Source organism: Micromonospora sp. DT48 (assembly GCF_049844495.1).
Classification (GTDB): Bacteria; Actinomycetota; Actinomycetes; order Mycobacteriales; family Micromonosporaceae; genus Micromonospora.
Genome location: NZ_JBNCLE010000015.1, coordinates 115,343 through 167,268 on the forward strand (window position 1 = coordinate 115,343; position 51,926 = coordinate 167,268).

Annotated in this window: 35 protein-coding genes (1 of these 35 cut by a window edge); 26 read left to right on the forward strand and 9 right to left on the reverse strand. The window is 71.8% G+C overall.

What is annotated here, in order from left to right; translation table 11 throughout:
* The 12 genes from ACLQ2S_RS19395 to ACLQ2S_RS19450 all read left to right on the forward strand — a co-directional run.
* A protein-coding gene (locus tag ACLQ2S_RS19395; RefSeq protein WP_425702250.1) for an amino acid adenylation domain-containing protein crosses the window boundary here: on the forward strand, positions 1–5,535 show its 3' portion. It extends 480 nt beyond the left edge of the window; only the last 5,535 of its 6,015 coding nucleotides appear in the window; the start codon falls outside the window, past its left edge; the stop codon is at positions 5,533–5,535.
* Positions 5,532–6,332 carry a thioesterase II family protein gene (locus tag ACLQ2S_RS19400; protein ID WP_155215048.1) on the forward strand — a complete coding sequence of 267 codons (801 nt, stop codon included), beginning with the start codon at positions 5,532–5,534 and terminating at the stop codon, positions 6,330–6,332. The genes ACLQ2S_RS19395 and ACLQ2S_RS19400 overlap by 4 nt, the downstream gene beginning before the upstream one ends.
* The gene (fabG, locus tag ACLQ2S_RS19405; RefSeq protein WP_309222627.1) at positions 6,325–7,062 is read left to right on the forward strand and encodes a 3-oxoacyl-ACP reductase FabG; all 738 of its coding nucleotides are present in this window, start codon (positions 6,325–6,327) and stop codon (positions 7,060–7,062) included. Before ACLQ2S_RS19400 ends, fabG begins: the two co-directional genes overlap by 8 nt.
* Entirely contained in the window at positions 7,059–8,552 is a 1,494-nt protein-coding gene (locus ACLQ2S_RS19410) for an MFS transporter (RefSeq protein ID WP_196222449.1), read from the forward strand. The genes fabG and ACLQ2S_RS19410 overlap by 4 nt, the downstream gene beginning before the upstream one ends.
* Positions 8,552–9,448, forward strand: coding sequence for a thiamine pyrophosphate-dependent dehydrogenase E1 component subunit alpha (locus ACLQ2S_RS19415; RefSeq protein WP_155215046.1), 897 nt, complete (start codon positions 8,552–8,554; stop codon positions 9,446–9,448). Before ACLQ2S_RS19410 ends, ACLQ2S_RS19415 begins: the two co-directional genes overlap by 1 nt.
* Positions 9,445–10,425 carry an alpha-ketoacid dehydrogenase subunit beta gene (locus tag ACLQ2S_RS19420; RefSeq protein WP_425702251.1) on the forward strand — a complete coding sequence of 327 codons (981 nt, stop codon included), beginning with the start codon at positions 9,445–9,447 and terminating at the stop codon, positions 10,423–10,425. Before ACLQ2S_RS19415 ends, ACLQ2S_RS19420 begins: the two co-directional genes overlap by 4 nt.
* Entirely contained in the window at positions 10,422–10,697 is a 276-nt protein-coding gene (locus ACLQ2S_RS19425; protein WP_155215044.1) for a biotin/lipoyl-containing protein, read from the forward strand. The genes ACLQ2S_RS19420 and ACLQ2S_RS19425 overlap by 4 nt, the downstream gene beginning before the upstream one ends.
* A complete protein-coding gene (locus ACLQ2S_RS19430) occupies positions 10,694–10,972 on the forward strand; it encodes an acyl carrier protein (RefSeq protein WP_155215043.1) in 279 nt (92 codons plus the stop codon). Before ACLQ2S_RS19425 ends, ACLQ2S_RS19430 begins: the two co-directional genes overlap by 4 nt.
* Complete coding sequence (locus ACLQ2S_RS19435) at positions 10,957–11,919, forward strand: 3-oxoacyl-[acyl-carrier-protein] synthase III C-terminal domain-containing protein (protein WP_309222626.1); 963 nt, start codon at positions 10,957–10,959, stop codon at positions 11,917–11,919. Before ACLQ2S_RS19430 ends, ACLQ2S_RS19435 begins: the two co-directional genes overlap by 16 nt.
* Positions 11,919–13,082 carry a zinc-binding dehydrogenase gene (locus ACLQ2S_RS19440; protein ID WP_230462275.1) on the forward strand — a complete coding sequence of 388 codons (1,164 nt, stop codon included), beginning with the start codon at positions 11,919–11,921 and terminating at the stop codon, positions 13,080–13,082. The genes ACLQ2S_RS19435 and ACLQ2S_RS19440 overlap by 1 nt, the downstream gene beginning before the upstream one ends.
* Positions 13,083–13,242: 160 nt before the next feature.
* Positions 13,243–21,699, forward strand: coding sequence for an SDR family NAD(P)-dependent oxidoreductase (locus ACLQ2S_RS19445; RefSeq protein WP_425702252.1), 8,457 nt, complete (start codon positions 13,243–13,245; stop codon positions 21,697–21,699).
* Positions 21,692–24,049, forward strand: a complete 2,358-nt coding sequence (locus tag ACLQ2S_RS19450) for a beta-ketoacyl synthase N-terminal-like domain-containing protein (protein WP_425702253.1) — start codon at positions 21,692–21,694, stop codon at positions 24,047–24,049. The genes ACLQ2S_RS19445 and ACLQ2S_RS19450 overlap by 8 nt, the downstream gene beginning before the upstream one ends.
* Here the strand turns inward: ACLQ2S_RS19450 and ACLQ2S_RS19455 are convergent.
* The 5 genes from ACLQ2S_RS19455 to mgrA form a co-directional block, all read right to left on the reverse strand.
* On the reverse strand, positions 24,030–24,797 hold the full coding sequence (locus ACLQ2S_RS19455) for a thioesterase II family protein (RefSeq protein WP_425702254.1): 768 nt from the start codon (positions 24,795–24,797) through the stop codon (positions 24,030–24,032). The genes ACLQ2S_RS19450 and ACLQ2S_RS19455 overlap by 20 nt on opposite strands.
* A 53-nt stretch (positions 24,798–24,850) precedes the next feature.
* Positions 24,851–26,380 carry a hypothetical protein gene (locus ACLQ2S_RS19460; protein WP_425702255.1) on the reverse strand — a complete coding sequence of 510 codons (1,530 nt, stop codon included), beginning with the start codon at positions 26,378–26,380 and terminating at the stop codon, positions 24,851–24,853.
* Positions 26,377–27,345: an ABC transporter ATP-binding protein gene (locus ACLQ2S_RS19465; protein WP_309222625.1), complete on the reverse strand. Its 969-nt coding sequence runs from the start codon at positions 27,343–27,345 to the stop codon at positions 26,377–26,379. The genes ACLQ2S_RS19460 and ACLQ2S_RS19465 overlap by 4 nt, the downstream gene beginning before the upstream one ends.
* A 507-nt stretch (positions 27,346–27,852) precedes the next feature.
* The gene (locus tag ACLQ2S_RS19470; RefSeq protein WP_425702256.1) at positions 27,853–28,854 is read right to left on the reverse strand and encodes a 2-hydroxyacid dehydrogenase; all 1,002 of its coding nucleotides are present in this window, start codon (positions 28,852–28,854) and stop codon (positions 27,853–27,855) included.
* 78 nt (positions 28,855–28,932) lie between these two features.
* Positions 28,933–29,928: an L-glyceraldehyde 3-phosphate reductase gene (gene mgrA / locus ACLQ2S_RS19475; RefSeq protein ID WP_425702257.1), complete on the reverse strand. Its 996-nt coding sequence runs from the start codon at positions 29,926–29,928 to the stop codon at positions 28,933–28,935.
* Between the two features lie 113 nt (positions 29,929–30,041).
* Between mgrA and ACLQ2S_RS19480 the strand changes: the two genes are divergently transcribed.
* The 4 genes from ACLQ2S_RS19480 (at position 30,042) to ACLQ2S_RS19495 (ending at position 35,026) form a co-directional block, all read left to right on the forward strand.
* Complete coding sequence (locus ACLQ2S_RS19480) at positions 30,042–31,010, forward strand: aldo/keto reductase (RefSeq protein WP_155215037.1); 969 nt, start codon at positions 30,042–30,044, stop codon at positions 31,008–31,010.
* Positions 31,011–31,148: 138 nt separating this feature from the next.
* Positions 31,149–32,594 carry a magnesium chelatase gene (locus ACLQ2S_RS19485; protein ID WP_375335283.1) on the forward strand — a complete coding sequence of 482 codons (1,446 nt, stop codon included), beginning with the start codon at positions 31,149–31,151 and terminating at the stop codon, positions 32,592–32,594.
* Between the two features lies 1 nt (position 32,595).
* Positions 32,596–34,548, forward strand: coding sequence for a VWA domain-containing protein (locus tag ACLQ2S_RS19490; protein ID WP_155215036.1), 1,953 nt, complete (start codon positions 32,596–32,598; stop codon positions 34,546–34,548).
* 10 nt (positions 34,549–34,558) lie between these two features.
* On the forward strand, positions 34,559–35,026 hold the full coding sequence (locus ACLQ2S_RS19495) for a DinB family protein (protein ID WP_309222624.1): 468 nt from the start codon (positions 34,559–34,561) through the stop codon (positions 35,024–35,026).
* A 33-nt stretch (positions 35,027–35,059) separates the two neighbouring features.
* Here ACLQ2S_RS19495 and ACLQ2S_RS19500 read toward each other — a convergent pair whose 3' ends face one another.
* Positions 35,060–36,046: a GlxA family transcriptional regulator gene (locus ACLQ2S_RS19500; protein WP_425702258.1), complete on the reverse strand. Its 987-nt coding sequence runs from the start codon at positions 36,044–36,046 to the stop codon at positions 35,060–35,062.
* 71 nt (positions 36,047–36,117) lie between these two features.
* Here ACLQ2S_RS19500 and ACLQ2S_RS19505 point away from each other — a divergent pair, with 71 nt between their 5' ends.
* The gene (locus tag ACLQ2S_RS19505) at positions 36,118–37,419 is read left to right on the forward strand and encodes an MFS transporter (protein ID WP_309222623.1); all 1,302 of its coding nucleotides are present in this window, start codon (positions 36,118–36,120) and stop codon (positions 37,417–37,419) included.
* A gap of 4 nt (positions 37,420–37,423) precedes the next feature.
* On the opposite strand, the gene ACLQ2S_RS19510 is transcribed toward ACLQ2S_RS19505, so the two are convergent.
* On the reverse strand, positions 37,424–38,122 hold the full coding sequence (locus tag ACLQ2S_RS19510; RefSeq protein ID WP_425702259.1) for an RICIN domain-containing protein: 699 nt from the start codon (positions 38,120–38,122) through the stop codon (positions 37,424–37,426).
* A gap of 113 nt (positions 38,123–38,235) precedes the next feature.
* Here ACLQ2S_RS19510 and ACLQ2S_RS19515 point away from each other — a divergent pair, with 113 nt between their 5' ends.
* The 7 genes from ACLQ2S_RS19515 (at position 38,236) to ACLQ2S_RS19545 (ending at position 48,560) form a co-directional block, all read left to right on the forward strand.
* Positions 38,236–39,615: an FAD-binding oxidoreductase gene (locus ACLQ2S_RS19515; RefSeq protein WP_155215033.1), complete on the forward strand. Its 1,380-nt coding sequence runs from the start codon at positions 38,236–38,238 to the stop codon at positions 39,613–39,615.
* 21 nt (positions 39,616–39,636) lie between these two features.
* Positions 39,637–40,977 (forward strand): class I SAM-dependent methyltransferase, encoded by a 1,341-nt coding sequence (locus tag ACLQ2S_RS19520; protein ID WP_155215032.1) that lies wholly within the window; start codon positions 39,637–39,639, stop codon positions 40,975–40,977.
* A 73-nt stretch (positions 40,978–41,050) separates the two neighbouring features.
* Positions 41,051–42,142 carry a hypothetical protein gene (locus ACLQ2S_RS19525; RefSeq protein ID WP_309222764.1) on the forward strand — a complete coding sequence of 364 codons (1,092 nt, stop codon included), beginning with the start codon at positions 41,051–41,053 and terminating at the stop codon, positions 42,140–42,142.
* A 31-nt stretch (positions 42,143–42,173) separates the two neighbouring features.
* The gene (locus ACLQ2S_RS19530) at positions 42,174–43,667 is read left to right on the forward strand and encodes a hypothetical protein (protein WP_155215031.1); all 1,494 of its coding nucleotides are present in this window, start codon (positions 42,174–42,176) and stop codon (positions 43,665–43,667) included.
* A gap of 481 nt (positions 43,668–44,148) precedes the next feature.
* Positions 44,149–46,476, forward strand: a complete 2,328-nt coding sequence (locus tag ACLQ2S_RS19535; protein WP_425702260.1) for a putative bifunctional diguanylate cyclase/phosphodiesterase — start codon at positions 44,149–44,151, stop codon at positions 46,474–46,476.
* Positions 46,477–46,513: 37 nt separating this feature from the next.
* Entirely contained in the window at positions 46,514–47,272 is a 759-nt protein-coding gene (locus ACLQ2S_RS19540) for a MerR family transcriptional regulator (protein WP_155215030.1), read from the forward strand.
* A gap of 169 nt (positions 47,273–47,441) precedes the next feature.
* The gene (locus ACLQ2S_RS19545; RefSeq protein ID WP_425702261.1) at positions 47,442–48,560 is read left to right on the forward strand and encodes a hypothetical protein; all 1,119 of its coding nucleotides are present in this window, start codon (positions 47,442–47,444) and stop codon (positions 48,558–48,560) included.
* Between the two features lie 9 nt (positions 48,561–48,569).
* Here ACLQ2S_RS19545 and ACLQ2S_RS19550 read toward each other — a convergent pair whose 3' ends face one another.
* On the reverse strand, positions 48,570–48,929 hold the full coding sequence (locus tag ACLQ2S_RS19550) for a winged helix-turn-helix transcriptional regulator (RefSeq protein WP_155215028.1): 360 nt from the start codon (positions 48,927–48,929) through the stop codon (positions 48,570–48,572).
* A gap of 148 nt (positions 48,930–49,077) precedes the next feature.
* Between ACLQ2S_RS19550 and ACLQ2S_RS19555 the strand changes: the two genes are divergently transcribed.
* The gene (locus ACLQ2S_RS19555) at positions 49,078–49,947 is read left to right on the forward strand and encodes an NAD(P)-dependent oxidoreductase (RefSeq protein ID WP_155215026.1); all 870 of its coding nucleotides are present in this window, start codon (positions 49,078–49,080) and stop codon (positions 49,945–49,947) included.
* 74 nt (positions 49,948–50,021) lie between these two features.
* Here ACLQ2S_RS19555 and ACLQ2S_RS19560 read toward each other — a convergent pair whose 3' ends face one another.
* Positions 50,022–50,465 (reverse strand): MarR family winged helix-turn-helix transcriptional regulator, encoded by a 444-nt coding sequence (locus tag ACLQ2S_RS19560; protein WP_309222621.1) that lies wholly within the window; start codon positions 50,463–50,465, stop codon positions 50,022–50,024.
* 108 nt (positions 50,466–50,573) lie between these two features.
* On the opposite strand from ACLQ2S_RS19560, the gene ACLQ2S_RS19565 reads away from it, so the two are divergent.
* Positions 50,574–51,797: a multidrug effflux MFS transporter gene (locus ACLQ2S_RS19565; protein WP_155215024.1), complete on the forward strand. Its 1,224-nt coding sequence runs from the start codon at positions 50,574–50,576 to the stop codon at positions 51,795–51,797.
* Positions 51,798–51,926 lie beyond the last annotated feature (129 nt).

Below are 51,926 nucleotides of genomic sequence, written 5' to 3' on the forward strand. Positions count from 1 at the left end.
GGCGATCACGGCGTGATCTTCGGGATGCACCACATCGTCTCGGACATGTGGTCGATCGGCGTGCTGATGCGCGAGGTGATGCAGATCTACGGCGGGCTGGTCCGGGGATCGGCCCCGCTCACCCCGCTGACCATCGACTACCCCGACTTCGCGCTCTGGCAGGCGGCCCGGGAGGGCGAGGACGAGGCCGCCGACATCGCGTACTGGACGGAGAAGCTCGCCGGTGCCGACCCGGAGACCGGGCTGGTGGGTGACCGTCCCCGCCCGGCGGAGAAGTCGTACCGGGGGCAGTCCGTACCGATCACCATCCCGGCTCCGGTAGCCGCCGGTGTCACCGCGCTGGCCAAGGAACTGGGCTGCACCCGGTTCATGGTGCTGGCCGCCGCGTTCGCGACGTTCCTCGTCCGGGTCGGTCAGAACGACGAGGTCGTGGTCGGCACCCCGGTCGCGGGTCGCCCACTGCCCGAGCTGGAAGGGCTGATCGGCTGCTTTGTCAACACCGTGGCCCTGCGCCTGGACGCCGCCGACGACCCGACCTTCGGCGAGTTGGTGAAGCGGACCGCGAGCACCGCGCTGGAGGCGTTCGCGCACGACCGGACGCCGTTCGAGAAGATCGTGCAGAGTCTCGCACCGGGCCGGAGTCTCTCGCGTAATCCCCTGTTCCAGGCGATGTTCTCGTTCCAGAACGCCCCGCTGCCGCAGTGGGACTACGGTGACCTGCGCATCCACCCGCTCGGCGTCGAGGCGTTGACGGCGAAGTTCGACATCCAGCTGGACCTCATCGAGGACGGCGACGCGCTCTGGGGCCGGCTCGTCTACAGCGCCGACCTGTTCGACGAGGCGCGCGGCGCACTGCTCGCGGAACAGCTCAACCGGGTGCTCAGGATCGCCGTCGCCAATCCCGGCCAGCGGGTGAGTGAGATCGACGTGCTCGACCTGGCGTGGCGGCGACGCATCCTCGCCTGGGGCGACGGCGGTGAACCGCAGACGCCGGACGCCGGCAACGTCTACGAGCTGGTCGCGCGGGCGGCGCAGCGGCATCCCGATGTCGTCGCCGTCGCGACCCACTCCGGCGACACGACCTACGCCGAACTCCTCGGCAACGCCGACCGACTGGCGGCGCGGCTCGCCGCCGCCGGGGTGAGCGCCGGGGACGTCGTCGGTCTGACGTACGAGACCGACGAACGCTTCCTCACGACGATGCTCGCCTGCTGGCGGCTGGGGGCGGCCTACCTTCCCCTCGATCCCGGGTGGCCGGACGAGCGGATCGCCTTCATGCTGCAGGACTGCGGCGCGTCGGTCGTCGTCGGGGACCGCGAGCCCGGCGGGTTCGTCCTTCTGGCCGCCGACAAGGCCGGGGAGGACCCGGCGCAGCCGCCGGCGGTCGACGCCGACCCCGGCCGGACCGCGTACGTGATCTTCACCTCCGGCACCACCGGGCGTCCCAAGGGGGTCGCCATCGCACAGCGGGCCCTCCTGCACTACGCCCGTAACGTGCCGCCGAGGCTCGGCTGGGGGCGGCCGGGGGAGAGCTACGCGCTGCTCCAGCAGGCCTACACCGACTTCGCGCTGACCACGCTCGTCACCTCGCTGACCACCGGCGGCACGCTGCGCGTCCTGGGGCGTACGGAGGCGACGGATCCGGCTGTCGTGGCCGCCACGCTCAACGAGGTCGACCACGCGAAGCTGGTCCCGTCGCACCTGATGGCGATCGTCGCGACGGCCGGTCCGGAGGCGGTCTGGCCGCGTCGCAGCCTCGTTCTCGGTGGCGAGGGCATCGCCGTCGACGACCTCGTGCGGCTCTGCACCGAGCGGCACGGGCGGCAGCTCGTCAACCACTACGGGCCGACGGAGACGACGATCGGAGCGCTCACCGGCCCGGTGGACGACGCCGACGTCGCACGCGGCACCCTCGCCCTCGGACGGCCCGTGCCGGGCATGCGCGCGCTCGTGCTGGACGCGGCGGGTCGGCTGGTGCCGCCCGGGGTGATCGGCGAGCTTCACCTGGCCGGCACCCAGGTGGCCGAGGGCTACGTCAATCGGGAGGAGCTGACCGCCGAGCGTTTCGTGCCGGACCCGTTCGGTCCGGCGGGCACGGTGATGTACCGGACGGGCGACCGCGTCTGGTGGGACATGGACGGCCGGATCCGGTTCCTCGGTCGGGTCGACCATCAGGTGAAGATCCGGGGCTACCGGATCGAGCCGGCCGAGGTGGAGATGGCGATCCTCGCCGCGCCCCGGGTGACCGCCTGCTGCGTGTGCGCCCGGTCGGACGAGAGCTCCGCCCGCCTGGTCGCGTACGTCACCGGCGAGCCGGGGGCGGAGCCCCTCACGCGGCGGGAGGTGCTGGACGCGGTGGCCCAGCGGCTGCCCGAGCACATGGTGCCCACCGATGTCGTCGTACTCGACGCGATGCCGTTGCAGAGCACCGGAAAGATCGACCGGGCCGCCCTGCCCTGGCCGGTCGCGACGGTCGACGACACCGCGTCGGTGGTCGCACCGGACGCGCCGGACGAACTGGCCATGGCCGAGGCGTTCGAGGCCGTCCTCGGTCGGCCGGTGCGTGACGCGCACGCCACCTTCTTCGACCTCGGTGGCGATTCGATCAAGGCGATCCACCTGGTCTCCGCAGCCCGCGAAGCGGGCTTCGAGCTGACCACCCGCGATGTCTTCCTACACCAGAGCGTCGCCGCGCTCGCCGCCGCCAGCCCGCGATCCGAGGTGCGGGTGGCCGTCCACGATCCGGGTACGGGAGTCGTCCCCACCTGGCCCGTGCTGGCGCGCATGCGCTCGGCGGGCACCCTGTTGACCGGGTACACGCACCGGGTACTGCTCCGGCTGCCGGTGGCGACCCGGCCCGCCGACCTGCAACGGGCGCTGGACGCCGTGGTCGCGCACCACCGCATCCTGGCGGCGCGACTGGAGACCGACCGCGAGGACTGGCGGCTGGTCGTACCCGACGAATCGACCGCCGCCAAGCTGGTCGTCGTCGACGCCGAGGGCCTGCCCGACGACGCTGTCGACCGGCTGGTCACGGCGCACGTCGGAGCCGTCAACAGCATCCTGGACCCCCGCGAGGGACGTAACGTCGCGGCGGTCCTGCTGAACCGGGGATCCGGCGAGCGCCCGCTGCTGGCCGTGGTCGTCCACCACCTCGTCGTCGACGCGGTGTCCTGGGGGATCGTCCTCGGTGACCTGCGCCGCGCGTGGCAGCGGATCGCCGCAGGCGGCCCCGGCGAGTTGCCGGCGGTGCCCGTGTCGATGCACACCTGGGCGCAGGCCGTCGTGGACCTCACCGACAGCGACGAGGTCCGCGACCGGGCCGGGTTCTGGCGGGAGGTCGGCGCCGGCACGACGGCCGTCCTCCCGGTGGCCGACGTGAGTGCCCCGACCCGTGAAATCGTCCAGCACGTCGACTCGCGACTCAGCGCCCGGCTGCTCGACACCACCGCGGTGGAGTTCGGCGTCGGTGTCGACGAGCTGTGCCTGACCGCGATGGGGATCGCGCTGGCCGAGACGTTCGAACCCGGCGTCGCCGAGGCGGACGTCCTCGTCGAGGTCGAGGGGCACGGTCGCGACGTGGCGGGAGCGGACACCGTCCGGACGGTCGGCTGGCTGACCGAGATCCACCCGGTCCGGGTGCCGGTACGCGCCGGAGCCACCCAGTCGGCGGTCACCCTGGCCGACACGGTCCGCACCACGGTGGGTGCCGTCCGCGCCGTGTCGGAGGTCGGCTGGACCTACGGCTTGCTGCGCTATCTCGACCCGGCCGGGCAGGAGCTGCTCGGCGCGCCGGACCCGCAGATCGTCTACAACCACCTCGGGTGGGTGGGGCAGCGTTCCGGCGACGGCGACTGGGAGGTCGACACCAGCCGGGCGGCGTCCCTGCGCGATCCCGCGCACGGCCTCGCGCCTCGGCTGACGCGTGCGCTCAACCTCAACACCCGCGTCGAGGGCGATGCCTCCGCTCCCCGGCTGGTGGCCGAGTGGACCTGGCCCGAGGGGGCGGTGTCGGACGAGACGGTCGCCGCCGTGACCCGGGCGTGGCAGGAGACGCTCGCCCGCCTCGCCGACGTCGCGGAAAGCGGCACGGGCGACATCCGGCTCACCCCTCGGCACTCGGGTGGACGCATCACGCGGGTGCCCCGGCGCCGGCCGATGCCGCTCTCCTTCCCCCAGCTCAACAACGTGCTCCAGCCCGCCGGTCTGGACAACCCGCACCACAACGTCGTCGTGGCCACGGTCCTGCAAGCCGCACCGGACGCCCCCGGGGCCACCGTCGACGTCGAGGCGCTGCGCCGCGCGCTGGTGGAGGTGGTACGCCGACACGAGGTGCTGCGTACCCGGGTCATGGAGATCGACGGCGAGTGGCGGCAGTTGGTGGTCGAGGAGCCGGCCTGGCCGCTGCGCGTCGTCGACGCCTCCGGGGCCGAGAACGCGTGGTCCGTCGTCACCGAGGTCATCGCGGACGAGCAGCGGGTGGGCTTCACCATGGCCGACGGCCGCCCGGTGCGCTCCGCGCTCGTGCACGTGGGCGACGGGCGTCACGTCCTGGTCATGGTGCTGCACCACATCGTGATCGACCCGTGGGGGTACAGCCAGCTGCAACGTGACCTGGCCACGGCGTACCAGAAGGCGATCGCGGGGGAGGACCCGCGCCTGGCGGCCCTGCCGGTGTCCTACCTGGACTTCGCGGTGTGGCAACAGGACCGCCTGGCCACGGGCGAACTCGACGAGCAGGTGAACTACTGGCGCGAGACGCTGCGTGACCTGCCCGCACCGCCGACCTTCAGCGCGCCGGAGCACCAGCTCGGACGCCCGGTCGACGGGTACACCCAGGGGTTCGTCCTCTCCGAGTCGGTCACCCGGGACGTGCACGAGGTGTCCCGGCGGCTCGGCGTCACGCCGTTCATGTTCCTCCTGGCGGCGTTCGACACCCTGCACGCCTGCTACTCCGGGTCGGACGACCTCAGCGTCACCGTGCCGCTCGCCGGTCGGGACCAGCCGGAGACGCAGTCGATGGTCGGGTACTTCATCAACGAGATCGTGGTCCGGGTACGCCTCGACTGGCGGAACTCCTTCGCCGACGTCGCGCGGCTGGTCCGGGACTCGTTCCTCCAGGGCCAGGCGAACCAGGAGGCGCCGCTGCGGCTGCTCTTCGGCGGCCAGCAGCAGCTCGACCCGATGCGGACCATGTTCAACCTGGTCAACTACGAGCCCTTCGCGCTCGACCTGGGTCCGCTGGTGTCCAGCCCGCTCTCCGACGTCGGCTCGGACAACGACGAGGCGATCATCCCCGAGGTGATCACGGCGATGCAGCCGTTCAACCTCGACTTCTACCTCGCCATGCACGAGCGCGACGGTGTCCTCAACGGCATCTGGCTCTTCTCGCCCGAGGTGGTCGACCGGGACGTGATGGGTGCGATGACCGAGGCGTTCCCCCGACTGGTGTCGATGGCGGTGGCCGATCCCGAGATGACCCTCACCGCCCTGCGTGACGCGGTCCTCGCCCGGATGTCCGAGGAGGACCGATGACCGCCGTCGAGCTGTTCTGCCTGCCGCACGCGGGTGGCAGCGCCGCGTTGTTCAGGCCGTGGACCAACGACGCTCCGCCCGGCATCGCCGTCACCGCCGTGGAGTACCCCGGGCGGGGCGCGCGCCGGCACGAGCCGATGCTGTGGGACCTCCGCGCGCTGGTCGACGACGTCATCCGCAGCTGCCGGCGGGCCTCGGGGCCGTACGCGCTGTTCGGTCACAGCCTGGGCGGGGCCCTCGCCCTGGAGGTGGTCCGGGAGCTGGCCCGACGCGGGGAACCGCAGCCGGTCCGGCTGATCGTCTCGGCGGCCGGACCACCCGGCACGGGGCAACGGCCGCGATCGTTGGCACAGGCCGACGACGCGGCGGTGCTCGCCGAGATGCGCCGCATCGGCGGCACTCCCGAGGCGCTGCTGCGCGAGCCGGAGATCCTCGGCGAGGTGCTGGAGGCGTTCCGGGCCGGCGTGGAGATCCTCCACCAGATGCCGCTGAAGCCGGCCGTGCTCCTCGACGTACCGGTGACGGTGCTCGGCGGGCTGGACGACCACGTCGTCCCCGCTTCGGCGCTGTCGCGCTGGGGTGAGACCACGGTCGGCCCGGTCAGCCAGACGATCTTCCCCGGCGGGCACTTCTTCGTCGTCCAGCACCGGCGGGCGGTGCTGGACACCGTGGCCCGTCAGCTCCGACAGGACCTGCTCCGCCCGCCAGCGGCTGTCGCGGTCGGGGCACGCCCCGCCCGCACCGCAGCCGCAGTCATCGACGAACGCCGACAAGACGAAAGGTACTGGCGTGACTAAGCCGGGCGTGGCCATCGTGACCGGTGGCAGTAGGGGCATCGGACGTTCGGTCGTCCTCGAACTGGCTCGCCAGGGCTACGACGTGGGCTTCTGCTTCGCGTCGCGGTCCGAGGCGGCCCAGGAGGTGGAGGACGAGGTCCGGGCCCTCGGGCGGGAGGTCTACTCGCGGCGGGCCGACGTCTCCGACCGGGCCCAGGTGGACACCTTCCTCGACGGTGCGCGGGACGCCCTGGGTCCGGTGACCTGCCTGGTCGCATCGGCCGCGGTCGTCCGTGACACCCCGCTGCTGACGATGCGGGACGAGGACTGGCAGCGGGTGATGCGAGTCGACCTCGACGGCGTCTACCACGTCTGCCGTGGCGTCGTCGAGGAGATGGTCACCCGCCGCCGTGGCGTCGTGATCACCCTGTCGTCGGTCTCCGGTATCCGGGGCAACCCGGGCCAGAGCAACTACTCCGCGGCCAAGGCGGGGATCGTCGGATTCACCCTGGCACTGGCGCAGGAGGTCGGCCGGTTCGGCATCCGCGCCAACGTGGTGGCGCCCGGTTTCGTGGAGACGGAGCAGGTCTCCGAGCTGCCCGAGGCGTTGCGCGCCGAGGCGAAGCGCCGGGCCGCGCTGCGGCGCTTCGGTCGCCCCGAGGAGGTGGCGGACGCCGTCTCCTTCCTGGCCTCGCCACGGGCGTCGTACATCACCGGGCAGGTCCTGACCGTCGACGGCGGCCTCTGGTGACAAAGCCCGACCGGCGCCGTTGGGCCGTTCTCGCCTTCGCCACGCTCGGACAGTTCGTCGTGGCGATCGACGTGACCGTGGCCAACGTCGCACTGCCCTCGATCCAGGCCGCCGTCGGGCTGTCGGACTCCACCCGTCAGTGGGTGGTCGCCGCCTACTCGCTGGCGTTCGCGGGGGCTCTCCTGTCGGGCGGACGGCTGGCCGACACCGTCGGGCATCGGCGGACGTTCGTCGCCGGGCTGGCCTCGTTCGGTCTCGCGTCGATCGTCGCCGGTTGCGCCCAGGAGCCGGTGCTCCTGCTGGTCGGCCGGGTCTGGCAGGGACTGTCGGGAGCGGTACTCGCGCCCTCGGCGCTCGCCATCGTCTCCGCGACGTTCCCTCGGGGACGCGACCGGGCCAGGGCGATGGGCATCTACAGCTCGGTGGCCGCCAGCGGCCTGGCCCTGGGCCTCGTCGTCGGCGGTCTGCTCACCCAGATCCTCACCTGGCGCTGGGCGTTCTGGTTCGTCCTGCCCTTCGTCGCGGTCGCGGCGGTGGGCGGGGCGACGCTGCTGCCCCGGGAGGCCCACGCGGTGCGGGTACCCCGCAACGACCTCGTGGGTGGAGGGCTGCTGCTGGCGGGCCTGGCCGCGCTCGCCCTCGGGGTGGCCCGCTCGCAGTCCGACGGCGTCGACCCGACGGTGGTCGCCCTGTTGGCGGCCGGTGTGCTGTCGATCGTGGCGCTGATCCTGGTGGAGCGCCGGGCGAGCGCTCCGCTGCTACCACCGGCGGTCGTGGCGCAGCCGGCCCGGGCCGGGGCCTACCTCGTCACGACGTGCGTGCTGATGGGCCTGTTCGGCCTCTTCATCCTGGCGACCTTCTACCTACAGGACGTCAAGGGGTACTCCCCGGTGGCGACGGGGCTGGCGTTCATCCCCCTGGTCGTGAGCATGGCGTTGGGGGCGACGGTGCTCTCCGGTCGGTTCGCCAACACCCATCCCCGACTGCTCATCCTGGCCGGACTCGGCCTCGCGGTGACCGCAGTCATGATCATGCGGCAGCTGAACCCCACCAGTTCCTACGTGACAGTGCTGCTGCCGGCCGAGATCCTCCTCGGCTTCGGGCTGGGGACGGTCCTCGTCCCGTGCACGAACATCTCGACCTACGGAGTCGTCCCGGGCAACGCGGCCGCGGCGTCGGCGATCTACGCGGCGGTCCAGCAGGTGAGTGCCGCGATCGGCACCATCGTCCTCAACGGAATGGCGGCCGCCGGCGCGGCCTCCTGGGCAGCGGCGCACCCCGACGCCGCGCCGTTCGAGAACACCATCGCCGGCCTGGTCGACGCCCTGGGGCTCACCATCGGGCTCCTGGTCCTGGCGGCGGTGGTGGCCGTGCTGTTCATCCGACCCACCGAGCCATCGGGTCCCGCCCCGCCGAACCGGTCGCCGGACTCCGGTGACCTCGCCATGGCCGCGCACCCGACATCCCGTACTAGCAGGGAGGAACCCTGATGACGCAGGCGACGACCGAACTAACGTCGGTCATGCGGCGGCAGTTTCTCGAGCAGATGCTCGTCGCCCGAGCGGTCGACGAGGAGGCGATCCTGCTGCGTAAGCAGGGGCTCATCGACCTCTGGGCGCCGTGTACCGGCCAGGAGGCCCTCCAAGTGGGCGCGGCGTACGCCCTCGACGGGCTGGTCATCGTGCCGTCCTACCGGGAGGCGGCGGTGGCCCTGGTCCGCGGGGCGACGCCGGAGCAGGTCGTCGCCGGTTGGTCGGGTCGGTCGTTCTGTGGCTGGCAGCCGCGACCGCTCCGGATGTTCCCGTTCACCCTCGTGCTCGCCAGCCAGATGCTCCCTGCGGTGGGTTATGCGCTCGGCACCCGCATCCAGGGGCGGGAGGAACCCGTCGCGGTCTTCTTCGGCGACGGCGCGAGCAGTGAGGGCGATGCCGCCGAGGCGTTCAACCTCGCGGCGGTCGAGCGGGCCAGCGTCCTGTTCCTGAACGTGAACAACGGGTGGGCGATCTCCAAGCCCACGTCCGAGCAGATGCGGACGAGCATCGCCGAGCGGGCGGCCGGCTTCGGCATCGCCTCCCGTCAGGTGGACGGTCGCGATCCCGAGATCGTCTACGAGGCCGTCACCGCCGAGCTGCGGCTGCTGGCCACCGAGCCCGGCCCTCGCCTGATCGAGTTCTCCGTCGACCGGATCCTCAGCCACACCAGCTCGGACACCCAGGAGATCTACCGCGACGAGGCGGACATCGCGGCGGCGGTCAGCCGGGATCCGGTGGTCGCCTACCGTCGGCGCCTGCTCGAGGACGGGACCGTCGACCCGGACTGGCTCGCCGACATGGAACGGCGGACCAGCGACCTGCGCGCAGACCTGCTGAAGGAGTACACCCGATGACGCAACCGAGAAGCCAGACCCTGGCGGCAAGCATCAACTCCTCGCTGGCGGGGCTCATGGAGGTCGACGACCGTATCGTCCTGCTCGGCGAGGACATCGGCCGCCTCGGGGGAGTGTTCCGGGTGACCCGTGGCCTCCAGGCCAGGTTCGGCGCGGACCGGGTGCGGGACACCACCCTGGCCGAGTCCAGCATCGTCGGGCAGGCCATCGGCATGTCCCTCAGTGGACTGCTGCCCATCTGCGAGATCCAGTTCGACGGCTTCTGCTTCCCGGCCGCGAACCAGCTCATCACCCAGGCGGCCCGGCTGCGCGGCAGGTGGGGCGGCACCGACGACCTGCACCTGGTGGTGCGGATTCCGTCCGGGGGTGGCACCCGGGGAGTGGAGCACCACTCGGAGTCCAACGAGAGCATCTTCGCCGCCGTCCCCGGGCTCCGGGTGGCCTACCCGAGCACCGGCGAGGACCATCGCGCGGTCATCGACGAGGCACTGGCCACGCCCGGCCCGGTCCTGCTCTACGAGCCCATCCGGCTCTACTGGAAGCGGGTGCCGCCCGCCCCGGCCGCCGTGCCGCCCCGCAACCCCATGGCGGTACGCACCCTGCGGCCCGGAGCCGACGTCACGCTGGTCACCTACGGCGCGATGACCCTGACGGCGCTGGCCGCCGCCGAGGAGGTCGCCGGTGAGGTCGACGTCGAGGTGCTGGACCTGCGCTGGATCTCCCCGATCGACCACGAAGGGGTGCTGGAGTCCGTGCGTCGGACCGGTCGGCTGCTCGTCGTCCAGGAGTCCTGCCTCACCCACGGCGTCGGCGCCGAGGTGGCCGCGACCGTGGCCGAGCACGCGTTCACCTCACTGAAAGCCCCGGTACGGCGGATGGGCGCACCGCACGAGCCGATGCCGCCGGCCAACGACGAATACCACTACGTCGTGCAGCAGAAGGACATCGTCCAGGCCCTACTGGAGGTCGCGTCATGAGCCATGGATCGGTCGAGATCTGTGTTCCCCCGTTCGGACAGGGCCTCGAAGAGGTGCTGCTGATCGAGTGGGCGGTCAAGCCCGGCCAGGAGATCAGCCGGGGTGACGCGGTGGTCGAGGTCGAGACGGCCAAGGCCACCCAGGAGGTCATCGCCGAACGTGCGGGAGTCATCGAATCACTACTGGCGGAGCCCGGCGCCATGTTGAACGTCGGCGATCCGCTCTACCGGCTTCAGGTAACCGAAACCATCAACGAGAGCGAGAAGTCATGAACAGCGCGGTCACCCTCGAACAGATCCCCCAGGTCGTGCTCGACGTCGTGACGGAGAAACTGTCCGCGTACGACGAGCAGGCCGACGAGACGGTCCTGGACGAGAAGATCGCCCAGCTCCCCTTCGACAGCCTCGACTCGCTGGAGGTCACCCACGAGTTGGAGCGCCGGCTCCACGTCCAGACCGACGCGGCGACCGTCGCCGCGTTCGAGACGTACCGCGATTACGTCCCGTACCTGCAGTCGCTGGTGGAGTCGTCGTGGCAGCAGGGCTGACCGACGTTCAGGCCTGGGTTCCGCCGGACCGGATCTCCAACGAGCACTTCACCGGCATCTCGCTCACCGACGCCTGGATCACCCGACGCACCGGGATCCACAGCAGGGCCTGGTTCGCCGAGGACGCCGATCTCGCCGAGGCCGCGGCCGACGTCGTACGCACCGTCGTCGAGCGTGGTCCGGACCGTACGCGGATCGGGGCGCTGCTGCTGGTGAGCACGTCGAGCGACGCGCGGGTGCCGGGGCTGGCGCAGGCGGTGGCGACCCGAGCGGGTCTCCCGCCGTCCGTGCTCAGCGTGGACCTGAACGCCGCCTGCTGCGGCACGGTGTACGCGTTGACGATGGCGCTGGGCATGGTGACCTCCGGGACGGTGTCGGAGGCGCTGGTCTGCTCGGTGGAGGCGATGTCGCGCATCACCGACCAGCAGGACCGCCAGACCGCCTTCCTGTTCGGTGACGGCATCGGCGTGCTGCGGGTGGCGGACCGCGAGCAGTTCGCCCCCGCCAGCTCGGTCGCCGGATGCGACGCCGCCTTCGGCGAACTGATGAAGATGGGGCCGAACGGCGTCCAGATCCGGGGCACCGAGGTCTACGAACGCGCCGTTTCCCGGATGGTGCGGGTACTCGCCGACGTCTCGACGGACTTCAAGCCGGACGTCGTCGTCGCCCACCAGGCCAACGGCCGGATCCTGGAGGAGGTACGCCGCAGGCTTCCCGCCCCCGCGCCGATCTTCGTCAACCGCATCGCCGACCTGGGGAACACCTCGTCGGCGTCCATCCCCCTCGCCTTCGCCGCCGAGCTGACCGACGGCGCGGTCGCCCGCCGGGCCCGGCTCGCCGCCGTCGCCTACGGCGCCGGAGAAGCCTGGGGTGGGGTCTCCGTCGACTACGACATCGACCATGAACTACCCGTCGGACCGCATCCGATCGCGGAAGGTGAGGCGTGATGGTGGCGACCGAGGCGTGGGTTCTGCCCGCCGCGGCCATGGCCCCGGACTGGGACGGCACCGCAGGTGGCGCCCTGCAACGCAGGGTTGTCGAGATCGGCGCACCCGGGCCGGGTGAGGCGCTCGTCGAACCGCTGCTCGGCGCGTGGGAGGCGAACATCGACCACGCCCTGACCCGTACGCCGATCGACGTGTGCAGCGCCCGGGGCGAGGAGTCGGTCATCCTGGGTAATCTCGGCGTCGTCCGGGTGCTGACCAGCAACCCCGTTCCCGGTGGGCCCTCGGTGGAGCCCGGCACGGTGTGCCTGTTGATGCCGTTCGGGCGGCTGGACCGCCACGGCTACGTCGAACTCGTGCACGCGTACGACTGCCCCGGCACCATGGGACTGCTCGCCAAGCGCAGCGTCCTGCCGCTGGCGAACCTGCTTCCGATACCCGAGTCGACGCCCTACAGCATCGAGCAGTGGGCCACCTACGGTCGGTACTTCACGGCCTGGGACAACTGGCGCGCAGCCCTGGGCTGCTGGCGGACCCAGCTGCCCGACGCCGATCCGGCGGAGCACCTGGTGCTCGGCTGGGGCGGCGGCGTGGCACTGGCCGAGCTGACGCTGGCCGCCCGCGCGGGCTTCCGGACCGCCATGACCGTCGGTAGCGACGAGCGCCGCGAACTGGTCGAGAAGTCCGGCATCACCGCTCTCGACCGGCGGAACTGGCCGGGGCTCCAGGTGCCGGCCCGGGGTGCTACGCCGGACGAGGTCGCCCGGCACGAGGAGTCGGTGGCCGCGTTCGTCGCCACGGTGCGGGAACTCAGCGACGGGGCGGGTGCCTCGATCCTCATCGACAACATCGGCACGCCACTGTGGAAGCTAAGCTCCGCCGTGCTGGCCCGTCAGGGCGTGATCTCGACGTGCGGATGGAAGGCCGGGATGCGTATCCCGGTGCTGCGGGGAGCCGAGTGCATGGCTCGGCACCTGCATGTCAACACGCATGTGTGGCGTAGCCATGACGTTTCGACCATCCGGGACGTCATGGAGACGACCGAGTTCCTCCCCCCGCAGCAGGCGATCGAGGTATGGGACTTCGACGACGTCCCGTCCCTCGCGCAGGCATACAACCAGGACCGGGTGGCGTCCTACTTCGCGCTATACCGCGTGAACGACTGATGAGCGACGAGTCCGCCGCCGGGCGAGCCAACCGGCTGGCGGCGGACACGCTCGGCGCCGACCCGGCGTCCGACCGGCCGGCGGGCGAACCGGTACCCGCCCGGATCTCGTAACCGCGGCCTCGCTCGCCGCCCACCCCTCGACTGACAGGAGTCCCCCGATGCCCCGCAGCATGGCGCACATGTTCCGCGACAGCCTCACCGCCCGGGAGGATTCGTCGACGTACCGTTTCCTCGACGACGGCGAAGGCCAGCCGAACGCCCTGCTCGATCGGGAGCTGGATCGGCGCGCTCGCGCGCTGGCTGTCGCCCTGCTCGCCAGGTTCCGACCCGGGGACCGGGTCATCCTCGCCTGCCCGTCGGGCCCCGACTACCTGACCGCCTTCATCGGCTGCCTCTACGCCGGGGTGGTGGCGGTCCCGGCGTACCCGATCGAGGGTGGTAACTCCGCGCGGTCCCTGTCGAAGCTGCACGGCATCGCCGCCGACTGCCAGGCGGCGGCGCTGCTCGTACCCCAGACCAGCCCGGAGCAGGACGCCATGTACACGGCGCTCGATTCGGTGCTCGCCACCCTGCCCCGGATCGGCCTCCAAGAGGTGACGGCCGACCCCGACGACTGGCGGGAACCCGACCTGGACGGGGACGACATCGCGTTCCTCCAGTACACCTCCGGCTCGACCGGGCAGCCCAAGGGCGTCATGGTGACGCACGGGAACCTGCTGGCCAACCTGGCCTGCATCGATCGCACCTTCTTCCCGCCCGAGGTGGAAGGCCGGCACATGGTGACGTGGCTGCCGCCGTTCCACGACATGGGGCTCATCGGTGGACTGTTGGAGCCGGCCTTCGGCAGGTTCCCGGTGACCGTGATGGACCCGATGTCCTTCCTCAAGCGGCCCGTACGCTGGCTCAGGGCGGTCAGTGACATGCGGGCGTCCATCAGCGGCGGACCCAACTTCGCCTACGAGCTGTGCCTGTCGAAGGTCACACCGGCAGACCTGGAGCAGCTCGACCTGTCGAGCTGGGACGTGGCGTTCAACGGTGCCGAGCCGGTGAAGGCCGCCACGATGGAGCGCTTCACCTCCTACTTCGCCCCGACCGGCTTCCGCTCCTCGACGTTCTTCCCCTGCTACGGGCTGGCGGAGAACACCCTGATGGCCACCGCCTCGCGGCGCCTTGAGGACCCGGTGGTCAACCGCTTCGACCCGTCCAGCGTCGAGGAGGGACAGGTCAGGCCGAGCGAGGAGGGCCGCGATTTCGTCAGCTCCGGTCTGGTCGGTGCGGGCGGCGATCTCGCCATCGTCGACCCCGACACCGCCCACCGGTGCCCGGACGGGCAGGTCGGAGAGATCTGGCTGCACGGGCCGTGCGTGGCCCGAGGCTACTGGGGTCGCCCCGAGGAGGATTTCGTCAGCCGGATCGACGGCGACGAGCGTGCCTGGTTCCGCACCGGTGACCTCGGGTTCGTCCTCGACGGCGAGTTGTACGTCACCGGACGCATCAAGGACCTCGTCATCGTCAACGGGCGTAACGTCCACGCCCACGACATCGAGAGCTCGCTGGCCGGTGCCCACCCGGCGCTTCGGCCCGGGGTGGCTGTCTGCCAGATCGTCGAGGACGACAGCGGTCGCCTGCTCGTGGTCAACGAGGTACTGAAGGCACCCGAGCCGGAGCAGGCGGCGGAGATCGTCGCTGCGATCCGCCGGGTCGTGTCGCGGGAGCACGATCTGGCGGTCGACGAGATCGCGCTGGTGCGTCGCGGCGGCATCCTCAAGACGTCGAGTGGGAAGACCCGACGCCGGGCGATCGCCAGCGCCTACCTGCGCGGTGAACTCGCGGCGGTCCACACCTGGTCGAGGGGCGGTGCGCAGACCTCCACCGACACCCCGGCGACGGCGACCGCCGACCGTACGCCCGCCGGAGCCCCGGCGACGGCTGCCACCGGCACCCCGGCGTCGGCGGTCGCGGACCGGCGGCCGGATCCGCGCGAGCTGACCACCTGGCTGCGCGAGCAGGTGGCCGCCGCCGCCAAGGTGTCGGTCGGTCAGGTCGACGTCGGTGCGCCGCTGGCCGAACTCGGGCTGGGTTCGAGTGACCTGGTCGGGTTGGCCGGGAGCCTGGAGACCCGGGTCGGCACCGAGGTGCCGGCCACCCTGCTGTGGGAGTACCCGACCATCGAGGCGGTCGTCGGCCACTACTGCGGCACGTCGTCCGCGTCGAGCGCCGAACAGGTCAACCGGCCGTCGGGCAGCGCGGGCGAACCCATCGCCGTCGTCGGCATGGCCTGCCGTTTCCCGGGCGCGCCCGACCTCGACGGGTTCTGGGACCTGCTGACCGCCGCCCGTGACGCGATCACCGAGGTGCCGGCCGACCGGTGGGACGTCGACGAACTCTACGACCCGACCGGGGCGACGCCTGGCTCCATGCGTACCCGATGGGGTGGTTTCGTCGACGGGGTCGCCGACTTCGACGCCGACTTCTTCGGGATCTCGCCGCGAGAGGCGGCCGAGATGGACCCGCAACAGCGGATGTTCCTCGAGGTCGCCTGGGAGGCGCTGGAGGACGCGGGGATCCGGACGGACGACCTGGCCGGTTCGCGTACCGGTGTGTTCGTCGGAGCGGCGACCAGCGACCACGCCAAGCTCGCCACCCGCGACCTGGCGTCGATCACCGCCTTCACCGGAACGGGGAACGCCGCCAGCATCATCGCCAACCGGCTCTCCTACCTGCTCGACCTGCGCGGGCCGAGCATGACGTTGGACACCGCCTGCTCGTCGTCGCTGGTGGCGCTGCACCAGGCGTGCGAGAGCCTGGCCTCCGGTACGTCGTCGATGGCGGTGGCCGGCGGGGTCAACGTCATCCTCGGGCCGGAACTGGCGGTCAACTTCAGCCGCGCCGGGGCCATGGCCGCCGACGGACGGTGCAAGACCTTCTCGGCCGCTGCCGACGGCTACGTCCGCAGCGAGGGGTGCGGCGTGGTCGTGCTCAAGCCACTGTCCCGGGCGATCGCCGACGGGGACCGGATCTACGCCACGGTGCTCGGGTCGGCGGTGAACCAGGACGGCCGCACCAACGGGCTGATGGCCCCCAGCAGCGCCTCCCAGAAGGCGGTGCTGCGTGACGCGTACGCCGCCGCAGGTGTCGCCCCGGACACGGTCGAACTCGTCGAGGCGCACGGCACGGGCACCTTGCTCGGCGACCCGATCGAGGTGTCTGCTCTGGCCGAGGTCCTGACGACCGGGCGGTCTGCGGACAACCCGCTGCTCGTCGGGTCGGTCAAGAGCAACATCGGGCACCTGGAGGCGGCTGCGGGAGTGGCCGGGTTCATCAAGGCCGCCCTGGCCCTGCACCGGGGCAGCATCCCGGCGAGCCTGCACTTCGACGAGCCGAACCAGCACATCGACTTCGAGGGCCTGCGCGTCGACGTCGTCACGGAGGCGCGGAAGTGGCCCGGATCCGGCCCCCGGCACGTGGCGGGGGTCAGCTCGTTCGGCTTCGGTGGGACGAACGCGCACGCGGTCCTGGCGACGCCGCCGGTGCAGGCGGACCAGGATCTGACCCAGGCGGGCGGCCCGCTGCTGCTGCCACTGTCCGCCAGGGACGACGAATCGCTGCGCCGCCTCGCGGGCCGGTACGCGTCGATCCTGACGTCGAGCACGGCCGCGCAGGCGCGGGCGATCTGCGGGGCTGCGGCACGCAGGCGTACCGCCCACCCGTACCGGGCGGTGGGCTCGGCCGGATCGGTCCCCACGCTGGCGGCGATGCTCAGGACGTGGTCCCGGGGGCAGGACGCGGAGGGTGTGTCGACGCGTCGGGCCAGCACCGGAGGCCCGACGTCCACCGTCGCCGTCTTCCCCGGGCAGGGCAGCCGGTGGTGGCCGCTCGCGGCGGACCTGCTCGACAGCGGCGGCGCTTTCGAAGAGACGCTCCACCGGGCCGACGCCTGGTGCCGGCAGCACCTCGACTGGTCCCTCCTGGAGGACATCTCCATGCCGGACGGCGGGCAGCTGGCGCGTAGCCCCCGTCTCGCCCAACCCGCCCTGGTGGCCACCCAGGTGGCGCTCGCCTCCTGGCTGGTCGAGCACGGTGTGCAGATCGGATTGGTGGTCGGGCACAGCGTGGGCGAGATCTCCGCCGCCTGCGTCGCCGGTGCCCTGGATCTCGAAGTGGGTCTGCGGATCGCCGCGGCCCGTGGGGAGGCGATCGAGTCGTCCGCCGTCCCGGGCGCCATGGCGATGGTCGCGCTCGACGCCGAGGAGACCAGGAAGCGTCTGGAGGGCATGCGGAGATCCGACCTCTGGATCTCGGCCGAGAACGGGCCCGGCTCCACCATCCTGTCCGGCAGCGAGGAGGCCGTGGCGGCCTGGCTCGCCGCAGCCGAGGAGGACGGGCTGTTCTCCCGCTCCCTGGCGCAGGTCACCTTCGCCTCCCACTGCCCGATGATGGACACCGTCCTGCCCGCCTTCCGTACCGGCATGGGGGAGGTGTCCAGCGGCCCGACCCGCATCCCGATGCTCTCGACCGTTCTCGGTCGCGTGGTGGACGGCGACCGGCTGGGCACCGACTACTGGCTCGACAACCTCCGCCAGCCGGTGCTGTTCGACTCGGCGATCCGCGCCGCCCTGGAGCAGGGGTGGCAGCGGTTCACCGAGATCGCCATGCACCCGGCGCTCACCCGGGCGATCCAGGACCGCATCGACGACGACCAGGTGGACGCGGCGGTCATCGAGACGGTCCGGCGGGACTCGCCCGCCCTGCCCGCGTTGTGGCGGGCCGTCGGTGAGGCGTTCTGCAGCGGCGCCGACATCGACTGGGACGCCGTGTACACCGGCCGACGCATGGTCGACCTCCCGGTCTATCCGTGGAACCACGATCGTCACCTCGGCGTGGTGGCGTCGCGGGCGGCCCACGTGCCGTCCGGCGGGCACCCGATCGTGCACACGGTGGTGGAGGCCGGCGCTGAACCAGGTCTGTGGCTGGGCGTCGGCGAGGTGGCCGTGGACCGGCTGCCCTGGCTGGCCGATCACCAGGTGGCGGGGGCGGCGGTGCTGCCGGCGACCGCGATCCTCGACGCCCTGCTCGCGACGGCCCGGACGGCCCTGAGCCGGGACGACATCCAGCTCGAAGAGGTCGAACTGGCCTCGATGGTCCCGATCGGCCAGGCCGACGAGCCCGCCACGCAGGTGCGGATCGTGCTGCGCGACCGGTCCGGCAAACCGGCCGAGGCGGAACTGCTCTGGCGGCGGCCGGACGCGGCGGTCTGGACACCGGCGGCGCGGTCCCGGGTCGCGGATGCGGTCAGCCTGGAGACGCCGCCCGTCGAGGTGGCGCAAGACCGACGCACGGTCGCCCCGCCAAGGCTGTACGCGACCTTCGCCGCCGTGGGCATCGACTACGGGGACGCCTTCCGTGGCATCCGGTCCGCCTGGGCCGCCGACGGTGCGAGCGGTGGGACCGTGGCGCACGAGGAGGGCTGGCGCTCCGGACCGCACCCGGCCGAACTGGACGCCTGTCTCCAACTCGCCGCCGCCGGCCTGGTCGACACCGTCCAGACCGGACCGCGAGTGCCCGTCCGGGTGGGCGGTTTCTCCTGCGTACCCGTGAGCGAGGGCGATCTCGACGTGGTGTGCGTCGGTTCCCCGACCGACGGTTACCGGATCGAGGTACGCGACCAGACCGGTCGGCTGGTGGCCCGGCTGGAGGGTCTCGAACTCTCCTCGCCCGGCCGCCACGACGAGGGCCTGCCGCTGCACCAGGTGACCTGGGAGGAGGCCACCGACCAGGCAGCCGGGCAGCCGAGCGCCCCTGGTCACTGGGTGGTCGTGTCGGCGGGCGAGACGGTCGACGCCCGGGTGGCGTCCCTCCTCGCGGACCGGTCCACGACCGTCGTACCGCAGGATCTGGACCGGGCGCGCCTGGCGGAGTTCCTCCGCGCCGAGTCGCAGCAGCACGGGGCGGCGATCGGCGTCGTGCATGCCCTCGCCTTGGCCGACCCGGCCGACGACGACGCGCGGCACGGCCTCGACCTGGTGGGATCGCTGGTGACGGTGGCGCAGGCCATGCGGTCGACGGGGCCGTCGGCGGCGGCGAGCCTGGTCGTGCTCACGGCGGGCGCCCAGGAGGTACGCGGGCAGGCACGGTCAGACAGCGGGCCGGCAGCCCTGTGGGGAGCCGCCCGGACGCTCGTGGTGGAGGCGCCGGAACTGGGCGTACGACTGGTCGACCTGCCCGACGGACCGGACGGGGCGGCCGGGCCGAACCTGGACACCTTCCCCTCGGGCACCGAGGCGGCGTGGCGCAAGGACCGGTGGTGGGTGCCCCGCCTGCGCCGATTCGACCCGGAGGACCCGGCCGGGTGGCCGCTGCGCACGCTCCAGACTGGCCGGGAACGCGATTTCCGGCTGCTGGCCAAGGAGCCCGGTGACCTCGCCAGCCTGGCGCCGTTCGCCTTCGGCGTCGCAACTCCGGCAGCCGGGGAGGTTCTGATCGACGTACGGGCCGCAGGGCTGAACTTCAACGACGTGCTCAAGGCGCTGGGGTCCTGCCCCGGCGTGGAACCCGGTCGGGTGCCGTTGGGCGCCGAATGCTCGGGTGTCGTCGCGGCCGTCGGCGAGGGAGTGACCCGGGTCCGGGTGGGCGATCCGGTGATGGCGGTGGCCGCCTCCAGCTTCTCCGGCCGGGTCGTGGCACCGGAGGCACTGGTCGCGCGGCTCGACGCACAGGTCGACCTCACCGAGGCTGCCGGGGTGCCGATCGCCTTCCTCACCGCCGCCTACGCCCTGGAGCACATGGCCCGGCTCGCGCCGGGCGAGACGGTGCTGATCCACTCCGCTGCCGGTGGAGTCGGCCTCGCGGCGATGCAGATCGCTCGTCGCTGCGGGGCGACGATCCTGGCCACGGCCGGCACCGCCGAGAAGCGGGAACTGCTGGCCTCGCTGGGAGCCGCCCACGTCTACGACTCGCGGAGTCTCGACTTCGCCGACCAGGTGCGTGCGGACACCCAGGGCAAGGGCGTCGACGTGGTGCTCAACTCGTTGGCCGGAGAGGCGCTGCGGGCCAGCCTGGCCCTGCTGGCGGAGAACGGGCGGTTCGTCGAGATCGGCAAGCGCGACATCTACGACGACTCCTCGATGGGCCTGTCGGTGCTCGCCCGCAACCGCAGCTTCATGGCGGTGGACCTGGAGGCGTTGTTCAACCGGCGGCCGGCGGCGATCACGCCGGTGTTGGATGCCGTCGCCCGGGCGTTGGGCGCCGGTGAGCTGACGCCGGTGCGGACGAACGTCTTCCCGATGGCGCAGGCGACAGAGGCGTTCACCACCATGGCCAGGGCCAAGCACATCGGCAAGATCGTCCTGGTGCCGGACGGCGTCGAGGACGTGATCGTCGCCCCCGGGGCCGCGCCGGTGCGGCGCGACGCCAGCTATGTGATCACCGGTGGACTCGGCGACCTGGGGTTGGAGGCGGCCCGTTCGCTGGCCGAGCGGGGCGCGGGTCGGCTCGTACTCCTGTCCCGCAGCGAGCCCGCCGAGGCGGCCCGTACGCGTCTGGACGAGATCACCCGCACCACCGGCGCAGACATCGTGGTGGCCAGCGCCGACGTCGGTGACGCGGACGCGTTGGCTGCCGTCGTGGCCCGGGCCGGTGCGGGTGGGCTGCCCGTCCGGGGCGTCGTCCACGCCGCAGGCGTGCTGGCCGACGCCGCGCTGGACGAGCAGGACGCCGCCTCGCTACGTCGCGTCTGGACGGCGAAGGCCCGGGGCGTGGTCAACCTGGCCCGTGCGTGCGAAGACGCCGACTTGGACTTCTTCGTCACCTACTCGTCGGCGGCGGGCGTCCTCGGTTCACCCGGCCAGCTCAACTACGCCGCCGCCAACGCGTTCGTCGACGCCTGGGGTCGCGGTGCGCGCCGCCGGGGAGTCCCGGTGGTCAACCTGGTGTGGGGACCGTGGGGTGAGATCGGCCTCGCATCGCGTCAGGGTAGCGACGTGGCGCTGGCCAGGCTGGGGCTCAAGCCCATCGACGCCGATCTGGGGCGCGCGGTGTTCGACACCGTGACGGACGTACCGGCCGAGGTCGTCGTGCTTCCGATCGACGCCGCCGCCATCGCCCAGATGTCGGCCGACGACCTGCCGGGGCTGTTGTCCGGGCACGCGGGAGCCGGATTCGGCGGCGCGGATTTGGACTCGGCCGTCTCGGGGCTCGCCGACGAACTGCTGAGCCTGCCCCCGGGGCGTGCCCGTCGGGCCGCCGTCGTCGAAGCCTGCCGCAACGAGGTCGCCGCCGTGTTGCGCAGTTCACCGGAGGCGGTGGCGTCGAGCCGACCGTTCTCCGAGATGGGATTCGACTCGCTGATGTCCCTGGAACTGCGCAAGCGACTGCAACGCCTGACCGGTGTGTCGCTGCCCAGCACGGTGGTGTGGCGATACCCGAACGTCGACGCGCTCGCCGAGCAGTTGGCCGCCGCCATGGGCGTCGACCTGGGGAGCCAGCAGCCGGCGCGGGTGGAGACGGAACCAGAACCGCAGACCGGGCCGGACGACGACCTCGCCGACCTGTCGGAAGACGAGCTGGAGAACCTCCTGCGGTCCACCCTGCACGACCTGGAGAACTCGGATGGCTGAAACGGCAGCGGGATCCGGCACCGCCGACACCCTGCGGCGTGCCCTACGGACGATCACGGACCTGAAGCAACGCCTGGCACAGGCGCAGCAGGCCCAACAGGCGGCGCGGGCGCCGATCGCCGTGACGGGACTGGCGTGTCGGTTCCCCGGCGCTGACGGGCCGGAGGCGTACTGGCGGCTGCTGTCCTCCTCGGACAGCGGGATCGTCGACATCCCGGAGGAGCGGTGGTCCGTCGATCGGTACTACGCCGATCAGCCGGGCAAACCGGGCCGGACCATGGCCCGCCGGCTCGGTCTCGTGACCGACCTGGAGCGGTTCGACCACGGCTTCTTCGGCATCGGCGCGGACGAGGCGTCCGACATGGACCCGCAACAGCGGCTCGCGCTGGAGCAGGCCTGGTTGGCGCTGGAAGACGCGGGCATCGACCCGACCGCCCTGGCCGGCACCAGGACCGGCGTGTTCACCGCGGTGTGCACGTACGACTTCGCCCTGTCGCGGTTCCGGGACGTGGCCGGGATTACCGCCCATTCGAGTATCGGCACCGCCCACGGTGCCGTGGCGGGGCGGATCAGCTACACGTTGGGGCTGGCCGGGCCGTCGCTCTCGGTCGACACGGCCTGCTCCTCGTCGCTGGTGGCACTGCACCTCGCCTGCCGCAGCCTGCGGGACGGGGAGTGCGACCTGGCGTTGGTGGGCGGAGTGAACGCGCTGGTCTCCCCGTCCACCAGCATCGCCTTCTCCCAGCCGGGGATGGTCTCCCGCAGCAGCGAGTCCAGGCCCTTCGACGAGCGGGCGGACGGCCCGGTCATCGGGGAGGGCTGCGGTTTCGTCGTGTTGCAGCGCAGGGCGGACGCCGAGCGCGACGAGCGGCGCGTCCGGGGCTTGATCCTCGGCTCGGCGGTCAACCACAACGGCCGCACCGCCTCGCTGACGACGCCGTCGGTGGACGCCCAGCGTCAGACGGTGGCCGCGGCGTTGGAGGCTGCCGACGTCTCCGCCGCCGACCTCGACTACGTCGAAGCTCACGCCTCCGGCACCCCGTACGGGGACATCATGGAGGTGGAGGCGCTGGCGGGCCTCACCGCCGACCGGGACAGGCCGCTGTTCCTCGGCAGCTGCAAGGGGCACGTGGGACACCTCCAGGCGGCCGGCGGCATGGCGGCCCTGCTCAAGCTGCTCCTTTCGATGGAGCACGGGCGGATCCCCGCCACCCTCGGGCTGGAACGGCCGAACCCCGGGTTGCCACCGGCTCAGGCCGGAGTCGAACTGGTGACGGCCGCCCGGGACTGGCTTTCCGGAACGGAACGCCGGATCGCGGGAGCCAGCGCGTTCGGCTTCACCGGTACCAACTGTCACATCGTCGTCGCTGCGGCGGATCCGATCCCACCTCGCGCCGAGGCCGGGCCGAGCGGGAGCTGCGTGCTCGCGCTCTCCGGTCGCGACGAGCGGGATCTCCAACGGGCCGTCGCAGCCATGCGCACGTTCCTGGCCGAGGATCCGACCAGGTCGTGGCCTGACGTGGCACGGTCGTGGAACTGCGGCCGTACCCACTGGGGTTGGCGAACGGCAGTCGTCGCGTCTGATCCGTTGGCGGCTGCCGAAGCCCTGCGGACGGCACCGGCCCACCCGCCGGTGCCGTCCGCAGGGATCGCGTTGCACCTGGGCGAGTCCCTGATACCCGACACCGGGTGGGCGGAGACGCTGCGGAGCGTGCCGCTTCTCGCAGCGCTCGACGAGCAGTGCCGCGCCGCCGCCGATGGCGCGAGCGAACCGGTGATCCGGCAGTGTGTGGTCGCCCGGGCCCTGCTCGCGGTGGGTGTCGTGCCGACCGTGGTCACCGGCGTCGGGGTCGGTGAGATCGTGGCGGCGTACGTCGCGGGTGCCATCGACCTGGCCGGTGTGGTCCAGTTGGTTTCCGGCGCTGTGCCGCCCGCAGGCGTCGCGGCGCGGACCCCCGAGATCCCCTGGGCGCCCGCCTCGCTCGGGCGGCTGTGGCCGTGGCAGGAGGTCCCCGGTAGCGCGCAGTGGCAGAGCGCCACCCGCGAGCCCGCACGGTGGCCGGGCTGCTTCGACGCGGCTGACGACCTGGACACCACCGGGTGGCTCGCGATCGGAGCCGATCCGGCCGCCGACGACCCCTTCCGCAGGACGTGTCAGGAGCGCGGTCGCGCCCTGTGGACGGTGGGGGAGGCGGCCGGAGGCCCCGGCGAATGGTGGTGGCGGACGTTGGGCTGGTGTTACGAGCTGGGTGCGTCGGTCGACTGGCGTACGGCGCTGCGGGGCGTCGGACATGTCGTCGGTGTTCCGACGCACGGCTTCGATCGTGAGGTCACCGTGCCGTTCCGGTGACCGGGGCGGCACGGTCGGTGGTCGCGGTCTGCTGGAGCTGGGCCAGCAGACCGGACGACACCAGCTCCGCGATCGCCTCGACGTGTTCCAGGATGAAGAAGTGGTCACCCGGGAACACGCGTTGTGCGAACGCGCCGTGGGTGACCTCGGCCCACGAGGTGGACGAGGTCACCGACACCGACGTGTCCGACAGGCCGTTGAGCGCGGTCACCGGGCAGTGCAGCAGCCGGCCCCGGTGGTACTGGTAGGTGGACAGGGCGCGGTAGTCCGCCCGGATCACCTGTAGCGCGAGCGCGCGCAACGCCGCGTCGTCGAAGATCCGGCGGTCGGTGCCACCGAGGTCGCAGATATGCTCGATCAGCTGGGTGTCGTTCAGCAGGTGCTTGTCGCCCCTGGCCCGCGTCGCCGGATCACCCCGGCCCGACACGTAGAGCGCCACCGGTTCTCGCTCCTCCGAGGCCAGGATGCGGGCCGTCTCCAGGGCGACGAGCGAGCCCATGCTGTGACCGAGCAACGCGACCGGCCCGTCGACACAGGTCAGGATCGCCTCGGCGGTCTTCGCCGCCAGCTCGCCGATGGACCGGGAGAAGGGCTCCTGGATCCGGTGTGCCCGCCCCGGGTACTGGACGACCATCGTCGCCAGCCAGGGCGGGCAGGCCCGTACGAGCTTCAGGTAGGCGGCGGCCGAGCCGCCCGCGTGCGGGCAGACGACGAGGGTCGCCCGGGGATCCTCGGGTACGGGCGTCATGGTGACCAACCACGGCGACGTGGGTCGGGTGGTGTCTGATCGGGTGTCCACGCTCAGCCCTTGGCGAGGTCTCGGCGCTGGAACACGACGAGCGCGATGCCCATGAGCACCACGATCACGGCCGCCATCCCGGCCGACGACGTGGCCGACCAGGACTCGACCGGGACCTTGCCGGTCCACTCCACCGGCGAGATGTGCCGGACCCCTTCGCTGAGTTGCAGCATGTCCGCCCGCAGCGCCACCACCGCGGCCCATGCGACCAGGGTCCAGGCCAGCGCGGGGAGCCGCGCGTCCAGAGAGCCGAGGGCGAGCGCGAGCGCCACGATGAGCAGCGCCGCAGGTAGCTGCTGGGCGTTGCTCCGGAGCGCCTCACCGAACCTGCCCCAGTCGTCGAGGCTCAGACTCAGGCCGAGGCCGGACAGGGAGGCGAGAGCCAGCTGCGTGATGACCACGGCCGCGAAGGCGATGACGATGCCGTTGGCCTGCCACCGGGTGCGGGTCGGCAGCCCGGCGAGCACCCGCCCGGTCCGTCCGGACAGTTCCTCCCGCGCGAAGGCCATGCTGACCAGCACCCCGGCGGCAGCCGCGACGATGGCGTTGAGCTGCACCAGCAGCACGATCCGAGCGGTCAGCCCTTCGGTGGCCATGTCCTTGGCGAAGTAGCCGAAGGTGAAGGCCACCGCGCCGCCCGCGAGGAGCACGGCCAGCGTGGTGCCCCGGACCAGGCGCAGGAGCAGCGTCCGAGAGCCGACGAGCGTGGCACCGGCCTCGCGGGGGCCGGCGGAGGCGGCGAACATCCCGCCCCCGAGGTCACGTTTGGTGGCGAAGAAGATGCCCAGGAGCGCCTGCGCCACGATGGCCACCCCGAAGAGGAGGTAGGGCCAGGCCGGGGGAGTCTCGGCGAACGGTTTGGTCTCCGCGAGCCAGGACAACGGCGACGACCAGACCGCGTCCCAGGACCTGACGTCGACGGCGCTGCGGAGCAGGTAGAAGCCGATCACCACGGCGACGGCGGCGAAAGTGGCCTCGGCGCTGTTGCGGAAGAGTTGACCGGAGAGCGCGCCGAGGGAGACCGCCCACAGGAAGAACAGCAGCAGCGCCAACGCCCACAGCGCGGCACCCGACGCGTCGTACCCGGTGGCCGCCAGCGCGGCGAACGAGAGAACCGAGGCGAGCAGGCAGGTGATGGCCCCGCAGCAGAGACCGGCGACGGTGGGCGCCAGCCGGCTGATCGTGCCGGCGGTGATGATGTCGAGGTAGTTCTTGTCCTCCAGCCAGCGGGTGAAGCGGACCCCCACGTAGACCCCGAGCAGGGGGACCAGGAACAGCACCACGACCGCTGTCTCCTGGGCGAAGATGCCCCCGATGGTGGTGAGGTCGTAGCCGCGCCCCTGGAACACCCGGACGGCGACCGAGTCGGTCACCGTCTCGGCGTACGCCAGGCGATGTGCCTCGTCCGGGTACATGTCCTGGATGGAGGCCGCAGCCGACCAGACGAGACCGGCGATGACGACCGCCGGCACGACCAACCACAGCCACATCGTGCGAAGCAGCACCCACGTGGTGCGCGCGAGACCCTTCACCGCGCGCTCGCCGCCGGCTCGGGCTCGGGCTTGACGCCCTCGCGGTAGTTGGACAGGAAGACCTCGTCGAGGCTGGGCGGTGCGACGGTCAGACCGGTCAACCCGGCGCTGACGAGGATCGGCATGACGTCGTTGAGCGCGGCCGGCGGCACCTGGAAGGTTGACTTGGTCCGCCCGTCGACGTGCTCCGTGACCAGTTGGAGCACGTTCTCGGCGCGCAACATCGCCTCGGGGGAGCGCTCGGTGGTGGCGAGGACCTGCAGCGTCGTACGGCCGCGAAGCCGCTCCAACGTGTCAGAGGCCACCGTCTGCCCGCGCCGGATGATGGTCAGCCGGTCGCAGAGGGCCTCCACCTGGGAGAGGATGTGGCTGGACAGCAGGATCGCCTTGCCAGTCATCTTGATCTCGCGCACCGTCTGCTGGAAGGCCTCCTCCATCAGCGGGTCGAGGCCGGAGGTTGGCTCGTCGAGCAGGTAAAGGTCGGCGTCCTTCGAGAACGCGGCGATCAGCGCGACCTTCTGTCGGTTGCCCTTCGAGTACGACCGGGTGCGCTTCCGCACATCCAGGTCGAAGCGGTCGATGAGCTCGTCCCGACGACGGCGATCCCCGCCGCCCTGGAGGCGCATGAGGACGTCGATGCACTCGCCGCCGGAGAGCCCGTCCCACAATGCGACGTCGCCGGGGACATAGGCGACCCGCCGGTGCACGGCGACGGACTCCTGCCAACAATCGTGACCGAAGATCCGGCATTCGCCGCTGCTCAACTTCAGTTGACCGAGCAGCGCCCTGATTGTGGTCGACTTACCCGCACCGTTCGGACCGAGGAATCCGTGTACTTCGCCGGGGGCTACTCGCAGTGAGAATCCGTCGAGCGCGCGCGTCGCGCCAAAGGACTTTCGAAGGTCGGTGGCCTCGATGGCGAGGGGTGATTCACTCCTCGCCTTGCCTGAGGTGTCGTGCTGCACGCGTACGTCCTAACCGGATCTGGGAGTGCGCCATTCGGCAGACTCCAAGCTGAATCGTGGTGCCGAAGAGCGAGCATTCGCAGCGGTTGCTACGGCCGGGATGCCGATTGTCCCCAGGCAACCGACTGAGCAGCGGAGTCGTCGAACTCGCCCCACCGCGAGGTGACCGCCGGGCCGTATTGAGCCCTCAAGACTGCTGCATGGCATTCAAGCTCCTGGGATGTCTTTCGGCATACCCTCTGACAGCGGTGGCGGTTCGCGGTACATCGACAGTGTAGGTGATCCAACATGGATCTGTCGTGTCGCGTCGACCGTCTTCACGCTGGGTCAGGAGCCTTGAACGGTCGGCGTCGAAAAATGTGAGTCGCGCACCCCAATGTGCACTCCGACGTGGTCTTATGTGCGAAATTCACAACATTACCGAGCGTCCACCCCGGTCGATATGTGCGCCACCCCCGGCCACCGATCGGCTCGATCGCACACCGTCCCGGACCGGGACGGATGAGGTCAGCAGACGAGGGCGCAAGCGGGGACGGCTGCGGGACCGTCGTGCTCGACGGTGGTCAGGTTGGCGACCGTGGTGGCGGCGATGTTGTGCAGGCCGTCCTCGGTGAAGAACGCCTGGTGCCCGGTGATCAGCACGTTGGGGAAGGTGGTGAGCCGGGCGAAGTCGTCGTCACCGAGGACCACCTCCGAACGGTCCTCGAAGAACAGGTCGCTCTCCTCCTCGTACACGTCGAGGCCGAGGTAACCGATCCGGCCGCTCTTGAGGCCGTTGATGACCGCGCGGGTGTCCACCAGCGCGCCTCGACCGGTGTTGACGAGCATCATGCCCTCGCGGAACTGGGCGATCCGTTCGGCGTCGATCAGGTGCCGGGTGTCCGGGGTCAACGGGCAGTGCAGGGTGATGATGTGCGACTCGGCGAACAGCTGCCCCAGCGGGACGTACTCGACCCCGGCGGCGACGGCCGCGTCGTTCGGCTCCGGATCGCTGGCCAGCACCCGGCAGCCGAAGCCCGCCATGATCTGGGCGACACAGACACCGATCCGTCCGGTGCCGACGATGCCGACCGTACGACCGTGCAGGTCGAAACCGAGCAGTCCGGTCAGCGCGAAGTTGTGCTCGCGTACCCGGTTGTAGGCGCGGTGGATCTTGCGGTTGAGGGCGAGGATCAGGCCGACGGTGTGCTCGGCCACCGCGTGCGGCGAGTACTCCGGCACCCGTACCACGGTCAGGCCCAGCTTGCGGGCGGCGGCCACGTCGACGTTGTTGAAACCGGCCGACCGCAGCGCGACCACCCGGACGCCGACGTCGGCGAGTTGGTCGAGCACCTCGGCGCAGAGGTCGTCGTTGACGAAGGCGCAGACCGCGTCGGCCCCCTCGGCGAGCCGGGCGGTCTGGGTGGTGAGACGAGGCTCCAGAAAGGTCAGTTCATGACCGGCCGTGGCGTTCGCCTCGGTGAGGAACGTCCGGTCGTAGGGCTTGGTGCTGAAAACCGCCACTCGCATGGGGCCACCTCCACCTTCCACGCTACGGCCGGGCATCCGTGCGCAGGCAGGGTTCTATGGCACCTTGACACGGGACCGTCAGCCCAACAGGGCGTCGATCTCGGCCGATTCCTCGGCCGTCAGGTCGAGGTTGTCGACCGCGGCGATGTTCGCCTCCAACTGCGGCACGCTGCTGGCACCGATGATCAGACTGGTCATCCTCGGGTCGCGCAGCGCCCAGGCGAGCGCGAGCTGCGCCAGGGACCGGCCCCGGCGCCCGGCGACGGCGGCCAGCGCCCGGATCGTGGTCAGGCGCTGCTCGGTCAGGTCGCTCTCGTTGAGGAAGACGCTGGTGCGGACCCGGGAGTCGACCGGGATGCCGGCAAGGTAGCGGTCGGTGAGCAGGCCCTGGGCCAGCGGGCTGTAGGCGATGCAGCCGGCACCGACCCGCTCCAGCGTGTCGAGCAGGCCGTCCTGTTCGGTCCAGCGATTGAACATCGAGTACGCGGGCTGGTTGATCAGCAGCGGGGTGCCCAGGTCGCGCAGGATCGCGGCGGCCCGCTGGGTCTGCTCGGAGGTGTAGTTGGAGATGCCGACGTAGAGGGCCTTGCCGGCGCGGACGACGGCGTCCAGGGCGCCCATCGTCTCCTCCAGCGGAGTGTCCGGGTCGTACCGGTGGCTGTAGAAGATGTCGACGTAGTCCAGCCCGAGTCGGCGCAGCGACTGGTCGAGCGAGGCGACGAGGTACTTGCGGGAGCCCCACTCGCCGTACGGGCCGGGCCACATCAGATAGCCGGCCTTGCTGGAGATGATCAACTCATCGCGGTACGGCTTGAGGTCCGTGGCGAGCATCCGGCCGAAGTTCTCCTCCGCCGAGCCGGGCGGCGGGCCGTAGTTGTTGGCCAGGTCGAAATGGGTGACGCCGAGATCGAAGGCCCGCCGGACGATGTCCCGCTGACGCTCGAAGGGACGGTCCGGCCCGAAGTTGTGCCACAGGCCGAGTGAGATCGCGGGCAGCCGGAGCCCGCTGGCTCCGCTGCGCCGATAGGTCATCTGGTCGTAGCGCGTGTCGGCCGCGAGGTAGGTCACGATCATGACCATAGCCCGGGGCCGGGCGGGTGGCGTCGGGATAGCGCCGGAGGCGGCTCGCCGGACCGACGCCGGAGGTTGCGGCGGTCGACGGGCCCGACGACGGGTAGCGTCGACCCATGCGTTACGTGCGGCTCGACACGCCGAAGCCCCTGTCCAGGATCGGCCTCGGTACGTGGCAGTTCGGTTCGCGGGAGTGGGGCTACGGCCCCGACTACGAAAGGTTGGCGGCGGACATCGTCCGCCGCGCCGTCGAGCTGGGCGTGACCCTCTTCGACACCGCCGAGATCTACGGCTTCGGCCGCAGCGAACGGCTCCTCGGCGGCGCACTGGCCGCCGACCGGGACAAGGTGGTCGTCGCCACCAAGTTCATGCCGGTGCTGCCGGTCGCGTCGGTGGTGCAGCAGCGGGCGGTCGCCTCGGCGGCGCGGCTCGGGGTCACCAACATCGACCTCTACCAGGTGCACCAACCCAACCCGCTGGTCGGCGACCAGCGGACCATGCGCGGGATGCGCGCGCTGCAGGACGTCGGCCTGGTCGCCGAGGTCGGGGTGAGCAACTACAGCCTGCGCCGCTGGCAGATGGCGGAGGCCGCGCTGGGCAGCCGGGTGCTCAGCAACCAGGTCCGCTACAGCATGGTCGACCGCAAGCCGGAGGAGGATCTTCTTCCGTACGCGGAGCAGGCGGGCCGCCTGGTCATCGCGTACAGCCCGCTGGCGCAGGGGTTCCTCTCCGGGCGGTACGACGCGAACCACCCGCCGTCCGGCGCGATCCGTCGGGCCAACCCGTACTTCCTGCCGGAGAACCTGGAACGCGGCGGCGCGCTGATCGAGACGCTGCGTCAGGTGGCCGCCGCGCACGACGCGACACCGAGTCAGATCGCTCTGGCGTACGTGCTGCGTCACCCGAACGTGGTGGCCATCCCCGGTGCGTCCAGCGTGGAGCAGATGGAACGCAACGCCGCCGCCGCGGAGATCGACCTGACCGACGACGAGTACGCCGCACTGGTCAACGCGGCCCGCGCGTTCCGCCCGGTCACCGGCCTGGCGGCGGTGCCGGAGTTCGTCCGCTCCCGCAGGCGCGGCTGACCGGGGCGGGCGTCGGTCGAGTCCCAGGGTTCGCGATCGATGGAGAGCGAAATGGCCCCTCCTTCTCACCGGCAGAGTTCATGATCCTGCCAGGTTGGTGGGGGTCGACGAAGCCGGGTGCGCGCTAGCGTGGGCCGAGTGAGTGAGTCTTCGTCTGTTTCGCCGCTCCCACCGGCCGACCTGCCCGCCACGCTCGGTGCGCTGCGCGCGGCCGGGTACCGGTACCGGACCGTCAAGCAGGAGCTGAGCGACAACCTTCGGGACCGGATGCGGTCCGGCGCGCCGCGCTTCGACGGCATCGTCGGGTACGACGACACCGTGCTGCCGGAGGTGGAGCGGGCGCTGCTCGCCGGGCACGACATGGTGCTGCTCGGTGAGCGTGGCCAGGGCAAGACCAGGCTGATCCGGTCGCTGGTGGCGCTGCTCGACGAGTGGACCCCGGTGATCGTCGGTTCGGTGCTCAACGAGCACCCACTGCACCCGGTCACTCCGGCGTCGCGGTCGCTGGTCGCCGAGGCCGGCGACGACCTGCCGGTCGGGTGGCTGCACCGTTCGATGCGCTACGGGGAGAAGCTGGCCACCCCGGACACCAGCGTCGGTGACCTGATCGGCGACGTGGACCCGGTCCGGCTGGCCCAGGGGCGCACGCTCGGCGACCCGGAGACCATCCACTTCGGGTTGGTGCCGCGTACCAACCGGGGCATCTTCGCGGTCAACGAGCTGCCCGACCTGGCCGAACGGATCCAGGTGGCGCTGCTCAACGTGCTGGAGGAGCGGGACATCCAGGTGCGCGGCTACCAACTGCGCCTGCCGCTGGACCTGCTCCTGGTGGCCAGCGCCAACCCGGAGGACTACACCAACCGGGGTCGGATCATCACCCCGCTCAAGGACCGCTTCGGCGCGGAGATCCGTACCCACTACCCGACCGACCTGGAACTGGAACTGGCCCTGATCCGGCAGGAGGCCGACCTGGTCGCCGAGGTGCCGGAGCACGTGCTGGAGGTGCTGGCCCGGTTCGCCCGGGCGGTGCGCGAGTCGCCGTCGGTGGACCCACGTTCCGGTATCTCCGCGCGGTTCGCCATCGCCGCTGCGGAGACCGTCGCCGCCGCCGCGCTGCGCCGGGCGTGCCTGCTGGGCGCCGACGCGGACCTGCCGTCGGCGGAGGCGGTGGCGCGGGTGGGCGACGCGGTGTCGGTGACGTCGACGCTGCGCGGCAAGGTGGAGTTCGAGAGCGGCGAGGAGGGCCGGGAGATCGAGGTCCTCGGTCACCTGCTGCGGACCGCCACCGCGGAGACGTTCCGGGCCCGGCTGGCCGGGCTGGACCTGTCCGGTTTCACGGCGCTGGTCGAGGAGGGGCGGACGGTGGAGACCGGCGAGCTGGTGTCGGCTACTGACCTGCTGCGCCAGGTGGGCACGGTGCCGGGGCTGGCCAAGGTGCTCGACCGGCTCGGGGTCGGCGACGCGCCGAGCCCCGGGCAGGCCGCCGCGGCCGTCGAGTTCGTGCTCGAAGGGCTGCACCTGAGCCGTCGGCTGGGCAAGGACGTCACCGACGCCGGGCGGACCCGCTACGGCGGCCGGGACTGAGATGGCCGGCAACCGGTTCCGCTACGGCCAGTGGCGCGGCGGCCCTGATCCGCTCGCACCGCCGTACGACGTGCAGGCGGCGGTGGACCAGGTCGGCGCGGACGTGCTGGCCGGCGGCAACCTTCGGGAGGCGCTGCGGGACCTGCTGCGCCGGGGCCCGCAGGGGCGTGGCGGGTTGGCCGAGCTGGCCGCCCGTGCCCGTCGGCTGCGCCGGGAGGTGCTGCGCCGGGGTGAACTCGACGGCGCGGTGACCCGGGCGCGGGCGCTGCTGGATCAGGCGCTGGCCGCCGAGCGGGACGAGCTGGCCCGCCGGGACGACGAGGCGGCCCGGTTCGCCGAGACGGTCCTGAACGATCTGCCCCGCTCGACCGCGCAGGCGGTGCGGGATCTCGCCGACTACCGGTGGGCCAGCGACGAGGCCCGGCAGACCTACCAGCGGATCCTCGACGGACTGCGTGACGACGTGCTCGGCCAGCGGTTCGCCGGGCTGCGCGACTCGGCGCGGCTGGCCGGTGACCCGGCCGTGCAGGAGCGGATCGCCGAGATGATGCGGGACCTCAACGCCCTGCTGGCCCGGCATGCCCGCGCCGAGGACACCACCGACGCGTTCGCCGAGTTCATGCGTCGGCACGGCGAGTTCTTCCCGGAACGCCCCCGCGACGTGGACGAGCTGGTCGATCTGCTGGCCCGACGCGCGGCGGCCGGGCAGCGGCTGATGAACTCGCTGTCGCAGCGGCAGCGGGAGGAACTGGCCGGGCTGATGCGCGAGTCCCTCGGTGACCGGCTCGTCGGCGAGATGGCCGAGTTGGAGGAGAACCTGCGCGCACTGCGGCCGGACCTGCGCTGGGGTCGCGGCGAGCGGATGCAGGGTGCCGGACCGCTGGGTTACGGCGAGGCGACCGGTGCCCTCGACGAGATCGCCGAACTGGACGACCTGATCGACCAGCTGGGCCAGACACACCCCGGCGCGACCCTGGACGACATCGACGTCGACTCGGTGACCCGCACCCTGGGCCGGGACGCGGCCGACGACGTACGCCGGCTGCGGGAGTTGGAGCGGGAGCTGCGCCGCCAGGGTTGGGTGACCCGCGACGCCGAGGGTCTGACCCTGAGCCCGAAGGCGCTGCGCCGCCTCGGTGGTACCGCGCTGCGGCAGGTCTTCGCCGAGCTGACCGCCGGGCCGCGCGGCCAGCACGACCTGCGTTCGGCCGGGGCGGCCGGCGAGGTGACCGGTGCGTCCCGGCCCTGGGAGTACGGCGACGAGCAGCCGCTGGACGTGGTGCGGACGCTGACCCGGGCGATCCGTCGCGCCGGTCCGGGGGTGCCGGTGCACCTGGCCGTCGAGGACTTCGAGGTCGTCGAGACCGAACGGCGGGCGTCGGCGGCGGTGGCGCTCTGCGTCGACCTGTCCTACTCGATGATCTCGCAGGGGCGGTGGGGCCCGATGAAGCAGACCGGGCTGGCGTTGGCCCACCTGATGGCGACCCGGTTTCCGCAGGACGCGTTGCAGATCATCGGGTTCGGTCGGCGCGCCGAGACGCTGACCCAGCAGGAACTGGCCGCCGTCGAGCCGGACCTGACGCAGGGGACCAATCTTCAACACGCGCTGCGGCTGGCCGGTCGGCACCTGCGGCGGCACCCGGACGCGGAGCCGGTGGTGCTGGTGGTGACCGACGGGGAACCCACCGCCCACCTGGACCCGGACGACGGGGAGGCGTTGTTCGCCTGGCCGCCGTTGGCGGAGACGATCGAGGCGACGGTCCGGGAGGTGGACCGGCTCGTCCGTTACGGGGCCACCCTGAACCTCTTCATGCTCGGTGACGACCCCGGCCTGCGCCGGTTCGTCGACGCGGTGGCCCGGCGCAGCGGTGGTCGGGTGTTCACCCCGGACGCCGACGACCTCGGCGAGTACGTGGTCAGCGACTACCTGCGCGCCCGCCGGGGCCGTCGCTAGGCTCGGGTGGGTGGAGGTCGACGGGCTGCGTGAGGCGTACGACGCGGTGCTGGCCGAGGTCGATGCGGGCGGGTTCGGACCGCCACCGCCCGGCCGGTACAGCGCCGAGCAGATCGTGGCACACCTGGTAGCCAACGACGAGCTGATGTGTGCGGCCACCGAGGCGGTGCTCGCCGGGTCGCCGTACGCCTTCTATGACCTGGACGAGGTCCACCGGCCGGAGTTGGACGAGCTGACCGCCGAGTGCGGCGGTCTCGACGGGCTCGCCGCCCGGCTGCGTGCCACCAGCGACCGGCTGATCGCCCTGGTGGCCCGGCTCGGCGCGGCGGCGGACACTCCGGTGGAGACGCACCTGCGTGAGGGGTTCGAGCTCGTCGTCGACGAGCCGTTGCCGTGGGGCCGCACGATCGACCTGCACACCCGGGTGCACCTGCCCCGCCACCTGGCGGAACTGTGCGCCCTGCGCGGAGCCGCCTGACCGCGAGTCGAGCAGACGGCGAGCCGGCGGGGGTCAGCGCGACCCGGCCACGTCGGGAGTACGACGGAAGGTCCGGCGGTACACCGACGGGGCGACGCCGATGCGCAGGTGCAGTTGCTGGCGCAACGCGGCGGTGGTGCCGAACCCGGTACGCCGGGCGATCTGCTCGATGGTCAGGTCGGTGCTCTCCAGCAGCAGCCGGGCATGGTCGGTGCGCTCGTGCAGCAGCCACTGCGCCGGGCTGAGCCCGGTCTCGGCCCGGAACCGGCGGGTGAAGGTGCGTACGCTCATCCGCGCCTGCTCGGCCAGGTCGCGCAGGCTCACCGGCTCGTGCAGTCGCTGGCGGGCCCACTCGCGGGCGACAGCGGTGCTGGTGTCCGGGGCCTGCGGTACGGGGCGTTCGATGTACTGCGCCTGACCGCCGTCGCGCCACGGTGGTACGACGCAGCTGCGGGCGGCCCGGTTGGCCACCTCGCTGCCGTGGTCGATGCGGACCACGTGCAGGCACAGGTCGATGCCGGCGGCGACCCCGGCCGAGGTGAACATCCGGTCCTCCGCCACGAAGAGCACCTCGGGATCGAGATCCACCCGTGGGTACAGGCGTCGGAAGCGGTCGGCGTACGCCCAGTGGGTGGTGGCCCGCCGCCCGTCGAGCAGCCCGGCGGCGGCCAGCAGGAACGCGCCGGTGCAGATCGACATGACCCGGGCACCCCGGTGGTACGCGGCCCGCAGCGCCTCGGTCACCTCGGCGGGGATGACGTCGGGGTGGATCGTGGCGTCGCCGTGCACCCCCGGCACGATCACCGTCTCGGCCCACTCCAGTAGTTCCAACCCGTGGTCGGGCAGCACCCGGAACCCGGCGGTGCTGCGCACCGGTCGGCCGCCGGGGGTGCACATGTCGACGGTGTAGTGGTGGACGCCGTCGGCGTCGCGGGCGGCGCCGAACACCTGGGCGGGGATGCCGAGGTCCAGCCCGACCACCTGGTCGACGGCGAGGACGGCGATCCGGTGGGCAGCCATGGCCCGATTATTGCGCAAGGTGGCTCGCCGGCCACTCGTCCGGCCGCTCCGGGTTGCCGCAAACTCGCCTGGTGAATCGACCCATCCGCCTCCATCCGGCCTGGATCGTCGCGGCCGTCGCCTTCGTGGCGTTGGTCGGTGCCGCCGGTTTCCGGGCCACGCCGTCGGTGCTGCTGCACCCGCTGCACGCCGAGTTCCGCTGGCCGCTGGCCACCATCTCGGCCGCCGTCTCGGTGAACCTGCTCCTCTACGGGCTGACCGCGCCGTTCGCCGCGGCGCTGATGGACCGCTTCGGCATCCGTCGGGTGGTCGCCGCCGCGCTGGCCCTGGTCGCCGCCGGTAGCGGCCTGACCGTCTTCATGACCGCGAGCTGGCAACTCATCCTCTGCTGGGGAGTGCTGGTCGGGCTGGGCACCGGGTCGATGGCGCTGGCCTTCGTGGCCACCATCACCGGGCGCTGGTTCGTGCGTCGTCGGGGTCTGGTCACCGGTGTGCTCACCGCCGGTGGGGCGGCCGGCCAACTGATCTTCCTGCCGCTGCTGGCGGTGCTGGTGGACGCCTCCGGCTGGCGGGCGGCGTCACTGGTCGTCGCCGGTGCGGCGCTGCTGGTCGTACCGCTGGTGCTCTGGCTGCTGCGGGAACACCCGGCGGAACTCGGGATGCCGCCCTACGGTGCGACGGAGATCGAGCCGGTGGTCAAGCCGGCGGGTGGGGCCGCGACCCGCGCGGTGCGCGTACTGTTCCAGGCCGCGCGTACCCGGCCGTTCTGGCTGCTCGCCGCCGGGATGGCGATCTGCGGTGCGACCACCACCGGCCTGGTCGGTACGCACTTCATCCCGGCCGCGCACGACCACGGGATGCCGCAGACCACCGCCGCCGGGCTGTTGGCCCTGATCGGGATCTTCGACATGGTCGGTACCGTCGCCTCGGGTTGGCTCACCGACCGCTTCGACCCTCGCCTGCTGCTGGTGGCGTACTACGCGTTGCGTGGCGGGTCGCTGCTGGTGCTGCCGGGTCTCTTCGCGGCGACCGCCGAGCCGAGCATGCTGGTCTTCATCATCTTCTACGGCCTGGACTGGGTCGCCACGGTGCCGCCCACGGTCGCGTTGTGTCGGGAGTACTTCGGCGCGTCCGGCGCAGTCGTCTTCGGCTGGGTGTTCGCGTCGCACCAGTTCGGCGCGGCGGTCGCCGCCACCGCCGCAGGCCTGGTCCGTGACCAGCTCGGCGAGTACACGCTGGCCTGGTATCTCGCCGGGGCGCTGTCGGTCAGCGCGGCCGTGCTGTCGGCGATGTTGCTGCGCCGCCGGGGCACCACCTTCACCGAGCCGGTCGTGGTCGCCGCCGCCCCGAAGGCGTGGAGCTACCGTGACTGAGAGGCTACTGAAGCGTCCAGCGCTGGGCCGGGTTGCCGTCGCAGGGTGCCTGGACGATGTCGGTGCCGGCCGTGGCGGCGCCGTCGCGGGCCTGGGCGCACTTGCCGCTGTGCACGGCCACCACCACGGCCGCGCCGCCGTCGACCGGTTGCAGCCGCCACTGCTGGTTGGCCTCGCCGTGGCAGCGGTACTGGAGCATCCGGGCCCCGTCGTCGCCGCTGCCGCCCTCGACGTCGAGACACTGGTTGTGGGCGGCGTTGGTGAGCGTCACCGCCTCCGCGCCGAACGCGGCCACCACCCACTGCTGCTCCGGCCCGCCGCTGCACTCGGCCAGCTTGGCGGCGGCCCGTTCGCCGTCACCGTCGAGGCCGAGACAGAGGCCGGAGCCGACCCCACGGAACACCTTCGGCCCGAGCGTCGGGTCCGGAGTCTGACTGGGGCTCGGCGTGGGGGAGGGCTCGGTCGGCGTGGCCTCCGGCTCGCTCTCCGTCGGGCTGGGCGGCGCCGCCCCGCTCGGGCTGGGCGCGGCGACCGGGGGCGCGGGCTCCGGATTCCCGCCACCGAGCACGCCGGTGGCGAAGAGCACCCCCAGCAGTACGCCCACCAGCCCGATCGCCAGCGCGGTGACCAGGAGCGGGTCGCGGAGCAGTCCGGCGGGGCTACGGGTGCCGTAGACGGTGCCCGGACCATCGGTTTCCGACATGCCGGCATCCTGTCCCACGAGTGGTGGCGCCGGCCAGCCGCCCCCCGGCTTGCATGCGAAACGCCTCCGATGGACATCCCGTCGAGGCCACTCATCGCGCGTAAAGTGATCCCATGCACGCCTTGCGTGATCATGACCAGGCGGTGGCCGCGCTGCGACGGTCGTACGCGGCGGTGCCACCCGGCCAGCCGGTGCGGTTGGCCAAGCGCACCTCCAACCTGTTCCGTCCGCGCAGCGCCCCCACCTCCGGCCTGGACGTCAGCGGCCTCGACGGAGTGCTGAGCGTCGACCCGGTCGCCCGCACCGCCGATGTGCAGGGCATGTGCACCTACGAGCGGCTGGTCGAGGCGACCCTGCGGCACGACCTGATGCCGCTGGTGGTGCCGCAACTGCGCACCATCACCCTCGGCGGGGCGGTCACCGGGCTGGGTATCGAGTCGACCTCGTTCCGCAACGGTCTGCCACACGAGTCGGTGATCGAGATGGACGTGCTGACCGGTGCCGGTGAGGTGGTCGCCGCCCGCCCCGACGGTCCACACGCCGACCTTTACGCGGCCTTCCCCAACTCGCTGGGCAGCCTCGGGTACGCCACCCGGCTGCGGATCGAGCTGCAACCGGTCCGCCGCTACGTGGCACTGCGCAACCTGCGGTTCACCGACCTGACCGCGCTGACCGAGGCGATCGGCGAGATCAGCGCGACCCGCCGGTGGGCCGGGGAGAACGTCGACGCGATGGACGGGGTGATGTTCTCCCCCGATGAGGCGTACCTCGTGCTGGGCAGCTTCACCGACGATGTGCCGGCGGTCTCCGACTACACCGGCCAGCAGATCTACTACCGCTCGCTGCGGCAGCGCCCGGACGACGCGTTGACCACCCACGACTACCTGTGGCGCTGGGACACCGACTGGTTCTGGTGCTCGGCGGCCTTCGGCGCGCAGCATCCGGTGGTACGGCGGCTGTGGCCGGCCCGGTGGCGACGCAGCGACGTCTACCACCGCATCGTGCGGCTGGAACACCGGCACCAGGTGGCCGCCCGGATCGACCGGTGGCGGGGCCAGCCGGCCCGGGAGCGGGTCGTGCAGGACGTGGAGATTCCGCTGGAGCGCACCGCCGAGTTCCTGCACTGGTTCGCCCGGGAGGTCGGGATGACGCCGGTGTGGCTGTGCCCGCTGCGGCTGCGTGAGCCGGCGGGCGCGGGATCGGCCCGGTCCTGGCCGCTATATCCGCTGCGGCCGGGTCAGGACTACGTCAACATCGGGTTCTGGGGGAGCGTGCCGATCGCCGAGGGCGCCGCCGACGGCGACGTCAACCGGAAGATCGAGGGCGCGGTGTCGGAGGCGGGCGGGCACAAGTCGCTCTACTCCGACGCGTACTACGACCGGGATTCGTTCGACCGGCTCTACGGCGGCGAGACGTGGCGTGCCGTGCGGGACCGGTACGACCCGGAGCACCGGCTGACCGGACTGTACGAGAAGGCGGTAGCACGAGCATGACCGAGCGGAGCGGAGTACGGGATGAGCCTCACTGACCGAAACCAGGGAGCGGCAGGTGCTCCCGCCACGCCGCCCTCCGGGGGTCGGCGGCGTGGGGCGACCGTGGCGGACATCGTCCGGGCGGTGACCTCTGCGCCCCTGCCGGTACGCGTCACCGCGTACGACGGCAGTTCCATCGGCCCGGCCGACGCCGGGATCACCCTGTCGATCCGCTCCGAGCGAGGGCTGTCCTACCTGCTCACCGCGCCCGGCGACCTGGGCATGGCGCGTGCCTACGTCAGCGGTGACCTGGCCCTGGAGGGTGTGCACCCGGGTGACCCGTACGAGGCGTTGCGGGTGCTCACTGGGCTGCGGGTACGGCCACCGGCGCTGGCCGAGGGGCTGGCCCTGGTGCGTGAGCTGGGCTGGGAACGGCTGCTGCCGCCCCCGGCCCCGCCGCAGGAGGCGCGGCCCCGCTGGAAGCGCCTCCTGGACGGGGTGCGGCACTCGCGGACCCGCGACAGCAGCGCCATCTCGCACCACTACGACGTGTCGAACGCCTTCTACGAGAAGGTGCTCGGCCCGTCGATGACGTACACCTGCGCGGTATACCGCAGCCCGGACGACACGCTGGAGCAGGCGCAGGCGAACAAGTACGAACTGGTCGCCGGCAAGCTCGCGCTGCGGCCGGGGATGCGGCTGTTGGACGTGGGCTGCGGCTGGGGCGGCATGGTCCGGCACGCGGCGCGGGAGTACGGCGTCAAGGCGCTCGGCGTCACGCTGTCCCGGGCGCAGGCGCAGTGGGCCCAGGCGGCGATCGAGCGGGAGGGGCTGTCCGAACTCGCCGAGGTACGGCACCTGGACTACCGCGACGCGCCGCGCGAGCAGTTCGACGCGGTCTCCTCGATCGGCCTGACCGAGCACATCGGGGTCCGCAACTATCCGGCCTACTTCGGCTTCCTGCGCGACCGGCTGCGCCCGGGAGGGCGGCTGGTCAACCACTGCATCACCAGGGCGGACAACCGGGCGCCGCACCGCTCCGGGGCCTTCATCGACCGGTACGTCTTCCCGGACGGCGAACTGGCCGGCCCGGGTCGGGTGATCAGCGAGATCCACGACGTCGGGCTGGAGGTGCACCACGAGGAGAACCTGCGTCAGCACTACGCGTTGACGCTGGCCGCGTGGTGCCGCAACCTCGTGCGGCACTGGGACGCCTGCGTCGCCGAGGTGGGCGTGGGCACGGCCCGGGTGTGGGGGCTCTACATGGCCGGTTCGCGGCTGGCCTTCGAGCGCAACGGCATCCAGTTGCACCAGGTGGTGGCGACGCGCAACGGCCCGGACGGGGTGAACGGTTACCCGCTGCGCCCGGACTGGCTGCCCTGACCGGGCGTCGCCGGGTTCGCGCGATACCGCGCCGGGTCGGCCGGCGCGGCTATCGTGGCCTGTCGTGACGGACATCGAGCAGCGACTGACCGCGATCCGGGGTGACACGCCTCCGAAACGACACAACGCCCGCACCATCGCGGCGTTGACCGGCAACCCGGGCTGCACCCGTCGAGCGGTCCTCGACGGCGCCGGGGTGGACAAGTCGGCGCTGGCCGCGCGGGTCGGCTTTCCCGCCCGGTTCGGGCAGTCCCGCTTCGCCATCACCCGGGGCAACGCCTTCGAGGCGCAGGTGAAGGCCGACGGCGGCGTCGAGCTGCTGCGACTGGTCGCCGAGCGGCTGGGCGTACCGGTGCCGTCGACGGCCAGTTGGACCGACCTCGGCGACGGCGACGACCCGGCCGAGCGGGCCCGACGCTCGGCGACACTGCTCACCGACGAGCTGTCCGCCGACGACACCGCCGAGCCGGCGGCGTTGTTCGACCACCCGATGCTCGCGCTGGCGGTCGCCGGGCAGCGGGTGCACCTGGAACCGGACCTGGTGGCCGCCCGGCTCGGCGGCCGGTTCCACGTCGTCGAGATCAAGTCGTTTCCGGTGATCGACGGCCAGGCCGACCCGGCGAAGTTGGCCGCCGCGGCGGTGCAGTCCGCCGTCTACGTACTGGCCCTGCGGGAGCTGCTCACCGCCCGGGGACACGATCCGGAGCTGGTGTCACACGAGGTGGTGCTGGTCTGCCCCCGGGACTTCAGCAACGAGCCGGTCGCGCATCTGCTCGACGTACGCCGGCAACTGCTGGTGGTGCGCCGACAACTGGAGCGGATGGACCGGCTCGACGACCTGCTGGCCGCCGTACCGGCCGACTTCACCGCCGATCCCGCCGCCGACCCGGCGGAGCTGGCCGGTTCGCTGACCCGGGTGCCAGCCCGGTACGCCCCCGACTGCCTGGCCAACTGCGAGTTGGCGTACTTCTGCCGGGACGAGGCGCGGGGACAGTCCGAGGCACTCGGCCGCCCGGTCCGCGAGGCGCTCGGCGGGATCGCCGACATCGACGAGGTGCTGGCGATCGCGGCTGGGGAGCCCGTCACCGATCCGGAGTTGGCGGAGGCCGCCACCCTGCTGCGGACGGCGGCTCGGCTACGCGCCGAAGCCCTCGCCACCGCATGACAACGCAGTTCATCAGGCACAGTGGGGCGGCATGAGCACCTTGCGGGCATTGGCGGCGGCACAGGCAGTGGCTTCGGGCGTGGCCCAGCCGGTGGCCACCGTCCGGCATCTGCACCTGTCGCGGCGGCCGTTGGTGCTGGTGCCGCTGACGATGGCCGGGGAGGCCAACGCCCCGCTCGCCGTGCTGGTCGGCTCGACACCCGGCGAGGCACGGCTGTTGATCGTGCCGCAGCCGCGTAACCGGGACCAACGGTTCGCGTTCGCCGCCGAGCTGGCCGAGATCGTCCTGCCGTACGTCGACGGGCACCGCACCGCGAACGAGGCGATCAGCGTGAACCGGGGCCGGGACGTGCGGTACCGGTATCTCGACGCCCCGCAGTTGCTGGTGCCGAATCCGGCGGGGGTGACCTTCCTGCGGCTGCTCGGTCGGTCCACCCGGTTCCGTCGGGTCGACGGTGAGTACCCGGTGCCGCCGCAGGTGCCGCTGCTGGGCCGTTGGCTGACCTTCTTCGCCGAACGAGCCGAGCATCCCGGCTCGTCGGCGCTGGTGGCGATGACGCAGGCGTTGACGCTGCACTGGGCGACCGGGCAGAGCGCGGTGGAGGATCTGCACCTGCCGGCGTTGCTGGGATGGATCGCCCCACTGGCCGGGCTGTCCGGCCCCGAGGCAGCGGCCCTGGCCGAGGACCCGTCGATCTGCCCGCCGGCCGGTCCGGCCACCGATCCCGAGTTCGACAACCGGTTGCTGGCGCCGGCCATCGCGGCGTACGCCGAGGCCGAGGGCGACGAGGCGGCGCGCGTCGAGGCGTACGCGGAGCTGGAGAGGCTGCTGCGGAGCCAGCTGACGCCCACCTGGGAGCTGATGTGGCGCGGCGTGGGGTTGCTGCGTGCCCTGCCGCCCGGTGCCCGGGTCGCGACGCGGTGGGACGGTGACCGGGACGCTTTCACCGCCCACGTGGAGCACCTGGACGAGGACGGGCCTCCGCAGCCGCGCCGCGACGGCGCGGTGGCCGCGGCGGCCCGGCTGCACCGCCTGGAGCGGGCGGCGGCGGCCTACGCGGTGCAGCGCGCCTACGACGACCCGCTGGTGATGGCGGAGTATCGGCTGACCGGGGAGGCGTTCGTCGGCGAGGTGCTGCTGGCCGACCCGACCCGGATCGACGACAGCGGTCGGCGGCCGGTGCTGCGCCCGCGCATCCAGTTGATGACCACCGAGTCGGTGCTGCTGCCGGTCGGCGCGACCCTGTCCAGCCCGACCCGTCCCGGGCAGAAGGCACGCCTGGTGTCCGTCACCCCGGCGGCCGACGGCAAGACCGAGGTGGTGCTGGAACTGTCCGGTGGGATGGGACGCGGCCTGACGGCCAGTCCGGGCAGCGTGCCGGAGGTGGGGGAGCGGATCTGCTACACCGTGCTCAGCGACGCGTACGTGCCGGGCGCGGCGTTTCCGGCAGTCGAGGAGACCCCGTGGACCCACGGTGGTCCACCCGCGACCGGACTGGCGTCGCCCGACGAACAATGGGCGTGACCGTCGGCCGCGCTGCGGGCGGCACCGTGATTCCGTGACTCACCGTTACTGACCGTTCGCCACCCAACCTGCACCTGTCACCCCTTTGCTCTGCTTACCTATACGCACTGGTTGCTCTGCGTGATCCCGCTGGTTACGAAATCATCGGCGTCGCCCCAGCTGGCGGCGGGGTTGCGTGCAGTGAAGCAGAGCAAAGCGTGGAGTCGGCGGAGATGGTGGGGCCAGGAACGTCGCTGTGAGTTATGAAACCGGGCCGTCACTAACGGTCACGGTGGGCTCGGCTCGGGGGTGAGGCGGCAACCGGCGGAGGTAACGGAGACACCGGGAGCGCCGCTGTCTACACAGTAGACGGTTGGAACGGTGGACTCGGATGGCGGTGGATCTGGCGGCGCGGCTGCGGGCGTGGCTAGGCTTTCGGGGTTTGCCAGTGCCAGCTCCTCACCGTCGAGGGTACGCACGAGAAGAGGCCGGAGCGATCGCTGTGTCGCGGAGGGACGTCGAGCAGGTAGCCGCGCGCTTGCCCGGACAGGGCCGGGTCGGCCGTGCGGGGCTGATCGTCGCCGGTGCCGCCGTCACGGCCGAGGCGATCTGGCTGGTGTCGGGCCTGCCCAACGGCGCGTTGGTCAGTGATCTCGGTGCGCTCACGGTGGCGGGCGTGGCCGCAGCGGCCTGTGTCGGTGCGGCCCGTCGGCATCCGGCGACGTTGCGTCGATTCTGGCTCCTGCTGGCCGCCACCATGGCGTTCTCGTTCGCCGGCCGGGCACTGTGGACGTCGCAGCGACTGCTCGGGGAGAGTCTGCCGCACACCCTGCCCGTCGGGTTGATCTTCGCAGCCAGCCTGCTGACCGGCACCGCTGCGCTGTTCTGCTCGACCACCGCGCCGCACACCACCGTGGGTCGGGTCCGGGCCCTGCTCGACGGGTTGATCGTCGGGCTGGCGCTGGTCCCGATCGGTTGGCTGCTGGTCTTCCGCAACGTCGACCTGGCCGACCTCGACGAGCCGTTGCGCAGCGCCGGCCTGCTCTACCCGATGTTCGACCTGATGCAGCTGACCATCCTGATCGCGGTGGTCGGCCCGCGTCGGCCGGTCTGGCAGCCGATGACCGTGCTCGGCGTGAGCTTGACGGTACGGGCGGTGGCGGACGCGATCTACGTGTCGCTGGTGGCCGCCGGCACCTACCAGACCGGCACCCCGATCGACGTGTTCTGGCCACTGAGCTACCTGCTGATCGTGGTGGCGGCCCGGATGGCCCCACCACGGGACCACGTCCCCGACGAGGAGGCCGGGGAGTTGCCGTTGCCGCCGTGGCGGCGGGTGGTGCTGCCCTACCTGCCGGTGGGTGGCGCGATCGTGGCGACGATGTTCGCCCGCGACGCCGACGGCCACACCCCGCTGCCGATCTTCCTGGCGATGATGGCGTTGTTGGCGGCGCTGGCTCTGCGGCAGGGGCTGGCGGCCAACGAGAACCGGCGTCTCGTGGTGCAACTGCGCCGGCTGGCCTACGTCGACCAGCTCACCGGGCTGCCGAACCGGCTGGCCTTCATCCGTCGGCTGCGGGGCGCGTTGCGCGGCACCGACCGGGTCGCGGTGCTGCTGCTGGACCTGGACGGGTTCAAGCAGGTCAACGATCGGTTCGGGCACACCACAGGCGACACACTGCTGTCCGGCCTGTCCCGGCGGATGCGCCGGGCGGTCGGCGACGACGGCATGATCGCTCGCGTCGGTGGTGACGAGTTCGCCGTGCTGGTCACCGACGGGCGGCCGTTGACGCCGGAACGACTGGCCGAGCGGTTGCTGGCGGCGCTGCAACCCTCTCCCGGAGAGGAACTGGTCGGGGTGCACCCCTCGGCCAGCATCGGCATCGCCGAGTACGGCCCGCAGCACATCTCCCACACCGATCTGCTGCGCGACGCCGACATCGCCATGTACGCGGCGAAGGCGGCCGGCAAGTCCGCGTACCGGCGGTGCACCCAGGGGCTGCGGGAGTCGGCGGTGAGCCGGGCCGAGCTGATCGCCGACCTGCGGCGGGCCGTGGACGAGGAGCAACTGCACCTGGAGTTCCAGCCGATCGTGGACCTGGCCACCGGGGAGGTACGCAGCGCGGAGGCGCTGGTGCGGTGGCGTCATCCCCGGCTGGGCATGCTCAGCCCGGCCCGGTTCCTGCCGCTGGCCGAGGAGACCGGACTGATCATCGCGATCGACCGGTGGGTCATCCACGAGGCGTGCCGGGCGGCGGCCACCTGGCAGGACCAGGTGCCGGCGGCGACGGTGGCGGTGAACATCGCCGCGTCGCATCTGCGCCGACCCGACCTGATCGCCACCGTCACCGAGGCCACGGCGGGTGCCGGGCTGGCACCACGGGCACTGACCCTGGAACTGACCGAGTCGGCGCTGATCGAGGGCAGCGACGCGGTGCTGGACCGGCTGCGGCAGCTGCGGGAGCTGGGCATCCGGATCGCCATCGACGACTTCGGCACCGGGTACTCCTCGCTGAGTTACCTGCACCGGATCCCGGCGACCGAGTTGAAGATCGACCGCTCGTTCGTGGCCCGGATTCCCGAGGACGCGCGGGCGTACGCCACGGTGGAGATGGTGGCCCGGTTGGCCGACGCGTTCGACCTGGCCGTGGTGGCCGAGGGGGTGGAGACGCAGCGGCAGCACGACGCGGTGGCGGCGATCGGCTGCGTGCAGGGGCAGGGCTACCGCTACGGTCGCCCGACGGCGTTGGCCGAGCTGCGCACCGTCCTGGCAGGAACCGACCCGCCGGAGGTGACCGGCGTCGCAGAATCGGGCTTGACCCTCACGTAACGGCAGGCGGGACCGTGGTTCCGGAAGGGGGGGAACCATGGCTCACACGGTTGGCCAGGTGGCGAAGCTCGCCGGCGTGACGGTCCGGACGCTGCACCACTACGACGAGATCGGTCTGCTGACGCCCAGCGGGCGGAGCGGCTCGGGATATCGCCGCTACTCCGAGGCGGACCTGGAGCGGTTGCAGCTGATCCGGTACTACCGCGAGCTGGGGTTCCCGTTGGACGAGATCGCCGTGATCCTCGACGACCCGGTGAGTGGCCCAGGAACGCACCTGCGCCGCCAGCACGAGCTGTTGACCACACGGATCAAGCGCCTTCAGGAGATGGTCGCGGCGATCGAACTCGCGATGGAGGCGAGCAGGATGGACATCCGACTGACCCCGCAGGAGCGGTTCGAGGTCTTCGGTGGCTTCGACCCGGACGCGTACGCCGAGGAGGCGGAACAGCGCTGGGGTGGCAGCGAGGCGTACCAGGAGTCGAACCGGCGGACGTCGGGCTACCGCAAGGAAGACTGGCAGCGGTTCAAGGCGGAGACCGAGGACTGGGGGCGGCGGATCGTCGCGTTGCTGGCCTCGGGCGCGCCGGCCGACGGGCCGGAGGCCATGGAATTGGCCGAGGAGCACCGGCAGCAGATCAGCCGGTGGTTCTACGAGTGCTCGTACGAGATCCACACCGGGCTGGCCGACATGTACCTGGCCGACGAGCGGTTCACCGCGCACTACGAGGCGATGGCTCCCGGCCTGACGGAGTTCGTGGCCGAGGCGATCCACGCGAACGCGATCACCCGTGCCTGATCGGGCGTACGGCTCGGCGTCGCGGAACCACCGTATCGTCCGTATTGCTCCACCGATCGGGTAATTCGAGCACTTCTGGCCGTGTCCATGCCGGTGCCCGCACCCGTTAACACTGTGACACCCCATTAGGTGGCCTGCGGTTGGTGGCATGCGCGGCGAAGGAGTCGGCGTGGCAAGGACTGATTCGACGGGTTCGACATGGCGGTACCGGTGGGCGCGCCGGCAGAACGAGCGCCGGCTGCGGTTGTTCCGCAGCGCCGAGGGGGCTTGGCGGCGACGCGACGACGAACTGCGCCGTCTGCGTACGCTCGCCGAGCAGTGCCAGGGATCAGCCGCAGCCGGCGACGGCCTGCCCTTGGAACTGGCCCCCGACGAGGTCGTCCTCCGGGTGGCACCGGCCGCGCAACTGGTGGAGATGCGGCACGACGCCGTGCTTCCGGCACCCGCCCTGACCGTCGGCGTATCGACCGGTCGGCTGCGGCGACACCTGCCCGACGGGGTACGGGTCACCGACGCCGGCATGGCGGTGATCACCAACCGTCGGCTGGTGCTGCTCGGCGGGCGGGGTCGGCGCGACTGGGCGTACGGCAAGATGACCGGTCTGGCGCATGATCCGCATGCCTCGGTAACGCTGATCCAGGTGCTGGACCGGCGGCGGACCTCCGGAGTGTTGTTGCGCCCGGACGTGGCGGTCGAGTTCCGGTTCGTGCTCACCCTGGCCTTCGCCGACGCCATCGAGCAGCGTCAGGCGGTTGTCGACCAGCTCGACGAGTTGATCAGTGAGCACGCCCGGCTGCGCCCGTCCCGTCCCGGCATCGCCACCCCCGGGCAAGCCCGGCTGTCGGCACTCATCCCCGGCGGTCGACGCACCGCAGTGGTCGCCGCCGCGCTCGCCGTGATGGTGCCGGTGGCCCTGGCCAACTCTGGGTCATCCGATCCGACCGGCACCGAGCCGGCCGTGGCCGCCGCGGCCAGTGCCCCGGCGACACCCCGGGCCACCGGCTCCGCGACACCCCGCGCCACCGGCTCCGCGAAGCCGCGCAAGGCCAGCCCGAAGCCCGAGCGGCGCTGCGGTGCCCCGGAGAACCCGATGGGGTACGACTTCTGCGGCGGGAAACGGATCCGTGAGCCCGCCCGCGAGGTGTGCGACCACTTCGACTGCGTACCCGGATTCTGGGAGGGGCGCGGATACCTGGTGCAGTGTGAGAACGGCAAGGTCAGCCTGGCCGGGGGCAGCCCCCGGGCGTGCGGCCTGCACGGCGGCGTCCGCCGCACCGTCTGGGACTGACCAGGTCGGTCAGGGGGAGCCGGTGGGTGCCTCGGCGGCCAACCGCTCGGCGCGGCGCTGTCCCCACTCGCCCAGCGGACCCAGCGCCTCGTTGAGTGACCGGCCGTGCTCGGTCAGGGAGTACTCCACTTTCGGCGGGACCTCGCGGTAGACCTCGCGGTGGACCAGGCCGTCCTGCTCCATTTCCCGCAGGTGCTGGACGAGCATCTTCTCGCTGACCCCGGGCAGGCCCCGTTTCAGCTCACCGAACCGGCGGGTGCCGTAGTTGTCCAACTCCCACAGGATCAACGACTTCCACTTGCCGGACACCACGTCCATCGCGGCGTCGATCCCGCAGATGTACGGGCCGCGCCGGTCACCCGATGCCATGGATCCGCCTCCTTGGTAGCTGATCTCAATACTTACCTTCAGGTCAGTATCGAACTAAATAGTGGGTACTAGCCTCCTCGATCGTGGTCCCCAACCATGGTGATCGGCGCGCCCGTCAGATCACCGAACAAGGCAGGGGACCACCGGAATGACTGTCAGCACCACCTTCCTGGGACTGGGCGCGATGGGTAGCGCGCTCGCAGCAGCGGCGTTGGACGCGGGCCACCGGGTCGTCGCGTGGAACCGCACCGGTCACCGGGCGCAGAGCCTCGGCGCGAGTGGTGCCACCATCGCCGACAGTGCCGAGGAGGCGATCTCCGGTGCACGTACGGTCGTCGTCTGCCTCTTCGACGCCGCCTCCGTACGCGAGGTGCTCGAGCCCGTGGCGACCGGGCTGTCCGGTCGTACCGTGATCAACCTGACCACCACGACGCCGGACGAGTCCCGCGACCTCGCCCGCTGGGCCGAGGAGCGCGGCATCGACCTCCTCGACGGCGCGATCATGGCCGTCCCGGAGATGATCGGCGGCCCCGGTTCGACGATCTTCTACAGCGGCTCGGCAAGTGCCTTCACGAGCCACCGGCCCCTGCTCGACCTCTGGGCAGAGAGCAGCTACGTCGGGCCGGACCCGGGCATGGCGGCGCTCTACGACACGGCGATGCTCTCCGGCATGTACGCGATGTTCGCCGGCTTCCTGCACGGCGCGGCGATGGTCGGTTCAGCAGGGGTGTCGGCCGACGAGTTCGTCCGGCGGCAGGCCCCTTTCCTCGCCGCGATGACCGAGCAGTTGGCCGGCTTCGCCGCGACGATCGACGAGCAGGACTATCTCGGGCCGGGCCAGCAGAGCCTGCGGTTCACCGAGACGGCCCTCACCACGATCATGCAGGCCAGCACCGGGCAGGGCGTCCCCGACGAGGTTCTTCAGCCGGTGCACGATCTCGTCCGTCGGCAGATCGCCGCCGGTTTCGGCGAGCACGGCACCGCCCGCATCTTCGAGGAACTGAGGAGTGCCCGCTGAGCGGGTCCGGCCGGTCGTGGTCGGCCACGGTGACCAGGGGGCTGGACGGCCCCGTACGAGGTGAGCCGGGCCGGTCAGGGCAGTTCGGCGGCGTGGTCGGCCAGGCGGGACAGGGCAGGCACGGCGGCGCACAGCCGCTCCCGGTCGGCGGCGTCCAGATTGGCCAGGGCGGCGGCGAGCAGCTCGCGCCGGTGCTGGCCGTAGGCGGCGATGCGCTCGCGCGCCAGCTCGGTCAACTCCAGTCGGGCGGTACGCCGGTCGGCCGGATCCCGGTTCCGGTGCAGCAGGCCGGCATTGGTCAACTCGCCGACGAGGGTGCTGACCGTGTTCGCGGCGGTGCCCAGCCGCTCGGCGGCCTCCCGGACGCTGATCCCGGGCTGACGCTGCACCAGCCGCAGCACCTCGACCTGCGCGTCGGGCAGGGCGGCGCGTCCGGTCCGCTGGACGGCTCGACGGCGGAGTACCCGGTGTAGGTCGCTGAGGGCGGCACCGAGCTGGTCGAGCGTTTCGTCGGTCACAGTGCCGCCCTTCCACGCTGCAATAGCTCTGTAGGCAGAGCTATCGTAGCCGGACGCCCCCGGCAGCCCACCACGCCGTGGTGGCGCCGAACGCCGAGGGGACCACCGATGCCGCAGACCGACGCGCCCGTACGCCCGCCGGAACGCATCACCCCACCCACCGGCCGGGCCGCACTCGCCTTGCTGCTGCTGCTCGGCTGCCTCACCGCGATCGGCCCGCTGTCGCTGGACACCTACCTGCCGGCGTTCCCGGGGATGACCCGCGACCTGGCCGCCAGCCAGGCGCAGATCCAGCTCTCCCTGACCACCTGCCTGATCGGCATGGCCCTGGGCCAACTCGTCACCGGCCCGCTCAGCGACCGCTGGGGGCGGCGACGCCCGGTGCTGGTCGGCGTCGCCGCGTACGCCCTGTTGTCACTGGTCTGCGCGCTCGCGCCGTCAGCGGAGACGCTCGCGGCGGCCCGCTTCGCGCAGGGCTTCGCCGGTGGCATGGGTACGGTCGTCGCCCGCGCCGTCGTGCGTGACCTGTACTCCGGCCGAGCCGCCGCGAAGTACTTCTCCCGGCTGGTACTGATCTTCGGCATCGCGCCGATGGTCGCACCCGCGCTCGGCAGCGTGGTGCTCACCGTCGGCGACTGGCGCACCATCTTCATCGCCCTCGCGCTGGTCGGTGCCGTGCTCGCCGCCGCCGTCGCGGCACGGCTGCCGGAGACCCTGCCTGTTGCCCACCGCAACACCGGTGGCCTGGCCGCGACCGCCGCCGCCGGCCGCACCCTGCTCACCGACCGCGTCTACCTCGGGTACGCGCTGACCCAGGGCCTCGCGTTCGCCGGACTCTTCGCCTACCTCTCCGGCTCGTCGTTCGTCCTCCAGGACGTCTTCGGCCTCTCCGCCGGTACGTTCAGCGTCCTCTTCGGACTCAACGCCCTCTCGTTCGTCGCCGTCGGCCAGCTCAACGCCCGCCTGCTCGACCGTTACGATCCCCGGCCACTGCTGGTCAGCGGCCTCAGTCTCGGCCTGCTCGCCGCCTGCGGTGTGCTCGCCGGGGCACTGCTGAACAGTCTGCCGACCGTGGTCGTCGCGCTCTTCGTCTTCCTCGGCTCGCTCGGCCTGGTGATGCCCAACGGCACCGCCCTCGCCCTGGACCGGCACGCCTCCCACGCCGGCACCGCCGCCGCCATGCTCGGCGGCATCCAGGCCGTGGTAGCGGCCAGCGCCGCGCCACTGGTCGGGCTCGGCGGGGAGGGCAGCGCGCTTCCGATGGCCGTGGTGCTCAGCGGCGCTACGGCTGCCTCCCTGCTGATGCTGCTCACCCTCGCCCGGGCGCGCTGACTCGTCTTGTTCCGGCTTGTCGCAGTCGGGGCGGCCTCGCGCGAGGCGGGCGACCCGTTACCTTTTTGATCGTCCCCAGCCGGGGACGGCTCGGTCGCCCGGCTCGGTATGACTGACTGCCCCTGTCGT

Excerpts from the sequence above, each read along its gene's own strand:
- ACLQ2S_RS19510 (WP_425702259.1), bottom strand. The coding sequence starts at position 38,122 with ATGTCGGAAACCGATGGTCCGGGCACCGTCTACGGCACCCGTAGCCCC.
- ACLQ2S_RS19415 (WP_155215046.1), top strand. The coding sequence starts at position 8,552 with ATGACGCAGGCGACGACCGAACTAACGTCGGTCATGCGGCGGCAGTTT.
- ACLQ2S_RS19555 (WP_155215026.1), top strand. The coding sequence starts at position 49,078 with ATGACTGTCAGCACCACCTTCCTGGGACTGGGCGCGATGGGTAGCGCG.
- ACLQ2S_RS19420 (WP_425702251.1), top strand. The coding sequence starts at position 9,445 with ATGACGCAACCGAGAAGCCAGACCCTGGCGGCAAGCATCAACTCCTCG.
- ACLQ2S_RS19445 (WP_425702252.1), top strand. The coding sequence starts at position 13,243 with ATGCCCCGCAGCATGGCGCACATGTTCCGCGACAGCCTCACCGCCCGG.
- ACLQ2S_RS19430 (WP_155215043.1), top strand. The coding sequence starts at position 10,694 with ATGAACAGCGCGGTCACCCTCGAACAGATCCCCCAGGTCGTGCTCGAC.
- ACLQ2S_RS19425 (WP_155215044.1), top strand. The coding sequence starts at position 10,422 with ATGAGCCATGGATCGGTCGAGATCTGTGTTCCCCCGTTCGGACAGGGC.
- ACLQ2S_RS19515 (WP_155215033.1), top strand. The coding sequence starts at position 38,236 with ATGCACGCCTTGCGTGATCATGACCAGGCGGTGGCCGCGCTGCGACGG.
- ACLQ2S_RS19540 (WP_155215030.1), top strand. The coding sequence starts at position 46,514 with ATGGCTCACACGGTTGGCCAGGTGGCGAAGCTCGCCGGCGTGACGGTC.
- ACLQ2S_RS19530 (WP_155215031.1), top strand. The coding sequence starts at position 42,174 with ATGAGCACCTTGCGGGCATTGGCGGCGGCACAGGCAGTGGCTTCGGGC.
- ACLQ2S_RS19520 (WP_155215032.1), top strand. The coding sequence starts at position 39,637 with ATGAGCCTCACTGACCGAAACCAGGGAGCGGCAGGTGCTCCCGCCACG.
- mgrA (WP_425702257.1), bottom strand. The coding sequence starts at position 29,928 with ATGATCGTGACCTACCTCGCGGCCGACACGCGCTACGACCAGATGACC.
- ACLQ2S_RS19470 (WP_425702256.1), bottom strand. The coding sequence starts at position 28,854 with ATGCGAGTGGCGGTTTTCAGCACCAAGCCCTACGACCGGACGTTCCTC.
- ACLQ2S_RS19440 (WP_230462275.1), top strand. The coding sequence starts at position 11,919 with ATGGTGGCGACCGAGGCGTGGGTTCTGCCCGCCGCGGCCATGGCCCCG.
- ACLQ2S_RS19400 (WP_155215048.1), top strand. The coding sequence starts at position 5,532 with ATGACCGCCGTCGAGCTGTTCTGCCTGCCGCACGCGGGTGGCAGCGCC.
- ACLQ2S_RS19450 (WP_425702253.1), top strand. The coding sequence starts at position 21,692 with ATGGCTGAAACGGCAGCGGGATCCGGCACCGCCGACACCCTGCGGCGT.
- ACLQ2S_RS19480 (WP_155215037.1), top strand. The coding sequence starts at position 30,042 with ATGCGTTACGTGCGGCTCGACACGCCGAAGCCCCTGTCCAGGATCGGC.
- ACLQ2S_RS19500 (WP_425702258.1), bottom strand. The coding sequence starts at position 36,046 with ATGGCTGCCCACCGGATCGCCGTCCTCGCCGTCGACCAGGTGGTCGGG.
- ACLQ2S_RS19455 (WP_425702254.1), bottom strand. The coding sequence starts at position 24,797 with ATGACGCCCGTACCCGAGGATCCCCGGGCGACCCTCGTCGTCTGCCCG.
- ACLQ2S_RS19565 (WP_155215024.1), top strand. The coding sequence starts at position 50,574 with ATGCCGCAGACCGACGCGCCCGTACGCCCGCCGGAACGCATCACCCCA.
- ACLQ2S_RS19490 (WP_155215036.1), top strand. The coding sequence starts at position 32,596 with ATGGCCGGCAACCGGTTCCGCTACGGCCAGTGGCGCGGCGGCCCTGAT.
- ACLQ2S_RS19550 (WP_155215028.1), bottom strand. The coding sequence starts at position 48,929 with ATGGCATCGGGTGACCGGCGCGGCCCGTACATCTGCGGGATCGACGCC.